Source organism: Nocardioides sp. Soil777 (assembly GCF_001428425.1).
Lineage (GTDB): Bacteria > Actinomycetota > Actinomycetes > Propionibacteriales > Nocardioidaceae > Nocardioides > Nocardioides terrigena.
On sequence record NZ_LMSN01000018.1, the window covers coordinates 225,279 to 281,115 of the forward strand.

General features: G+C 69.0%; 53 protein-coding genes (1 of these 53 running past the window's edge). 40 read left to right on the forward strand and 13 right to left on the reverse strand.

All coding sequences use genetic code 11. The features are described from left to right. The 4 genes in view from ASG88_RS18085 to gcvT are tightly spaced (at most 45 nt apart) and all read right to left on the reverse strand, a layout consistent with a single transcriptional unit that may run on beyond the window. Nucleotides 1-463, reverse strand: partial view of a hypothetical protein gene (locus ASG88_RS18085; RefSeq protein WP_056888829.1) — the 5' portion only. Its footprint begins 257 nt before the window's first position; 463 of the gene's 720 nt are visible here — the first part of the coding sequence; its start codon is at nt 461-463; the stop codon falls past the left edge of the window. A gap of 45 nt (nt 464-508) precedes the next feature. Further along, a complete protein-coding gene (locus tag ASG88_RS18090) occupies nt 509-1,279 on the reverse strand; it encodes a class I SAM-dependent methyltransferase (protein WP_056888830.1) in 771 nt (256 codons plus the stop codon). 11 nt (nt 1,280-1,290) lie between these two features. Next, nucleotides 1,291-1,542 (reverse strand): hypothetical protein, encoded by a 252-nt coding sequence (locus tag ASG88_RS18095; RefSeq protein ID WP_056888831.1) that lies wholly within the window; start codon nt 1,540-1,542, stop codon nt 1,291-1,293. After that, complete coding sequence (gene gcvT, locus ASG88_RS18100; protein WP_082600670.1) at nt 1,542-2,651, reverse strand: glycine cleavage system aminomethyltransferase GcvT; 1,110 nt, start codon at nt 2,649-2,651, stop codon at nt 1,542-1,544. The genes ASG88_RS18095 and gcvT overlap by 1 nt, the downstream gene beginning before the upstream one ends. A 54-nt stretch (nt 2,652-2,705) precedes the next feature. Between gcvT and ASG88_RS18105 the strand changes: the two genes are divergently transcribed. Further along, nucleotides 2,706-4,229 (forward strand): leucyl aminopeptidase, encoded by a 1,524-nt coding sequence (locus ASG88_RS18105; protein WP_056888833.1) that lies wholly within the window; start codon nt 2,706-2,708, stop codon nt 4,227-4,229. Nucleotide 4,230: 1 nt separating this feature from the next. On the opposite strand, the gene ASG88_RS18110 is transcribed toward ASG88_RS18105, so the two are convergent. Then, nucleotides 4,231-4,590, reverse strand: coding sequence for a hypothetical protein (locus ASG88_RS18110; protein ID WP_056888834.1), 360 nt, complete (start codon nt 4,588-4,590; stop codon nt 4,231-4,233). A gap of 63 nt (nt 4,591-4,653) precedes the next feature. Between ASG88_RS18110 and lpdA the strand changes: the two genes are divergently transcribed. The 4 genes from lpdA to ASG88_RS18130 all read left to right on the forward strand — a co-directional run bounded on the left by lpdA (nt 4,654) and on the right by ASG88_RS18130 (nt 12,576). Then, complete coding sequence (gene lpdA / locus ASG88_RS18115) at nt 4,654-6,066, forward strand: dihydrolipoyl dehydrogenase (protein WP_056888835.1); 1,413 nt, start codon at nt 4,654-4,656, stop codon at nt 6,064-6,066. Nucleotides 6,067-6,109: 43 nt separating this feature from the next. Beyond that, on the forward strand, nt 6,110-7,996 hold the full coding sequence (sucB, locus tag ASG88_RS18120) for a 2-oxoglutarate dehydrogenase, E2 component, dihydrolipoamide succinyltransferase (protein WP_056888836.1): 1,887 nt from the start codon (nt 6,110-6,112) through the stop codon (nt 7,994-7,996). Nucleotides 7,997-8,120: 124 nt separating this feature from the next. Then, on the forward strand, nt 8,121-11,636 hold the full coding sequence (locus ASG88_RS18125; RefSeq protein ID WP_082600671.1) for an ATP-binding cassette domain-containing protein: 3,516 nt from the start codon (nt 8,121-8,123) through the stop codon (nt 11,634-11,636). A gap of 49 nt (nt 11,637-11,685) precedes the next feature. Next, nucleotides 11,686-12,576 (forward strand): TIGR01777 family oxidoreductase, encoded by an 891-nt coding sequence (locus ASG88_RS18130; protein ID WP_056888837.1) that lies wholly within the window; start codon nt 11,686-11,688, stop codon nt 12,574-12,576. Between the two features lie 15 nt (nt 12,577-12,591). On the opposite strand, the gene ASG88_RS18135 is transcribed toward ASG88_RS18130, so the two are convergent. Next, nucleotides 12,592-13,092 (reverse strand): hypothetical protein, encoded by a 501-nt coding sequence (locus tag ASG88_RS18135; protein ID WP_056888838.1) that lies wholly within the window; start codon nt 13,090-13,092, stop codon nt 12,592-12,594. Nucleotides 13,093-13,177: 85 nt separating this feature from the next. On the opposite strand from ASG88_RS18135, the gene lipB reads away from it, so the two are divergent. From lipB to ASG88_RS18180, 9 genes are all read left to right on the forward strand, one after another. Then, nucleotides 13,178-13,909: a lipoyl(octanoyl) transferase LipB gene (gene lipB, locus ASG88_RS18140; protein WP_056888839.1), complete on the forward strand. Its 732-nt coding sequence runs from the start codon at nt 13,178-13,180 to the stop codon at nt 13,907-13,909. A gap of 89 nt (nt 13,910-13,998) precedes the next feature. After that, on the forward strand, nt 13,999-14,925 hold the full coding sequence (locus ASG88_RS18145; RefSeq protein ID WP_235534910.1) for a hypothetical protein: 927 nt from the start codon (nt 13,999-14,001) through the stop codon (nt 14,923-14,925). 87 nt (nt 14,926-15,012) lie between these two features. Continuing rightward, complete coding sequence (locus tag ASG88_RS18150) at nt 15,013-15,966, forward strand: ABC transporter ATP-binding protein (protein WP_056888841.1); 954 nt, start codon at nt 15,013-15,015, stop codon at nt 15,964-15,966. Continuing rightward, complete coding sequence (locus ASG88_RS18155) at nt 15,963-16,958, forward strand: ABC transporter permease (protein WP_056888842.1); 996 nt, start codon at nt 15,963-15,965, stop codon at nt 16,956-16,958. Before ASG88_RS18150 ends, ASG88_RS18155 begins: the two co-directional genes overlap by 4 nt. Before the next feature lie 67 nt (nt 16,959-17,025). Further along, entirely contained in the window at nt 17,026-17,499 is a 474-nt protein-coding gene (locus ASG88_RS18160; protein WP_056888843.1) for a (2Fe-2S)-binding protein, read from the forward strand. Nucleotide 17,500: 1 nt separating this feature from the next. Beyond that, nucleotides 17,501-18,520, forward strand: a complete 1,020-nt coding sequence (locus tag ASG88_RS18165) for an FAD binding domain-containing protein (RefSeq protein ID WP_056888844.1) — start codon at nt 17,501-17,503, stop codon at nt 18,518-18,520. Continuing rightward, the gene (locus ASG88_RS18170) at nt 18,517-20,670 is read left to right on the forward strand and encodes a xanthine dehydrogenase family protein molybdopterin-binding subunit (protein WP_056888845.1); all 2,154 of its coding nucleotides are present in this window, start codon (nt 18,517-18,519) and stop codon (nt 20,668-20,670) included. The genes ASG88_RS18165 and ASG88_RS18170 overlap by 4 nt, the downstream gene beginning before the upstream one ends. Nucleotides 20,671-20,733: 63 nt before the next feature. Continuing rightward, nucleotides 20,734-21,678 carry a lipoyl synthase gene (lipA, locus tag ASG88_RS18175; protein WP_056888846.1) on the forward strand — a complete coding sequence of 315 codons (945 nt, stop codon included), beginning with the start codon at nt 20,734-20,736 and terminating at the stop codon, nt 21,676-21,678. Between the two features lie 52 nt (nt 21,679-21,730). Further along, nucleotides 21,731-22,435 (forward strand): DUF4191 domain-containing protein, encoded by a 705-nt coding sequence (locus ASG88_RS18180; protein ID WP_056888847.1) that lies wholly within the window; start codon nt 21,731-21,733, stop codon nt 22,433-22,435. A 19-nt stretch (nt 22,436-22,454) separates the two neighbouring features. On the opposite strand, the gene ASG88_RS18185 is transcribed toward ASG88_RS18180, so the two are convergent. Further along, nucleotides 22,455-22,850, reverse strand: coding sequence for an RDD family protein (locus ASG88_RS18185; RefSeq protein WP_235534911.1), 396 nt, complete (start codon nt 22,848-22,850; stop codon nt 22,455-22,457). Between the two features lie 36 nt (nt 22,851-22,886). Further along, entirely contained in the window at nt 22,887-23,675 is a 789-nt protein-coding gene (locus ASG88_RS18190) for a hypothetical protein (protein WP_056888849.1), read from the reverse strand. 193 nt (nt 23,676-23,868) lie between these two features. On the opposite strand from ASG88_RS18190, the gene glnA reads away from it, so the two are divergent. From glnA to ASG88_RS18225, 7 genes are all read left to right on the forward strand, one after another. Next, the gene (gene glnA / locus ASG88_RS18195) at nt 23,869-25,299 is read left to right on the forward strand and encodes a type I glutamate--ammonia ligase (protein ID WP_056888850.1); all 1,431 of its coding nucleotides are present in this window, start codon (nt 23,869-23,871) and stop codon (nt 25,297-25,299) included. A 368-nt stretch (nt 25,300-25,667) separates the two neighbouring features. Next, nucleotides 25,668-25,943: a helix-turn-helix transcriptional regulator gene (locus ASG88_RS18200; protein WP_082600685.1), complete on the forward strand. Its 276-nt coding sequence runs from the start codon at nt 25,668-25,670 to the stop codon at nt 25,941-25,943. A 159-nt stretch (nt 25,944-26,102) separates the two neighbouring features. After that, entirely contained in the window at nt 26,103-27,236 is a 1,134-nt protein-coding gene (xerC, locus tag ASG88_RS18205) for a tyrosine recombinase XerC (protein WP_235534912.1), read from the forward strand. Between the two features lie 267 nt (nt 27,237-27,503). Further along, nucleotides 27,504-28,139 (forward strand): hypothetical protein, encoded by a 636-nt coding sequence (locus tag ASG88_RS18210; protein ID WP_056888853.1) that lies wholly within the window; start codon nt 27,504-27,506, stop codon nt 28,137-28,139. Then, nucleotides 28,136-28,333: a hypothetical protein gene (locus tag ASG88_RS18215; RefSeq protein WP_056888854.1), complete on the forward strand. Its 198-nt coding sequence runs from the start codon at nt 28,136-28,138 to the stop codon at nt 28,331-28,333. The genes ASG88_RS18210 and ASG88_RS18215 overlap by 4 nt, the downstream gene beginning before the upstream one ends. Before the next feature lie 171 nt (nt 28,334-28,504). Then, nucleotides 28,505-28,858: a hypothetical protein gene (locus ASG88_RS23165; RefSeq protein WP_056888855.1), complete on the forward strand. Its 354-nt coding sequence runs from the start codon at nt 28,505-28,507 to the stop codon at nt 28,856-28,858. Nucleotides 28,859-28,925: 67 nt separating this feature from the next. Then, entirely contained in the window at nt 28,926-30,269 is a 1,344-nt protein-coding gene (locus ASG88_RS18225) for an ATP-binding protein (RefSeq protein WP_056888856.1), read from the forward strand. A 370-nt stretch (nt 30,270-30,639) separates the two neighbouring features. On the opposite strand, the gene ASG88_RS18230 is transcribed toward ASG88_RS18225, so the two are convergent. Both ASG88_RS18230 and ASG88_RS18235 read right to left on the reverse strand, forming a co-directional pair. Then, on the reverse strand, nt 30,640-31,095 hold the full coding sequence (locus ASG88_RS18230) for a DUF3846 domain-containing protein (RefSeq protein ID WP_157559810.1): 456 nt from the start codon (nt 31,093-31,095) through the stop codon (nt 30,640-30,642). Between the two features lie 5 nt (nt 31,096-31,100). Next, nucleotides 31,101-31,463, reverse strand: coding sequence for a hypothetical protein (locus ASG88_RS18235; protein WP_056888858.1), 363 nt, complete (start codon nt 31,461-31,463; stop codon nt 31,101-31,103). Between the two features lie 460 nt (nt 31,464-31,923). Here ASG88_RS18235 and ASG88_RS18240 point away from each other — a divergent pair, with 460 nt between their 5' ends. The 7 genes from ASG88_RS18240 to ASG88_RS18270 all read left to right on the forward strand — a co-directional run bounded on the left by ASG88_RS18240 (nt 31,924) and on the right by ASG88_RS18270 (nt 43,499). After that, nucleotides 31,924-34,380, forward strand: a complete 2,457-nt coding sequence (locus ASG88_RS18240) for a type I restriction-modification system subunit M (RefSeq protein WP_235534913.1) — start codon at nt 31,924-31,926, stop codon at nt 34,378-34,380. Next, nucleotides 34,377-35,609 carry a restriction endonuclease subunit S gene (locus ASG88_RS18245; protein ID WP_056888859.1) on the forward strand — a complete coding sequence of 411 codons (1,233 nt, stop codon included), beginning with the start codon at nt 34,377-34,379 and terminating at the stop codon, nt 35,607-35,609. Before ASG88_RS18240 ends, ASG88_RS18245 begins: the two co-directional genes overlap by 4 nt. Next, nucleotides 35,606-36,337: a TIGR02391 family protein gene (locus ASG88_RS18250; RefSeq protein ID WP_056888860.1), complete on the forward strand. Its 732-nt coding sequence runs from the start codon at nt 35,606-35,608 to the stop codon at nt 36,335-36,337. The genes ASG88_RS18245 and ASG88_RS18250 overlap by 4 nt, the downstream gene beginning before the upstream one ends. Beyond that, nucleotides 36,334-39,450, forward strand: a complete 3,117-nt coding sequence (locus ASG88_RS18255; protein ID WP_056888861.1) for a type I restriction endonuclease subunit R — start codon at nt 36,334-36,336, stop codon at nt 39,448-39,450. The genes ASG88_RS18250 and ASG88_RS18255 overlap by 4 nt, the downstream gene beginning before the upstream one ends. Continuing rightward, the gene (locus tag ASG88_RS18260; protein WP_056888862.1) at nt 39,437-40,159 is read left to right on the forward strand and encodes a M48 family metallopeptidase; all 723 of its coding nucleotides are present in this window, start codon (nt 39,437-39,439) and stop codon (nt 40,157-40,159) included. Before ASG88_RS18255 ends, ASG88_RS18260 begins: the two co-directional genes overlap by 14 nt. Nucleotides 40,160-40,270: 111 nt before the next feature. Then, nucleotides 40,271-42,061, forward strand: a complete 1,791-nt coding sequence (locus ASG88_RS18265; RefSeq protein ID WP_162259865.1) for an ATP-dependent nuclease — start codon at nt 40,271-40,273, stop codon at nt 42,059-42,061. A 43-nt stretch (nt 42,062-42,104) separates the two neighbouring features. Next, the gene (locus tag ASG88_RS18270; protein ID WP_268791563.1) at nt 42,105-43,499 is read left to right on the forward strand and encodes a UvrD-helicase domain-containing protein; all 1,395 of its coding nucleotides are present in this window, start codon (nt 42,105-42,107) and stop codon (nt 43,497-43,499) included. A 34-nt stretch (nt 43,500-43,533) separates the two neighbouring features. Here ASG88_RS18270 and ASG88_RS18275 read toward each other — a convergent pair whose 3' ends face one another. Further along, nucleotides 43,534-44,757: a hypothetical protein gene (locus tag ASG88_RS18275; protein ID WP_056888865.1), complete on the reverse strand. Its 1,224-nt coding sequence runs from the start codon at nt 44,755-44,757 to the stop codon at nt 43,534-43,536. After that, nucleotides 44,726-46,042, reverse strand: coding sequence for a hypothetical protein (locus ASG88_RS18280; RefSeq protein ID WP_056888866.1), 1,317 nt, complete (start codon nt 46,040-46,042; stop codon nt 44,726-44,728). The genes ASG88_RS18275 and ASG88_RS18280 overlap by 32 nt, the downstream gene beginning before the upstream one ends. Before the next feature lie 121 nt (nt 46,043-46,163). Here ASG88_RS18280 and ASG88_RS18285 point away from each other — a divergent pair, with 121 nt between their 5' ends. The 10 genes from ASG88_RS18285 to ASG88_RS23180 all read left to right on the forward strand — a co-directional run bounded on the left by ASG88_RS18285 (nt 46,164) and on the right by ASG88_RS23180 (nt 52,669). Further along, entirely contained in the window at nt 46,164-46,952 is a 789-nt protein-coding gene (locus tag ASG88_RS18285; protein WP_056888867.1) for a hypothetical protein, read from the forward strand. Next, nucleotides 46,949-48,124, forward strand: coding sequence for an XRE family transcriptional regulator (locus ASG88_RS18290; protein ID WP_200956491.1), 1,176 nt, complete (start codon nt 46,949-46,951; stop codon nt 48,122-48,124). Before ASG88_RS18285 ends, ASG88_RS18290 begins: the two co-directional genes overlap by 4 nt. 26 nt (nt 48,125-48,150) lie before the next feature. Beyond that, on the forward strand, nt 48,151-48,927 hold the full coding sequence (locus ASG88_RS18295; RefSeq protein WP_056888868.1) for a hypothetical protein: 777 nt from the start codon (nt 48,151-48,153) through the stop codon (nt 48,925-48,927). 97 nt (nt 48,928-49,024) lie between these two features. After that, nucleotides 49,025-49,174 (forward strand): hypothetical protein, encoded by a 150-nt coding sequence (locus ASG88_RS23170; RefSeq protein ID WP_157559811.1) that lies wholly within the window; start codon nt 49,025-49,027, stop codon nt 49,172-49,174. 145 nt (nt 49,175-49,319) lie between these two features. Then, the gene (locus ASG88_RS23175) at nt 49,320-49,484 is read left to right on the forward strand and encodes a hypothetical protein (protein WP_157559812.1); all 165 of its coding nucleotides are present in this window, start codon (nt 49,320-49,322) and stop codon (nt 49,482-49,484) included. After that, nucleotides 49,481-50,194 carry a hypothetical protein gene (locus ASG88_RS18300; protein ID WP_056888869.1) on the forward strand — a complete coding sequence of 238 codons (714 nt, stop codon included), beginning with the start codon at nt 49,481-49,483 and terminating at the stop codon, nt 50,192-50,194. Before ASG88_RS23175 ends, ASG88_RS18300 begins: the two co-directional genes overlap by 4 nt. 8 nt (nt 50,195-50,202) lie before the next feature. Next, nucleotides 50,203-51,135 (forward strand): helix-turn-helix domain-containing protein, encoded by a 933-nt coding sequence (locus ASG88_RS18305; RefSeq protein ID WP_056888870.1) that lies wholly within the window; start codon nt 50,203-50,205, stop codon nt 51,133-51,135. Continuing rightward, nucleotides 51,132-51,662 (forward strand): thermonuclease family protein, encoded by a 531-nt coding sequence (locus ASG88_RS18310; protein WP_056888871.1) that lies wholly within the window; start codon nt 51,132-51,134, stop codon nt 51,660-51,662. The genes ASG88_RS18305 and ASG88_RS18310 overlap by 4 nt, the downstream gene beginning before the upstream one ends. Before the next feature lie 590 nt (nt 51,663-52,252). Continuing rightward, complete coding sequence (locus ASG88_RS18320) at nt 52,253-52,483, forward strand: hypothetical protein (protein ID WP_056888873.1); 231 nt, start codon at nt 52,253-52,255, stop codon at nt 52,481-52,483. A gap of 9 nt (nt 52,484-52,492) precedes the next feature. Then, nucleotides 52,493-52,669 (forward strand): hypothetical protein, encoded by a 177-nt coding sequence (locus ASG88_RS23180; protein ID WP_157559813.1) that lies wholly within the window; start codon nt 52,493-52,495, stop codon nt 52,667-52,669. 33 nt (nt 52,670-52,702) lie between these two features. Here the strand turns inward: ASG88_RS23180 and ASG88_RS18325 are convergent, their stop codons facing one another. After that, a complete protein-coding gene (locus tag ASG88_RS18325) occupies nt 52,703-53,692 on the reverse strand; it encodes a hypothetical protein (RefSeq protein WP_157559814.1) in 990 nt (329 codons plus the stop codon). Between the two features lie 97 nt (nt 53,693-53,789). Here ASG88_RS18325 and ASG88_RS18330 point away from each other — a divergent pair, with 97 nt between their 5' ends. Together ASG88_RS18330 and ASG88_RS18335 are read left to right on the forward strand one after the other, a co-directional pair. Next, on the forward strand, nt 53,790-54,053 hold the full coding sequence (locus ASG88_RS18330; protein ID WP_056888875.1) for a hypothetical protein: 264 nt from the start codon (nt 53,790-53,792) through the stop codon (nt 54,051-54,053). Nucleotides 54,054-54,143: 90 nt separating this feature from the next. Then, on the forward strand, nt 54,144-55,667 hold the full coding sequence (locus ASG88_RS18335) for a hypothetical protein (RefSeq protein WP_056888876.1): 1,524 nt from the start codon (nt 54,144-54,146) through the stop codon (nt 55,665-55,667). The last annotated feature ends 170 nt before the right edge of the window (nt 55,668-55,837 follow it).

Genomic DNA, 55,837 nt, shown 5'->3' on the forward strand with positions numbered 1-55,837 from the left:
CGTCGCCGTCCGCGTCGACGCGCTGCACCTCCCCGTCGCGTCGCACGATCACGCCGTCCCCGTCGGCCACGAAGGCACCGAGGTCCGGCAGCGTCACCCGCACGTCGGCGAGGTGGAGGTCGGTGCCGTCGTACCACGGGACCGGCAGCGGGTTGGGCTCCTCCGCGACGGCCGGCGGCTGCGGCCGCAGCGACCAGAGCACTCCCGCCAGGACGACCAGGAGCAGCACCCCCACGGCGCGCAGAGCGATCCGTCGACGGCGGGGCCGGTCCAGCTCGAGCTCGACCTGGTCGCGCACCCGGGCCTCGACGTCGTCCTCGCGCTCGAGGCGGCGCCAGCCGCGCCGGCACCGGGCCAGGGCGCGGTCCACCGCGGCCTCCACGACCGGGCCGCCGCCGCGCTCCTCGACCAGCAGGTCGCGACGCGCCGCGACGAACGCCTCGTATCCCTCGTCCGTCGGCATCCGCACCTCCAGCGAGCGTTCGGCGCGGGTCGCGCGGCGGATGGGTCAGGCGGTGGCGTGGGCCACCGCGGCGCGGACCGGGAAGACCAGGTGATGGCCGTCGCGCCAGGGCATCGCAGCCTCGGTGAAGGCGGCTCGCATGCGCTCCTGCACGTCGGCCGACTGGGCGGCCCACGCGACGCCGAAGTTGCCCACCGTCGTCACCCCGGCCCAGAAGTCGTCCGGTCGCACCCGCCAGTCCCACTCGGTGGTGCCGACCTCGACCAGGTTGAGCCCGGCCTCCGCGAGGAGGGCGCCCAGGCCCTCGGGCGAGCGCTCGAAGTCCAGCTCCGGGGCCAGCCGCGGCATGGCGGGACGCGCTGCCCCGGCCTCGTCCAGCAGGGCGCCCCACAGCGTCGCCTGCGGCGGCGGGGACGCCGGCCAGATGCTGGCCACGACGTGCCCTCCGGGACGTGTCACAGGTGCGATCCCCCTGGCCGCGGCACGCGGGTCGTCGACGTGGTTGAGGACGAAGTTGGCGACGACGGCGTCGAAGGAGGCGTCGTCGTACGGCAGGTCGGGCAGGCCGCCGGGACGTACGTCGGCGGCGGACCGCGACGTCGCGAGGGCGACCATCTGGGGGTCCGGGTCGACGGCGTGCACGACGTGGCCCGCTGCCACCAGAGAGGCGGCGACGTGCCCCGATCCACAGCCGACGTCGAGCACCCGCGAGCCGGGTGGGACGCGGTCCAGCAGCGTCCCGGTCGTGCCCGCGCACAGCGTCGCGAAGGACCGGTCGTACGTCGCGGCGACGTCGGTCCAGAGGGCCTCGGCCATCGAGCGGGTCCTCAGGCGTGCAGCGACATCGGCCCGTAGACCTGCCGCTCGTGCTCGAAGAGCGTCACCGCGTCCACGCCGGCCTCGGCGAGGTCGGCGTACACCTCCCCCACCCACGACTCGGCGTCGGCCTGCGACGCGAAGCGCTGGTCGGCGTGCTCGGGGGCCTCCACAGTGGCGCCGTTGGCGTCCTCGAGGCGCCACCACCAGGGGCGCTCGGAGGCGTTGGGCTGGCGGAAGGTCGGGGGCTGTCCGGGCAGCATCAGGACTCCCTCACCGACGTGTCGACGAACGGTGGCTTGGTCAGCCTGAAGATCTCGCGGCGCCCGCGCACGTCGACGCCGACCTCCGCGTCCTCGGCCACCATGGTCGGGATCAGCGCGAGGCCGATGCCCTTCTTGAGCGTCGGGGAGAAGGTGCCGGAGGTGATGTCGGCGAGCGGCACGTCCTGGGTCAGGGTGACGCCCATGCCGGGACGCGGGATGCCGCGGCCGACGGCCACGAGGCCGCGGAGCCGGCGCTTGGGGCCGGCCTCCTTCTCGGCCACGAGGGCGTCCTTGCCCCAGAAGCTGTCCTTCTTCCAGCCGACCGCCCAGCCGAGGCCGGCCTGCACGGGGGTCACGTCGAGGCTGATGTCCTGGCCGTGCAGCGGGTAGCCCATCTCGGTGCGCAGGGTGTCGCGGGAGCCGAGCCCGCACGGGAGGATGCCGTGCTCGGCGCCAGCCGCGAGGATCGCGTCCCACAGGCCGCGGGCGCCGTCGTTGGCGACGATCAGCTCGTAGCCGCGCTCGCCGGTGTATCCGGTGCGGCAGACCACGACGTCGGCGCCGTCGAGAGGCGCCTCGACGAACGACATGTAGTCGTGCCCGGTGGGCAGGCCGACCGCCTCGAGGACCTCGTCGGACCGGGGTCCCTGGACGGCCAGCACGGCGTAGTCGCGGTGGTGGTCCGTGATGGTGACGCCCTCGGGCGCGGCGGCCAGCAGGCGGCGTACGACCTCGGCGGTGTTGGCGGCGTTGGGGACGAGGAGCACGTGCTCCTCGTCCTGGTAGTAGGCGATGAGGTCGTCGACGATCCCGCCGGTCTGCTCGTCGCAGCACAGCGTGTACTGCGCCTTGCCGGGCGGGAGCTTCCGCAGGTCGTTGGACAGGGTCGCGTTGACGAAGTCGGCGGCTCCCGTCCCGGTGATCATCACCTTGCCGAGGTGGCTCACGTCGAAGACGCCGACCGCCTCGCGGACGGCGGTGTGCTCCTTGACCACGCCGGAGGGGTACTCGAGGGGCATCGACCAGCCGCCGAACTCGGCGAGCTTGGCGCCCAGGGCGACGTGTGCCTCGTGGAGGGGCGACTGCGTCAGGGTCTGCTCGGACATGCTCGGAAACCTACCGCAGCGCGAGGTGTCGGACGCCTCGCCTAGCATGCCCGGGTGACGACGACGTACACGCTTCGCAGCGCCAGCCCCGCCAAGACCCGCGCCGACGCCGTGGTGGTGGGCGTCCTGTCCACCGACAAGGGTCCGGTCCTCTGCGAGGAGGCCGCCGAGGTCGGCGAGGCGTGGGGCCGCAAGCTGCGCCCGCTGCTGTCGTCGCTCGGCGTCACGGGTCGCGCCGGCGAGAGCGTCAAGATGCCGACCGCGGGCGTCGTCCGGACCCCGCTGGTCGTGCTGGTCGGTCTCGGCCCGGCCGCCGCCGACGGCTCGGTCACCCCCACCGCCGTACGCCGCGCCGCCGGCGTCGCCGCCCGCAGCGTGCCCAATGCCGCGTCCGTCGCCCTGGCCCTCCCGGCCGGTTCCCCGGAGCTCGTCGCCGCCGCCACCGAGGGGCACCTGCTCGGCGGCTACACCTTCACCCGCCACAAGTCCGGCGACACCGAGGACACCACGGCCGGCGAGGTCGTCGTGCTGAGCCCGGTCGCCCGCAAGGCCGAGGCGATCACCGCCTTCGAGGAGGCGCAGGTCGTCGCCGGGGCCGTGATCACCTGCCGCGACTGGGTCAACGAGCCCCCCGGCCACCTCACCCCGCCCGCATTCGCCGACGCCGTCACCGAGGCCCACCGCGAGCTGACCAAGGGTCGCGGAGCTCCCAAGGTGACCCTCGAGGTCCTCGACGACAAGCAGCTCGCCGAGCTCGGCTTCGGCGGCACGCTCGCCGTCGGCAACAGCTCCGACGCCAAGCCCCGACTCGTCCGGCTGACCTGGTCGCCCAAGGGCGCGTCCCGGCACCTCGCGCTCGTCGGCAAGGGCATCACCTTCGACTCGGGCGGCCTCACCATCAAGCCGTCCAGCAGCATGGTCGGGATGAAGGGCGACATGGCCGGCGCGGCCGCCGTGATCGCGGCGACCTTCGCCATCGCCCGCCTCGGCCTCCCGGTCAAGGTCACCACCTACGCCCCGATGGCCGAGAACATGGTCTCCGGCACCTCGATGCGTCCCGGCGACGTCGTCACGATGTACGGCGGCACCACCGTCGAGATCGCCAACACCGACGCCGAGGGACGGATGCTGCTCGGCGACGCGCTCCAGCTGGCCAGCGAGCAGGAGCCCGACGTGGTCGTCGACGTGGCCACCCTGACCGGCCACCTCCAGATCGCCCTCGGCGACCGGGTCGGTGCCGTCCTCGGCACCGACGAGTCCGTCCGAGCGGTGCTGGACGCCGGCGCGGTCGCGGGCGAGCAGCTGTGGCCGATGCCGATCCCCGAGGAGATGAAGGAGCGGATCACCTCGTCCAAGGTCGCCGACCTGCTCCAGCACGACTGGGTGCGCTGGGGCGGTGGCCTCTACGCCTCGGCGTTCCTGCGCGAGTTCACCGGCGGGCTGCCGTGGGCGCACATGGACATCGCGGGCAACGAGATCAACGGCGGCGGACCCTACGGCCACGTGCCGTCCGGCGCGACCGGCTTCGGCGTCACGACGCTCGTCGCCTACGCCCGCAGCCTGGCGACCACGGACTGAGCTACAGGCCCCCGGCCTTCTTGCGCCGGTTGTAGTCGCGCATCCGCTGCGGGATGCCGACCACGGCGGCGTCGTACGACGGCACCTGGTGCTTGTTGGCGAAGTCGTGCGCCCACTTGACGCTCGGCACCCGCCGGCGCGTCCACTCCCCGTCGTGGGCGACCAGGAGCAGCGTCACGTCGCTCACGGCGGTGCGCGGCTCGACGAATCCCTCGACCCCCCGGTGGGTGGTGACGAAGTCGCTCAGGTGGGTGACGTCGTGCCCGTCGGCGGCGCGGACCCTGGTCGATCCGGTCCGCGACGCATCACTGGCAGGACGTCGCGTGCGGCCGGAGCGACGGAATCGGTCGAAGAGTCCCATGCCGACATTCTGCCCGCCCGCCCGAAGTGACCCGGTGTGGACAGGCTCACGAAGAGTGCAAAGATGGGGCCCGATCATCGGGAGAGCGGAAGGCATCAGGTGGCGGAGGGCGACTTCGACGTACTCATCCTCGGGGCGGGCTCGGGCGGATACGCCTGTGCACTCCGGGCGGCGCAGCTCGGGCTGACGGTGGGACTGGTCGAGAAGGGCAATCTCGGGGGCACCTGCCTCCACGTGGGCTGCATCCCGACCAAGGCGCTGCTGCACGCCGCCGAGGTCGCCGACTCGGCCCGCGAGGCCTCGCAGTTCGGCGTCCACGCGACGCTCGACGGCATCGACATGACCGGCGTCAACGCCTACAAGGACAAGGTCGTCGGTCGGCTCTTCAAGGGCCTCACCGGACTCATCAAGTCGCGCGGCATCACCGTGATCGAGGGCGAGGGCCGGCTCACCGGACCGCGCACCGTCACCGTCGGCGACACCGCCTACACGGGCCGCCACGTCGTGCTCGCCTCCGGCTCCTACTCCAGGTCCCTGCCCGGGCTCGAGGTCGACGGGGAGCGGGTGCTCACCTCCGAGCACGCCCTGCGCCTCGACCGCGTGCCCGCGTCGGTGATCGTGCTCGGCGGCGGCGTCATCGGCTGCGAGTTCGCCAGCGTGTGGGCCAGCTTCGGCTCCCAGGTCACCATCGTCGAGGCACTCCCCCGGCTCGTCGCGGTCGAGGACGAGGCGTCCTCCAAGGCCCTCGAGCGGGCCTTCCGCAAGCGCAAGATCGACTTCCGCACCGGCACGCCGTTCCAGAGCGTCAAGCACACCGACACCGGTGTCGCCGTGACGGTCGAGGGCGGCGACGTCATCGAGGCCGAGCTGCTCCTGGTCGCTGTCGGTCGCGGTCCCTCCACCCAGGGGCTCGGCTACGAGGAGCAGGGCGTGGCCATGGAGCGCGGCTTCGTGCTCGCCGACGAGCGCTGCCGCACCAACGTCGACGGCGTCTACGCCGTGGGCGACATCGTCCCCGGACTCCAGCTCGCGCACCGCGGCTTCCAGCAGGGCATCTTCGTCGCCGAGGACATCGCGGGCCTCGACCCGCGTCCGATCGACGAGGCCGGCATCCCGCGGGTCACCTACTCGCACCCCGAGATCGCATCCGTGGGCCTCGACGAGGCGACCGCGCGCGAGAAGTACGGCGACGAGGTCACCACGATCACCTACGACCTCGGTGGCAACGGCAAGAGCCAGATCCTGGGCACCTCCGGCTTCGTCAAGCTCATCAGCCGCACCGACGGTCCCGTGCTCGGCGTCCACATGGTCGGTGACCGCGTCGGCGAGCTCATCGGCGAGGCGCAGCTGATCTACAACTGGGAGGCCCACGCCGACGACGTCGCCCCGTTGGTGCACGCCCACCCCACGCAGAACGAAGCGCTCGGCGAGGCCCACCTGGCCCTCGCCGGCAAGGCGCTGCACGCACACTCCTGACCCAGACCCACCTACCCCACGTCAACGCGAGCGAAGGAATCCCATGGCCTCCGAAGTCACCCTCCCCGCCCTCGGTGAGTCCGTCACCGAAGGCACCGTCACCCGCTGGCTCAAGCAGGTCGGCGACGCCGTAGCGGTCGACGAGCCGCTGCTCGAGGTCTCCACCGACAAGGTCGACACCGAGATCCCGTCGCCGGTCGCGGGCACGCTGCTCGAGATCAAGGCCAACGAGGACGACACCGTCGAGGTCGGCGCCGTGCTGGCCGTCGTCGGCGAGGAGGGCGAGTCCGGCGGCGACGCCGACGACACCGCCGAGCCCGAGGCCGAGCCGAAGGACGAGCAGGAGGCCGAGAAGAAGGCCGAGCAGGAGGAGGAGATCGTCGAGGAGAAGGGCGAGCTGCCCGCCGGCGACGAGACCCCCGAGGCCGACAAGTCCGACTCCGACTCCGAGGAGAAGCCGGCCGCCGAGCAGTCCAGCGGCGGCTCCTCCGGTGGCGGCTCCAGCACCTCCGTGACCCTGCCCGCGCTCGGTGAGTCCGTCACCGAGGGCACCGTGACTCGCTGGCTCAAGAAGGTCGGCGACGAGGTCGCGGTCGACGAGCCGCTGCTCGAGGTCTCCACCGACAAGGTCGACACCGAGATCCCCTCCCCGGTCGCGGGCACGCTGCTCGAGATCAAGGTCGAGGAGGACGAGACCGTCGAGGTCGGCGCCGAGCTCGCCACCATCGGCTCCGGTGACGCCGCTGCCTCCGGCTCGTCGTCCGAGGAGAAGTCGGAGGACAAGGCCGAGGAGAAGGCCGAGGAGCCCGCCGCCGAGGAGAAGGCCGAGGAGCCTGCGCCCGCCGAGGAGAAGGCCGCTCCCGCGGAGGAGAAGCAGCCCGAGCCCGAGCCCGAGCCCAAGCAGCCGGCCCAGGAGCAGCCGGCCGCGCAGGAGCAGCCGAAGCAGGAGGCGGCACCCGCCGCCGCTCCGTCCCGCAGTGACGACCAGAGCGCGTACGTCACCCCGCTCGTGCGCAAGATGGCCTCGCAGCACGGGGTCGACCTGGCTGCCGTGACCGGTACCGGCGTCGGTGGCCGGATCCGCAAGCAGGACGTCCTCGACGCCGCTGCTGCCGCCCAGCAGCAGGCCCAGCAGCCCGCCGCCCCGGCAGCGGCTCCGGCCGCCGCCGCGGCTCCGGCAGCGGGTGGGTCCTCCGCCCCGACGGGCACCCCGTCGCCGCTGCGCGGCACCACGGAGAAGATGTCGCGACTGCGCAAGATCATCGCCGAGCGCATGGTCGACTCGCTGCAGACGTCGGCCCAGCTCACCCAGGTGGTGGAGGTCGACGTGACCACCATCGCCCGCCTGCGCGATCGGGTGAAGGCCGACTTCCTGGCCCGTGAGGGCGTCAAGCTGAGCTACCTGCCGTTCTTCGCCAAGGCGGCGATCGACACGCTCAAGCAGCACCCCAAGCTCAACGCGACGATCGACACCGACAAGGGCGAGGTGACCTACTTCGACCGCGAGAACATCGCGTTCGCCGTGGACACCGAGAAGGGCCTGCTGACCCCGGTCGTCAAGGACGCCGGTGACCTCTCGATCGCCGGGATCGCCAAGAAGATCGCCGACGTGGCCGAGCGCACCCGCACCAACAAGATCGGTCCCGACGAGCTCTCCGGTGGCACGTTCACGATCACCAACCTCGGCAGCTTCGGGGCGCTCTTCGACACCCCGATCGTCAACAAGCCGCAGGTCGCGATCCTCGGCCCCGGTGCCGTGGTCAAGCGCCCCATCGTGATCGACGACGCCAACCTGGGCGAGACGATCGCGGTGCGGCACATGGTCTACCTGTCGCTGTCCTACGACCACCGCCTGGTCGACGGCGCCGACGCCGGCCGCTTCCTGCGCGACGTCAAGGCGCGTCTCGAGTCGGGACAGTTCGAGGTCTGACCCGACCCGCTCCACCCCGCGTCACCACGGACGCCCCGCCCACCACGGGCGGGGCGTCCGTCGTGCTCCACCGGCGTAATTCGCGCGCGCGGTGTCGGTGCCGACACCTACGGTGGTGCCTACCGTGAGCACCCTGGACACCTCTTCCGCACCCGCCCGCACCGAGCCGACGCCGTCGCCCGACCCGGGGCAGGGTCGCGTCCCCGTCGACTGGCGGCGGCTGCGCCAACCGTTGTCGGTCTTCTGCTTCTCGCTCTCCTTCATCGGTGCGATCGGCACCTCGCTGGGCTCGGTGGCGGCCGGCCGCCTGGCCGAGGAGCCCACGGAGCGGCTCGCGGTGCTGCTGGCGATCTGCGTCGTGGGCGCGGCACTGGTGGACACGGTCGCCAAGACGATCTGGGCCGGCATCGTCGACCGGGCGGAGGGCAGGCTGCGCTCCGACCTGCTCGACGCCGCGATGTCCCAGCCGCTGGCCGACCTGACCGAGCAGGCCGTCGGCGAGGTGCTCGACCGCATCGACGACGACACCTGGGAGGTCGGCCAGCTGCTGCGGTGGGGCGTCTGGATGGCGGCCCGCACGCTCCTCGCGTCGGGACCCCTGTGGGTCGTCGCGACCCTCACCTGGTGGCCGGCGTTCTTCCTGTTCCCGCTCACCGCGGTCGCGGCCGTCCTCGTCGTACGCCGCCTGCTGCCGCTCGTCTCCCAGCGCAAGGTGGTCGAGGAGGCCGCGTGGACCGACCACGCCGCCGCCACCGAGGAGGGCGTGGCCGCGCGCGACGACCTGCGCACCAGCCTCGGCCAGGCCTACGTCCTGCGCCGCAACGCACGGGTGGCCGCCGCGGTCCACACCGCGCTCGACGCGGTGCTCGCGGTGGAGGCCCGGATCACCCGGCGCAGCGGCACCCTGCTCGCCGGCGTGCTGGCCGGCACCGGCGTCCTCGGCGTCGCCCTGGTCTTCCGCGGTGACCTGTCCACGGCCGCCCTGGTGACGCTCTTCCTGGTGACCACCCAGTTCGTGGGCCAGGTCGACATGCTGGCCCGGCACCTGCCCGACCTCCAGGAGGGCTTCGGGGCGGTGCTGCGGCTGCGCGGGATGCTCGCGTCCCGGGCCGAGCCGACCGGCGGGCTGCCCCTGCCTGCCGGGCCGCTCGACGTCGAGTTCCGCGACCTGAACTTCTCCTACGACGCCGGCTCCTTCGCCCTGCGCGACGTCGACCTTCTCGTGCCCGCCGGCCACACGTGCGCGCTCGTCGGCCGCACCGGCTCGGGCAAGTCGACCCTGGCGTCCCTGCTGTCGCGGGCCGCGGAGCCGGAGCCCGGCACCGTCCTGCTCGGCGGCACCGACGTCCTGGACCTCGACCTCCAGGCGCTGCGCGCCGCGGTCGGCGTGGTCACGCAACGCACCGAGATCCTGGCGGGCAGCCTGGCGGACAACATCACGCTCTTCGGCGACCACCCCCGCGAGGTCGTCGAGGCCGCGGTGTCCGAGCTCGGCCTCACCGACTGGGTCGCCGGCCTGCCCGAGGGCCTCGACACCACGCTCGGCCCCGGCGGCACCAGCCTGTCCGCGGGCGAGGAGCAGCTGGTGGCCTTCGCGCGACTGCTCGTGCGCGACGTGCGCGTCGTCGTGCTCGACGAGGCGACCGCCCGGATGGACCCGGTCACCGAGGCCCGGGTCGTCCGCGCCGCGGACCGCCTCATCTCGGGGCGCACCGGCATCCTGGTCGCGCACCGCCTCTCCACCACCCGGCGTGCCGAGCAGGTCGCCGTGCTCGAGTCGGGCCGCGTCGTGCAGCGGGGGCCGCGCGAGCGGCTGGCGGTGGAGGACGGTCCGTTCCGGGCGTTGCTGCGCGCGTCGGCCCACGAGCCGGTCGTGGAGGAGCACCACCACGACGCCACCTCCATCGGCTCCGTGCGCCGCTCGACGACTCCCCCGCCGGCCCCGGCGGTCGCGCCGCCTCCCAGCCTCACCCGGGCGACGTGGAGCGCGCTGACGATCGAGCCGCGCTGGGGGCTGCTCGGCATGGGGCTCTTCCTCCTCTCGGCGCTCACCGGTGCCTTCGGCGCGCTGACCGGCTGGGTGTGGGGACTCGCCGTCACCGAGCTCCAGGACGACCAGCTCCCGATCGGTCCCACCGTCGCGCTGGTGGCGTCGCTGCTCGTCAGCCCGCTGCTGCTGTCGCAGGCCTTCCGCACCTACCCGCGCTGGTGGATCTCGGTGCGGCTGCGCGTCCGACTGGCCGTGCTGCACGGCCAGACCGAGCAGCACCGGCTGGAGCGCACACCTCCCGGTGAGGTCGTCGCCCGCACGATGGACGCCGACCGCCTCGCCCGCTACGCCGACCGCTGGGTCGACTTCGTCAACGGCCTGGTCATCGTCGCGGTCACCGCCCTCATCGCCCGCACCTGGCTGGCCGGGCTGGTGCTGCTCGCCGTCATGGTCGCCTCGGCCGGGGCCTCGACCCTGGGCCGCCGGGTCGCCGGTCGCTCCGCGGCCGCCTCGTCGACGGCGCGGGCCGGCTTCGGCCGCTCGCTGGTGTCGGCGCTCGAGTCAGTGCGCACCGTCAAGCTCGCTGCGGCGACCCCGTCGGTGCACGAGCACCTGCGCCAGGTCGACGCCGGGCGCGTCGATGCAGCCGTCCGCGAGCACCGTGTCCAGGCCCTCCTCGAGGGTGTGCCCGTCGTCATGGTGCAGTGCGGCGTCGTCGCCGCCTGGGTGGGCCTGCTCACGGGCCGGTGGGAGCTCGCGACCGCCCTCCTCGTGGCCAACGCCGTGAGCGGCTTCGACTGGTTCGGCCGGGTGGCGGGCTCGGTCGTGACCGAGGCGCCCGGCGTCCGTGCCTGGTTGAACGCCACCAGCGCGCTCGCCGGCGGTGGCGACCTCATGCACCTGCCTCCCGGCGTCGACATGGTGTCGGGCACCGCGCCGGCACCGGTCCGGCCCGAGCGCGACCCGTTGCACGAGCTCACCCTGCGTGGTTTCTCCGCGATCCACGACGACGGCACGCTCGGGGTCCGCGACGTCGACCTGACCGTGCGGGCCGGCGAGCTGGTGCTGCTGCTGGGACAGGTCGGCTCCGGCAAGTCGAGCCTGCTGTCGGCGCTCGCCGGGCTGGTGAGCAGCACCGGCGAGGTCCGGTGGAACGGCGACCCCGTCCGCGACCCGCAGGTCCAGCTGCGTCCCTCCCGGGTCTCGCACGTCGCCCAGGTCCCGCGCGTGCTCTCGGGGTCGTTCACCGGCAACGTCGCCCTCGACCACGAGGGCCGCGACGTCGGGCCCGCGATCACCATGGCGCGCCTCGGGCGGGACGTGAACGAGGCCGGCGGTCCCGACTCCCTCGTCGGGCACCGCGGCGTACGCCTCTCCGGTGGGCAGGTGCAGCGCCTCGCGCTGGCCCGGGCGCTGGCGTGCGACGCCGACCTGCTGCTCGCCGACGACGTCTCGTCGGCGCTCGACGCGACGACCGAGGTCGAGCTCTGGGCGTCCCTGCGCGAGGGCGGGGCGACCGTCGTCGGCGCGACGAGCAAGGCGGCGGCACTGGCGCAGGCGGATCGGGTCGTGGTGCTGGTCGACGGACGCGTCCACGACGAGGGCCCGTGGTCGGAGCTCGCGTCGCGGTGGTCGCACCTCGCCGGGTGACACTGTCCGCCCGCCCGGGCGTCCTTGGACGCCATGGTTGGGTGGAGGCATGCGAGCGGTGATCGCCGGTGCGTCCGGTTTCCTGGGTACCCATCTGACCCATCACCTGCGGGCGCAGGGCCACGAGGTGGTCCACCTCGTCCGGCGTGCCGGCCACTCGTCACTCGAGTCGCAGTGGGACCCGTACGGCGGTGAGCTCGACCAGGCCGTCATCGATCGCGCCGACGTGGTCGTCAACCTCGCGGGCGTCAACATCGCGGGCAACCCGCACTCCAAGGCACGCGCGGAGGCGGTGCTCTCCAGCCGGGTCACGACGACCCGCGCCCTCGCCGACGCGATCGCGGCCGCCCCCCGCCCCCCGGCGTTCCTCGCCGGCAACGGCATCTCCTACTACGGCGACCACGGCGCCGACATCCTCACCGAGGCGTCCGACTCGCGCGGCGACGCGATGCTCACCCAGGTGACCCGCGAGTGGCAGTCGGCGACCTCGCCCGCCGAGCAGGCCGGCGCCCGGGTCTGCGTCCTGCGCACGGCGCCGGTGATGGACCGCCGGTCCTCCCCCCTGCGCGAGCTGCGCCGCCTCTTCCAGCTCGGCATGGGTGCCCGGCTGGGCTCCGGCGAGCAGTACTTCCCGATGATCTCGCTGCGCGACTGGGTCGCCTCGGTCGCGTTCCTCGCCGGCTCCGGTGACGTGTCCGGCGTCTTCAACCTGTGCTGCCCGCGGACCCCGACCAACGCCGAGTTCACCCGGGCCCTCGCCGACGCCGTGCACCGCCCCGCGTTCCTCGTGGCACCCGCCCCGGTGCTCAAGGTCGCCGCGGGCAGGATGGCCCCCGAGCTCCTGGGGTCGGTCAACGCCCGCCCGGCCGCTCTCGAGCGCGCCGGCTACGACTTCGAGGACGAGGACGTCACTGCGGTGCTCGCCGCCGGGCTCGCCTGAGCATCGCGCACCCGGTCACTCCCGCACCTCGTCGACGAGCCACTCCCCCTCCACGAGCCGCAGCACGACGGACCGCGTCGACGGCCGGTCGTCGGGCAGCGGGATGACCGTCTCCCCGTCGACCGCCTGCGCCCCGCCGATCCGGTCGGTGACACGCACCTCGACGGACACCGGCGACTCGTCCAGCACCTCGAGCGCCAGCACCTGCGTGCGCATCCCCTCCACGGTCAGGCCGCGGTCGACGTACGACGCGAGCATCCGCACGTCGGCGCGCCCGCTGCGCGACCCGTCGACGTACAGGTCGCGCAGTGCCGAGACGTCACCGGCGGCCCAGGCCCGGGCACGCCGAGCGTCCCAGTCGGCCAGCACGGACCGGGGCCCGTCGTCGGGCGCGGCGGCCACCGGACGGGACAGCGGACCGGGCGGACCCGGTCGCAGCGTGACCAGCGCGGCCGTGCCGAGCACCGCGCTCAGCGTGACGCAGAGCAGGATCGGGAGGAGTCGTCGCGGGTCCACTCCCCCACGGTGCCCCAGATCGCCCGAAGGCGTCGGACGTCATCCACAGGCTCGGCCCCGGGGCGGTGCGGCGTACGCTGGCGCCATGCGCTTCGACATCGCAGGGCTCGGACCCGAGGCCGTCGACTACCTCGCCGCGTGGGAGCTCCAGCGCGACGTGCACGCCCGGGTGGTCTCCGGTGAGCAGGAGCCCACCGTGCTGCTCCTCGAGCACCCGCCGGTCTTCACCGCAGGCAAGCGCACCGACCCGCACGAGAGGCCCCTCGACCCGGGTGGCGCCGACGTCATCGACGTGGACCGCGGCGGCAAGATCACGTTCCACGGTCCCGGCCAGCTCGTCGGCTACCCCATAGTGGCGCTGCCCGACCACGTCAAGGTCGTCGACTACGTCCGTCGCGTCGAGGAGGCGCTGATCAGGGTGTGCGCCGACTTCGGTATCACGAGTGCCCGCGTGCCCGGTCGCAGCGGCGTGTGGCTGCGGGCCGACGAGCGCGGCCCCGAGCGGAAGATCGCCGCCCTCGGCATCCGGGTCAGCCGGGGCGTGACGATGCACGGCTTCGCCCTCAACTGCGACGTCGACCTCGGCTGGTACGACCGCTTCGTCCCCTGCGGCATCGCCGACGCCGGCGTCACCTCGCTGAGCACCGAGCTCGGCCGCGACGTCACCGTCGACGACGTGCTGCCCAGCGTGCGCCGCCACCTCACCGACTACCTCGCGTGGGAGCCGTACGACGCGACGCCGGACTACGAGCCGCGCCCCGAGCCCGCCCGCGGTCCGCGCATCGAGCTCGTCACACCCAGTCCCGCAACCGCCTGACGGCGGAGCCCCTGCGCCACTAGCGTGCCGTTCGTCGGTCCCGACGGGACCGCTGACGTGCGGGGGGACGCATGCCGGGACGGTTCGACGTGCCACCACGCGCGGTGGTGCGGCTCGCGCTGGCGCTCGTCCTCGTCCCCGTCGTGGCGTGGCTGGTCGTTGCCCAGACCACGCGACCCGTGGACCCGGCCAGTGTGATGGTCGACCGGGCCCGGGTGGAGGCGACGCCGGAGTACGCCGAGCACCGTGACGCGTGTGCCTCGCTCTGGGGCCTCGGGCTCGACTGTGACGAGGTCGCCTACGACCTCTCCACCGACTTCGAGGAGGAGCCGACCGAGCTGGGTGCGTCACCGTGGAACGCATCCGCGATCGCCCTGGTGTGGATGGTCGGGGCCAGCCTCCTCGTCGGGGCCGCGTGGCCCGCCGGACCGGGCGTGCGTGGCCTGCTGCGCCGGACGGCCCTGGTGGCCGCGGCCGCGTGGCTGGTGACGGCCTTGATGGGGGTGGCCTGGTGGTGGGGGCTGCAACGCGTCGCGACGGCGCGCGGTCTGGACCTCGTGGTGGGCGACCAGACCTGGTCCTTCGTGCGGTACGCCGCGCTGCTGGCGGCGCTGGCTGCGGTGGCAGGCGCGTCGGTCGCCGTGCTCTTCCGGGGATGGCTTCGCGGGGTGCTGAGCGTCGCGCTCGGAGCCTTCGCGGTCGGAGCGGTCGTCCTGCTCGCCGGACCGCCGGTCGACCCGTGGCTCCCGCACGTCAACGCGGAGGCCTTCCTGTTCGGTGAGGCCGTCTACGCGGGACCGCCGGAGGCCGAGGTGTGCACCGAGCCCAGCCAGGTCGACCAGCTGTGGATCGTCCCCGGCTTCGGCGCGCATGCCCCGGCGGCGTACTGCACCCGCGACGTGACCCTCACGACAGCACGGGCGGCGACCCACCTGGGCGGTGCCGTCGGGCTGCTGGTGCTCACCGCCGCGGTCGTCACGGGGGCCTCAGGTCGCCAACGCCCCGCGCGAGCCTGACCGGCGTGCCGCGAGACGGCCGTCCCCGCCGGCTGCCACAGTGCGCTCCACGGGGAGGACGCCGAGCGGCGTCCGGGAGGGAGCGCCGTGTCGAGCACGGCCACCGCAGACCTGGTCATCGAGACCCGGGGACTGCGCAAGGAGTTCAGCGGGAGGCGGGGGACGCGCGTCGCGGTCCAGGACCTCGACCTCGCGGTCCCGCGCGGCGGGGTGCACGGCTTCCTCGGGCCCAACGGGTCCGGCAAGACCACCACCATCCGGATGCTGCTCGGTCTGGCCCGCGCCACGCGCGGCGAGATGGCGCTCTTCGGCACCACCGTGCCGTCCGGCTTGCCGCAGGTCATCGACCGGGTCGGCGCCGTCGTGGAGATGCCCAAGTTCCTGCCGCACTTCACCGGTCGGCAGAACCTCACCATCCTGGCCCGGTCCAAGGGCATCGCCGCCGAGCGGGTGGACGCCGCCGTCGACACCGTCGGCCTGACCGGCCGCGACGGGGACCGCTACCGGGCCTACTCGCTCGGCATGAAGCAGCGCCTGGCCATCGCGGCCACGCTGCTCAAGGACCCGCAGCTGCTCATCCTCGACGAGCCGACCAACGGCCTCGACCCCGCCGGCATCCGGGAGATCCGCGAGACCATCCGCACCCTGGGCGAGTCCGGCGTGACGGTGCTGCTCAGCTCGCACATCCTCGCCGAGGTCCAGCAGGTCTGCACCTCGGCCACCATCATCGGCAACGGCCGGCTGCTCGCCTCCGGGCGGGTCGAGGACCTGCTCGGCGCCAGCACGTCGTTCCGCATCGTCGTCGACGACCCGGACGCCGCCCGGCGGGCCCTCGCGGAGGGTCCGTACGACGTCCGCACCGACGGCACGTCGCTGCGCGTCGAGACGCAGGCACCCGCCGCCGAGATCACCCGCACCCTCGGTGAGGCCGGCATCTGGCTGTCCGAGATCGTCTCCGTCCGCCCCGACCTGGAGACCGTGTTCCTCGAGCTCACCTCCCAGGACACGCTCGGCAGCACGCCGGGGGGTGGACAGGCATGAGGCTCCTCGGTGTCGAGCTGACCCGACTGCGGTGGCGTCGCGCCTGCCTGGTGCTCATGATCGCGTCGGTCCTGGTCCCCGCCCTGATCTGGGCGGGCACGGTCTGGGGCACCCGCCCCTACTCCGAGGCCGAGGTCCAGCGGGCCACCGAGCAGGCCCAGGCCCAGCCCGGCTTCGACCAGGAGGTCCGCAGCTGCGAGCGCAAGCCCGAGCAGTACCTCGCTCCCGACCAGCTCCCCGTCGAGGACGAGGCCGACGCCTCCGAGCAGTGCCGGGCGCTCATCACCCAGTGGTGGACCGGCCTCTACCGCGAGCCCCTCGACCTCGAGCGGGAGCTCGAGGGCAGCGGCATCGGCATCGCCATCGTGATGGCGGGGCTGATGATGCTCCTCGGGGCGACCTTCGTCGGCGCCGACTGGGCCAGCGGGTCGATGAGCAACCAGCTGCTCTTCGAGCCCCGACGCCTCCGCGTGTACGCCGCCAAGGCCGGCGCCGTCGTCGTCACCGGGCTGCTGCTGGGTCTCGCCGTCGGGGCACTCTGGTGGGCCGCCCTGGCCGGGGTCGCCAACGCCCGGGACCTCCCGATCGCCGACGGGGTCAGCGGCGAGGTGGGCTGGCAGGTCGTGCGGGGTGCGGTCCTCGTGGCCGGGGCGGGGCTCGCCGGACTGGCCACCACGATGCTCTTCCGCAGCACCGTCGCCACCCTCGGCATCCTCTTCGCCGTGGTCGTCGCCGGCACCTTTCTCATCGCGGTGCTGCCCTTCGAGTCGCCGGAGCGCTGGATGCCGCACCTCAACGTGGTGGCGTGGATCGCCGAGGGGACCGTCTACTACTCCGACGACGCGCAGACCTGCGTCGACGACGGGACCGGGATGGTCTGCTCGGGCGAGCGCGTCCTCAGCGCCGGCGCCGCGGCGGCGTACCTCCTCTCCATCCTGGGCGTCGTGGTCGCCGCGTCGCTGGCGACCTTCACGCGCCGCGACATCCCGTGAGCCTTACCACCCCTCCGACGCTCGGAGGGGTGGTGCAGGAGTCGGACGGCTCTGGTTGGCTCGAGCAATGAGCCACCTCCCCCTGTCCGTCACCGTCAACGGAGAGCAGCAGTCGGTGGACGTGGACCCCCGCCGCTCCCTGCTCGACATGCTGCGCGAGACCCTCGGCCTCACCGGCACCCAGAAGGGCTGCGACCAGGGCGCCTGCGGCGCGTGCACCGTGCACGTCGACGGCCGCCGGGTGCTGTCCTGCCTGACCCTCGCCGCCCAGGTCGACGGCCGCGAGGTCACCACCATCGAGGGCATCGGCACCGCCGAGTCCCTGCACCCGGTGCAGCAGGCCTTCATCGACTGCGACGCGTTCCAGTGCGGTGCGTGCACGGCGGGCCAGGTGATGTCCGCGGCCGCGCTCCTCGAGGAGGACGGCTGGGAGACGGCCGACGACGTGCGCGAGCTGATGAGCGGCAACCTGTGCCGCTGCGGTGCCTACCCACGCATCGTCGACGCCGTCCTGTCCGTCCGCGACGCCCGGGAGGCCTGAGATGCATCCCTTCACCTACACCCGCGTCGACGACGTGGACGCGGCCGTCGCCGCGGTGACGACCGACGCCGTCGCCCGTGCCGTCCAGGTGCCCGAGGACGCGGCCTTCATCGCCGGCGGCACCACCCAGCTCGACCTGATGCGCGACGGCGTCTGGTCGCCGGGCACCCTCGTCGACATCAGCCGGCTGCCCCTCGCCGACATCGAGGTCGAGGACGGGGTCGACGGCACGGTCCTCGTCGTCGGAGCCGCGGTGACGATGGCCGACCTCGCCCGGCACGAGGCCGTCGCGGGGCTCGACGTGCTCCGCGACTCGCTGCTGCTGGCCGCCTCTCCGCAGCTGCGCACGATGGCCACGATCGGTGGCAACGTGCTCCAGCGCACCCGTTGCCGCTACTTCCGTGACCCCACGGTCAGCCAGTGCAACAAGCGCGAGCCCGGCAGCGGCTGCGCGGCAGTCGAGGGCACGGCGCGCATGCACGCCGTCCTCGGCGTCGACGCCGGCTGCATCGCCCTGCACGCCTCCGACCTCGCGGTCGCCCTGGTCGCCCTCGACGCGCGCGTCCGACTGCACGGCCCGGACGGGGTCCGCACGCTGCCCGTCGCCGAGCTGCACGTGCGGGCCGACGACGACCCGGCCCGCGACAACGTCCTGGCGCCCGGCGAGCTGGTCACCCACCTCGAGATCCCGGTCCCCGACGCGCGCACCGGCTACCTCAAGGTGCGCGACCGCGCGTCGTACGAGTTCGCGCTGACGTCGGCCGCAGTCGTCGCCCGCGTCGAGGACGGCGTGCTCGCGCACGTCGCGATCGGGCTCGGCGGGGTGGGCTCGGTCCCCTGGCGCGCCACCCGCGCGGAGGAGGTGCTGCGCGGCCGGCCGGCCTCGCTCGCCCTCTTCGAGGAGGCCGCCGCCGCCGAGCTGGCGGACGCCTTCACCCTGCCCGGCACCGACTTCAAGCCCGAGCTCGCGCGCCGCACCCTGGTGCGCCAGCTCCGCGACGTCACGGAGGTCACCGCATGACGACGACCCAGGCCCCCACCAGCACCGGCGCCCCGGTCATCGGCGCCGGCGTCACCCGCGTCGACGGCCCGCTCAAGGTCACCGGCGCCGTGCCGTACGCCGACGACCTCGCGCCCCGCGACGCCCTCGTCGGCGTCCTGGTCGGCAGCACGATCGCCGCCGGGGAGATCTCGCTGGTCGACACCAGCGACGCGCTCGCCGCCCCCGGTGTCGTCGCGGTGCTGACCCACCACAACGCCCCGGCGGTCACCCGGCCCAACGAGGCGTCGTCCGACGAGCGGGCCCCGATGCCGCCCTTCCAGGACTCCACCGTGCGCTTCCGCGGCGACTACGTCGCGCTCGTCGTCGCCCAGACGCACGAGGAGGCGGCACACGGCGCGTCCCTGCTGCACGTCACCTACGACGCGACCGAGCCCGTCGTCGACCTCAACGACCCCCGGGCCACCCGCGAGACCGACGACCCGGCGGGCGCCGACAGCACCCGCGGCGACCTCGACCGCGGGCTGGCGGCCGCCGACGTGGTGGTCGAGGCCGACTACGTCTCCGGGGACAACACCAACAACCCGCTCGGCCTCTTCGCCGCGTGCGCGCAGTGGGACGGCGACGCCCTGATGATGTGGGCGACGACCCAGTGGCCGTTCAACACCGCCGACTGCCTGGCCGAGGCGTGGGGCATCGCCCGCGAGGACGTCCGGGTCGTGTGCCCCTACCTCGGTGGCGGCTTCGGCTCCGGCCTGCGCCCGTGGCCCTACATCCACGCCGCGGCCATGGCCGCCAAGGTCGTCGACCGGCCGGTGCGGATCGTGCTGAACCGCCCCCAGATGTTCACCGGGGTCGGCCACCGGCCCGAGACGGTCCAGCACGTGCGCCTCGGGGCGCTGCGTGACGGCACCCTGACCGCCGTCGAGCACACCGCGACCATCCCGGTGGCCATGGACGACGACAACCCGGAGAACGTCGTGTCCGGCACCCGTCAGGGCTACGCCGTCGAGCACCTGCGCGCCGACGTCGACCAGGTGCGCCTGCACATCTCGCCACCCGGCTCGATGCGCGCCCCCGGTGAGGCGCAGGGCAACTTCGGCCTGGAGACCGCGCTCGACGAGCTCGCGCTCGAGCTGGGGATAGACCCGGTCGAGCTGCGGATGCGCAACTACGCCCACACCAACCCCGACCAGGACGACCTGCCGTGGTCGAGCAAGGCCCTCGACGAGTGCCTGCGCCGGGGTGCCGAGCTCATCGGCTGGGACGACCGCGACCCGACTCCGCGCTCGATGCGCGAGGGCGACCAGCTGATCGGCTACGGCATGGCCGCGGTCTCGTTCTTCTACTTCCAGCAGCCGTGCACGGTCCGTGTCGTCGTACGCCGCGACGGCAGCGCCGCCGTCCACTGCGCCGCCATGGACATCGGGACCGGCACCTACACCGTGGTCACCCAGGTGGCCGCCGAGCGGCTGGGCCTCGAGCTGGCCGACGTCGAGGTCGTGCTCGGCGACAGCTCCCTACCGGCCTCTCCCCCGGCCGGCGGGTCGGGCCTGGCGATGGCCATCTCCAACGCGACGGCGCGCGCCGTCACCGGCGTGCTCGGCGACCTCGACCTGCCGTCCGCCCCCGGTCGCGATGCACTGTCCCGCGCGGTGGGTGACCGCGACGAGGTCGCCGCCGAAGCCACCGCGGACAAGCCCGACCCGACCGAGGTGGGCATGTCCCCCTCGGGGGCCTTCGGTGCCAAGTTCGCCAAGGTGCGCGTGGACGCCGACCTCGGGCTGGTCCGGGTCGAGCGCCTCGTCTCGGTGATCGACTGCGGGCAGGTGCTCAACGAGCGCACCGCCCGCAGCCAGGTCGTGGGCGGCACGGTCGGTGGCATCGGGCACGCGCTGCTAGAGCACACCACGACCGACCTACACGCCGGGCCGCAGACGGGGCGCATCACCAACGCCCACCTCGCGGACTACCTGATCGCCGTCAACGCCGACGTACCCGACCTGGAGGTCGAGTTCGTCGGCGGTCCGGACCGGCTCAACCCGGTCGGGGTCAAGGGCGTCGGGGAGGTCGGCCTGTGCGGCGTCGCGGCGGCCATCGGCAACGCCGTCCATCACGCCACCGGGCGGCGCATCCGGCGCCTGCCCATCACCCCCGACCTGCTCCTGTGAGTCGTCGGCCCGGTGCCCGGAGGGCGAATTGGGTGCCCTCCGGGCGCGGCGTAGAGTGACGACGTGACTGCACCGGTACCCGAAGGACGCAAGCTCCTCCGCCTGGAGATCCGCAATTCCGAGACGCCGATCGAGCGCAAGCCGGAGTGGATCAAGACCCGGGCCAAGATGGGTCCCGAATACACCGAGCTCCTCAACCTGGTGAAGGGCGAGGGCCTGCACACGGTGTGCCAGTCGGCCGGCTGCCCCAACATCTTCGAGTGCTGGGAGGACCGCGAGGCGACCTTCCTCATCGGCGGCGACCAGTGCACCCGGCGCTGCGACTTCTGCCAGATCGACACCGGCAAGCCGCAGCCCCTGGACCGTGACGAGCCCCGACGGGTCGCCGAGTCCGTGCAGAAGATGGAGCTCAAGTACGCCACGATCACCGGCGTCGCGCGCGACGATCTCCCCGACGGCGGTGCCTGGCTGTACGCCGAGACGGTGCGCGTGATCCACGAGCTCAACCCCGGCACCGGCGTCGAGAACCTCATCCCCGACTTCAACGGCAAGCCCGACCTGCTGCGCGAGGTCTTCGAGTCGCGTCCCGAGGTGCTCGCCCACAACGTCGAGACGGTGCCGCGCATCTTCAAGCGCATCCGCCCGGCGTTCACCTACGAGCGCTCGCTCGACGTCATCACCCAGGCCCGCGACTTCGGGCTGGTGACCAAGTCCAACCTGATCCTGGGCATGGGCGAGACGCGCGAGGAGGTCAGCCAGGCCCTCCGCGACCTCCACGACGCCGGCTGCGAGCTCATCACCATCACCCAGTACCTCCGCCCCTCTCCCCGGCACCACCCCGTCGAGCGCTGGGTCAAGCCCGAGGAGTTCGTCGAGCTCAAGGACGAGGCGGACGAGATCGGTTTCTCCGGCGTGATGTCGGGACCGCTGGTGCGTTCGTCCTACCGGGCCGGTCGGTTGTACCGTCAGGCGATGGACGCGCGCGACACCGCCGGCGCGACCGTCTGACCGTTCCGCACGACCCGTGCATCCAGAATCCGCCCGATAGGTAAAGGCCAGCATGTCGACGCCCGCCACCCCGCCCACCTCACGGCGGCAGCAGTTCATCCAGACCTACCGGATGGCGAAGAAGACCGACCGCACCATCGGGTTGTGGATCTTCGGCGCCTTCATCCTCGGCGCCCTCATGGGCTTCGCGTTCATCTGGTTCCTCCCCGGTGACGGCCTCATCGCCTGGATCATGTCCGGCGTCGGCGCGTTCCTCGTCGGCCTGCTGCTCGCCGTCACGGTCTTCGGGCGCCGTGCGCAGAAGGCGGCGTACGGGCAGATGGAGGGCCAGGTCGGTGCCGCGGCATCCGCGCTCACCATGCTGCGCCGCGGCTGGAAGACCGACCCGGTGGTCGGCTTCAACCGCCAGCAGGACGTCGTGCACCGCGTCGTCGGCCCGCCCGGCATCGTGCTCGTGGGCGAGGGCAACCCGACCCGGTTGCGCCAGCTGATGGCCAACGAGCGCCGCAAGCACGAGCGGGTGCTGCCCGAGACCCCGATCCACGAGGTCGTCTGCGGCAACGGCGAGGGCGAGGTCCCGCTCCCCAAGCTCGTCAAGCACGTGACCAAGCTCGGCAAGAACCTCAAGCCCGCCGACATCACCGACGTGCGCAACCGCCTCAAGGCGATCGACGCCCAGCGCGGCACCGTCCCCCTGCCCAAGGGCCCGGTCCCCACGTCGATGAAGGGCATGCGCGGCCAGCAGCGCGGTCGCTGACCCAGGTCTCAGCCAGCGCTCAGCCCGACGAGGCGGCCTTCAGGTCATCCAGCCGGGCCGTGCGCGAGCCCGCCGCGATGTCGTGCAGTCCGCGCCCGTCCGGCCGGAAGACCAGCGGCGGGATGACCACCGCCACGAGCAGCTGTCGCAGCACGCAGCGCAGCAGGGACACCGGTCCGTAGGACCCGTCGTTGCGTACGACGCGCAGCCGCGTGGCCAGCTTGCCGAACGACCCGCCGGCGACCGCGGTGAAGACGGCCGACTCCGCGACGAAGAGGCCCAGGACGTACCAGCTCGACATCGGGTCCTCGCTCCAGGACCGCGGTCCGATGAGCGCGACCACGACCAGCGTGCAGGCGAGCCAGTCGACGACGAGGGCGAGGATGCGGCGTCCCCAGGAGGCGGTCTCGATCACGGGTCCCAGCGTAGGTGGACCACCGCAGCCGACCGGTCAGCGGACCGGCTTCGCCCCCTCCGGCGCGGTGACCTCGACCGGCTCGTCCCAGGCACTCCAGCCGACCTGCGCTGAGCGGGCCGCGTCGTCGCCGACCTGGTAGGCCAGCTGGACGGGGCGGGAGTCCTCGTCGATCCACAGCTCGGCGTCGAGCTCGGCAGGCACGTCCATCACCCGGTAGATCGACTGCTCCGGCAGCGCGGCCAGCCACGCCTCGGTGTCGAGGGTGACGTCGTAGCGGGTGGCGTCCTCCCCCGCCACCTCGTCCGTCGTCCCCTCGCCGACGTCGGTCACCCCGGCCTCGAGCGCGGCCAGCTCGGCCGGCACGTCGATGGCCAGCAGGATCGGCACCACCCCGGCGTCGAAGCCCTCGGCACCCTGCAGGCGCGGGTCGTCCTCCTCGAGGTAGCGCCACTGGTCGTTCGCGGCGGCCCCGCCGACGTAGACCCGGCCGCCGACGCGGCGTACCTCCAGACCGGCACCGGTCTGGTCGCCGGTCACGGCGGACAGGACCGGCTCCTCGCCCCAGCTGACGTCCACCTCGACGTCGTCCGGTGACTCCTTGGTCCCCAGCGTGACGTGGACCGACTCGGCGTCGGCGACGGCGTCCTGCACCGCCGGCAGCAGCGTCTCGGTGTCGTACGCCGCGGGGTCGCCGGCCGCGTCCCCCGCGTCCCCCTCGCCGCCGTCGTCGCTGCCGCTGCAGGCGCTCAACCCCAGCACGCAGGTGGCGAGGGCGGCGGTGACGAGGGACGTCGTACGGGCGGGGCGGAGGCGGGACAGCATGGTGACGACCCTAGGAGGCACCCGGGAACCGACCGCTGGCCGGGACATCTGTTACATCGGCGAAACAAACGGGATACGGTCGAGAAACCGCCCGTGCGTAGTTTCGCGGGCATCCGGTGCAACGGTGCGCCGTACTCCACGTCGGTTCCACACACTTCGGTGCGCGACCCGCGGGTCCCACCCAGGAGGACGCATGTTCAGCAACAGCGACGAGCTGCTCAAGTACATCAAGGACGAGGGCGTCGAGATGGTCGACGTCCGCTTCTGTGACCTGCCCGGTGTGATGCAGCACTTCACTGTGCCCGTGTCCTCGTTCGACCAGTCGGTCTTCGACGACGGTCTCGCCTTCGACGGCTCCTCGATCCGCGGCTTCCAGGCCATCCACGAGTCCGACATGTCGCTGTTCCCGGACGTGACCACGGCCTACATCGATCCCTTCCGCGTCTCCAAGACGCTGGTGGTCAACTTCTTCATCCACGACCCGATCACGGGCGAGGCCTACTCGCGCGACCCGCGCAACATCGCCAAGAAGGCGATGGCCTACCTCGCCTCCACCGGCATCGGCGACACCGCCTACTTCGCCCCCGAGGCCGAGTTCTACGTCTTCGACAGCGTCCGGTTCGCCACGTCGCAGAACGAGGGCTACTACCACATCGACTCCGAGGCGGGCGCCTGGAACTCCGGCACCGCCGGCACCGAGGACAACCCCAACCGCGGCTACAAGGTGAAGTACAAGGGCGGCTACTTCCCCGTCGCGCCCTACGACCACTTCGGCGAGCTGCGCGACGAGATGGTCATCGAGCTCGAGAAGTCCGGCCTGCTCGTCGAGCGCGCCCACCACGAGGTCGGCACCGCCGGCCAGGCGGAGATCAACTACAAGTTCGACGAGCTGCTCAAGGCCGCCGACGACGTGATGAAGTTCAAGTACATCATCAAGAACACGGCCTGGCGCAACGGCAAGTCGGCGACCTTCATGCCCAAGCCGATCTTCGGCGACAACGGCTCCGGCATGCACTGCCACCAGTCGATCTGGAAGGACGGCGAGCCGCTCTTCTACGACGAGACCGGGTACGCCGGGCTGTCCGACACCGCGCGCCACTACATCGGCGGCATCCTCAAGCACGCCCCGTCGCTGCTGGCCTTCACCAACCCGACGGTCAACTCCTACCACCGCCTGGTCCCCGGCTTCGAGGCCCCGATCTCGCTGGTCTACAGCCAGCGCAACCGCTCGGCCTGCGTGCGCATCCCGATCACGGGCGCCAACCCCAAGGCCAAGCGCGTCGAGTTCCGCTGCCCCGACCCGTCTGCCAACCCCTACCTCGCCTTCTCGGCGCTGCTGCTGGCCGGCATCGACGGCATCCAGAACAAGATCGAGCCGCCGGCGCCGATCGACAAGGACATCTACGAGCTGCCGCCGGACGAGATGGCCGACATCGACCAGGTCCCCACGTCGCTCAACGCGGTCATGGACAACCTGGAGAGGGACCACGAGTTCCTCACGGCGGGCAACGTCTTCACGCCCGACCTGATCGAGACCTGGATCGACTACAAGCGCACCAACGAGATCCTGCCCGTTCAGCTGCGGCCGCACCCGCACGAGTTCGAGCTGTACTACGACATCTAACCGGGCCTCCGGCCGCGGTCATTCGGCAACGCCGAACGACCGCAAAGAACAGCCGCTGACCTGCACAAACGCCGCCGAGCGACCTTTTGGTCGTTCGGCGGCGTTTGCTGTTGGTAGCCGCTCGTCTGTTACAAATCCGGTACAAATATGGGTAGCGCCATCCGCTGCCACACGGTCCCCAGGAGCCGCTCCGGGTAGGTCGGTTGCCCGAGCCACCAGCCTCGCATCGCACGGGTTCGGCGACCATCGGCGCGATGCCCGAGCCATCTTGCTGCCACATCATTTCCCCGACGTGATCGCTCCCATGCCGCCGTCGGACATAGGTGCCCGTAGACCAACTGTCCGTCAACGCTGCGAGGAGGGGCTTGATGATGGCAACGAACTCGAACGTGCCGGCTATGGAACCGGGAATCTTTGGGCCGCGGCGGCGCGGAGGCCGCGGCAACCGGGCACCCAGGCTTGTCGACGCCCAGGAGCTGTGGGACATCGAAGATGTCGCGTCCTACCTTGGCGTGACCAAGCAGACCATCTACTCCTGGCGGACGACGGGCTACGGCCCGGCCGGCTTCCGCGTCGGAAAGCACCTGCGCTGGCGGGCAGCAACCGTGATCAATTGGACGGTGCAACTCGAGGAGAATCAGTGATGCCGAGGGGCCTTCAGCCTCACGCGGAATCGGTTCCAGCGCCACCAGGCCGCAGATGCTCGTCAGCATTGCTGACCACCCGGTCGGAGTCTGCCAAGGACAGCCATGGCCAGCGTTAGTCCCGGTAGGCCAGCGGACGACGGGAGCCCGCGTTACGTTGTGAACTATCGAGATCCCGAGGGGCGGCAGCGCCGCAAGACCTTCAGACGCAAAGCCGAGGCGATCGCGTTCCGCAATACGGTTGAGGCCGACAAGCTCCGTGGAACCTACCTCGATGTCGACGCCGGCAGGATCTCGTTTCGGGCCTATGCCGAGGAGTGGCTCGACAGCCGGACCTTCAGTCCACTGACCTATGAGGCGACGGAGTTGCGACTCAGGCTCCACGTGTTCCCGACGCTGGGACACCTCGAACTGCGCCAGATCAAGCCGTCGACGATTCAGAAGCTCCTGCGATCGATGGAGATGGCCGAGACCTACCGGCGCGTCATCTTCTCCAACGTGTCTGCCATCTTCTCGGCTGCGGTCGACGACGACATGATTGCCAAGAATCCGTGCAAGGCCAGTTCAGTGACAAGGCCCGCAACGTCGCGCCGCAAGGTGGCCCCTTGGCCGTCCGAATGGGTCTCCTCCATGCACGACGCGCTTCCGCCCCAATACAGAATCGCAGTCACGTTAGGTTCGGGGCTGGGACTACGCCAAGGCGAGGTATTCGGGCTCGCGGTCGAGGACATCGACTTCCTCCGCGGGGTCGTCGAGGTCAGGCGACAAGTCAAGGTGTTCGGAGGAAACCGCCTCGTCTTTGGCCTGCCGAAAGGCGATAAGACCCGCACCGTCCCCCTGCCCGAAAGCGTCGCAACGGAACTCAGCAGCCACCTCGCGACCTACCCGCGACGTAGCGTCACGCTCCCGTGGGGAACGCCCCAGGCGAACACGAAATCGAGCGCAGGACTGATACTCACCACACGCGAGCGTTCCGCCCTCAACCGCAACTACTTCAACACACGGCTGTGGAAGCCCGGCCAAGCCCATGCGGGCATCGAGCAATCGCGTGACAACGGCATGCACGCCCTACGCCATTGGTACGCCTCCGTGCTCCTAGACGCCGGCGAATCGATTCGCGCTGTGTCCGAGTACCTCGGCCACAGCGACCCCGGCTTCACCTTGCGCACCTACACCCATCTCATGCCCAGCAGCACGGAGCGAACCCGGGCAGCAGTGGATGCGGCCTTTGCAGCCGGGCGCCACCTGGGAGAAAGGGCCGACAGAGAACTCGAGCAACCCTCTCGCGGCTAGCGGGCGCCAGCCCGGCAACCCAAGGTTGACCGGACTAGCGCAGCGATATCCTGACCGCCACCTTGACATCACCCACTCTCGGCCGCGGATCGCCTCCGGCTTCCAGGACTCCAGCCCGCCCGACCCAACCTGTCACCTGTTCGTGCAGCTCTGACCAGCCCCTACGACACCCGGCGCGATCGGCGCTGACGTCCCTTCGCACCTGGATGGCAGAATCCCGGTGATGACTACGCCAGACTCCTACTCCACTGCGGCCGGCTGATCGGGGTGGCCGCACGATCCTGGCGCGACAAGCGCATCTACGACCTCCTGGCGGCCATCTCCGACCTCGGCATGGCGATGTCCCGCTCCGCTGCCGGCGAGTTGCTCGACGAACGGGTGCAATTCGTCGCCGAGCAGATGCGCGTCACAGACACCACAGCCCGCCGGTACCTCACCGACGACGCCCTCGCCGGCATGGCCAGGGAGATCGTCTTCGGCTTCGTGGAAGAGACACCAGGTGCGGACCTGATGAGCGCACCGCGGACCGCCGCGGTTCCCGTTAGGTTCGCCGGCCGGGTCTTCGCGGGGTTGGGCGAGGTCGTCCGCATCCTCCTCGTCGAGCGCGACGACCTCGAGCACACCCGCGATCGGGTGGCTCAGATCGCACACGCGCAGAGCTATCTCGGACTGCTGGTCCACGACCAGGTGGCCACCACAGGCTTCTACAACGAGCCTTCGGTCCAGATGCCCCCGGCGCTTCTCCTGCGCGTGGCGCGCATCCTGGAGACCGCCGCAGACCTGGTAGAGGACGGCCTGATCGGCTACCAGGTCGATCCGGAGGAGAGCGCCGGGCTCCCATCAGCACTCCGCCGCGACGTTCGCCTGATGCGCACTATGGCCGGGCAGAAGTCGAGCACGTGACCGAGACCGCAGCACGAGTCCTCACCCTGTACACCACGGTGCAGGAGATCCCGCTCGACCACCGCGGCGGCTACACCCTCGGCCGGGACGAGTTGACCGTCGAGGACTCCGACTACGACCAGGCACTCGCGGCCGCCCGACGCCGCGTTCCTGACGGGTGGCGAATCATCGCCCTGCGAGTCGAGCGCACCTAGCAGCGGATCCGATGCCGCCCGTGCCGCTCCCGCCGGTGCGTTGCGCGTTCTGCGGCACGACGGCGCCGAACCTGTCGGCCACCGCCCGCCGCCTAGCTGGCGAAAGCCCTCGCACAGCTGATCGCTCCCAAGGTCCGGGATCACATAGGTGACCAAGCAGAGGAGGACCCAATGAGAACGTCACCCGCGGAGCAGCCGGGCTCCGACATCGTCACCTTCACCCAGCAGGGCGACCGCGCCCTCGATCGCCTCGCCGCCGACCTGGTCGACCGCTGCGACGGCTCCACCGCCAGCATCGCCGACATCCTCGAGCAGGTGCTGTCGGCCGACATCGCCGAGCTTGCCGACAACCTCGGCGAATCCCTCGTCGCCGGCGAGGCCGGCCCTGCCCCCGAGAGTCCCGATAATGCAGCCCGTCGACGCATCGGGGCCAACCGGTCCATTGCCGGCGGCGGTCCTCCTCCGCCAACCAGGATCGGCCGTGACACGCCGGTCACACGCGCGAGAACTCCTCCGGCCCGGTGAGCCAGCTGCGACCTATACTGACCTAGAAAACCCTCTAAATCTAGGTGAGTCTAGGAAGGTGGCGCGGGTGGATCAGAGCCCGTACACGCCCGGTGCTGGCCACAACCCGCCCGTCCTGGCAGGACGCGACGGCCTTCTCCGTGACTGGCACTTGGTGCTCAACGACATCGTCACGGGTGGCCGCGTCCGTGCCCAGGACATGATCCTTGCCGGCCCGCGCGGTGTGGGGAAGACCGTCACGGTGAGCGCGTTCGCGGACCTGGCGAAGGAGCAAGGCTTCGAGGTGGTCAACCTCCAGGCTGTGTCGGGCCACGCTGGTCTGGTAGAGGCGCTGCTCCAGCGCGCTCGCACCCGCATGGCCGAGGAAGCCGGCCCATGGCAGCGCGCCCGCAAAGCCTTCGAGCGGATCGGTGGGGTCAACCTCAGCATCGCGGGCATCGGTGCCGGGATCTCGACTCGCCAGTCCGACGCCGCAGCACCAGGCTTGGACGCGGGAACGCTCGCTGACGCCCTGGCCACGCTCGCGGCCGAGGTCCGCAAGGACGCCCACAGCGGCGGCCTGCTGATCACCGTCGATGAGCTCCAGGTCGCCTCTGGGCCCGACCTCGCCCTGCTCGCGGCGACGCTACACCGACTCAACGTCGACCACCCCTCCGCGCCGGTCCTGTTCGCCGGCACCGGACTGCCCTTCACCCCCGATGCGCTCCGCAAGGCTGGCGTGACCCACCCTGACCGCCTCTTCGTGCTGGAGCCCATCCCCCTCACCCTCGAACCCGATGACGCCCGTTACGCCGTGGTGGAGCCAGCACGCCAGGCCGGTGTCGCGTGGACCCCCGAGGCGGCGGCAGCCGTGGTCGAGGCCAGCAACGGCTACCCGGCCCACCTGCAGCTGTTCGCCCACGCCATCTGGATATCCGCGCCCGGGCCCGACCAGATCACCCTCCGCGACGTCGAAACCGCACTCCCCCAGATCGCCGACATGCTCGAGCGCCGCACCCTTGGCCCCCGCTGGGACCGAATCAGCGATCGACAGATGGAGTTCCTTGCCGCCCTCGCTCTGCATGGCGGGCGCGCCTCGACAGCGGCGATCGCCAAGACTCTCGGTCGCTCCCAGCAAGAGCTGTCCTGGCTCCGTGAGGAGCTCATCGAGGAGGGCGACGTCTACGCACCCAAGCGCGGTCAACTGGCTATGGCGGTCCCGCTCTTCAACCGCTACGTTCTGAGCCACTACGAACGCACGCGGCCCGAGGCAGCAACCGAACTGCTGAGCCTGCAGAAGATGATCGCGAACGCCGGGCTGGATCCCTCAGCAGCGCACGCGGGCCCGGACATGCTGCGCCGAAGCGAGCAGAACGAAACCCGCCAGTTGCCACCGCCCAGCGGCGGATCTGGGCGGCGGCCGCATTCCTGACGGGCAGCGCGCACCGCTACCGAACGGTGGTGGCATAACAGACTTGGAGCGGGCCGACACGGACCGCGACAGCCCACGCGCCGCTGGAGCTTGGCGGTGAGCCTGCCGCAGCATGGGAACTGTCACGTCGGGCAGCAGCGCGGAAAGGGGCTGCGGCGGCGCGACGTCGGTCGATAGGCCTCGACATCCTGGGGGCGTTGAACCACGCGGCGGCGGACATCGCGACGCGCCGCGCGATCAGGGCCGCTTTGTCGTCCATGGCTGCTCAGCCTCCCGCCCCGCAGGCGTGGAGGGAAGCCCTTCCCCCCGTTGTCCACAGGCTCGACGCCGGCGGCGGGCGCCGTCTGGTGAGATCCGCGAGACTCAAGTCCTACCGCCGGTGCATGCAGAGCTCGATCGCCCAGAGGGCGGCTTCGAAGAAGTCATCGAAGTCGGCCTCGTTGCGATGCCATTTGGGCGAGTCGACAACCTGCAACTCGACGCCGAATGTCTTGCCGGTGCTGAATAGGAGCATCCACGTTGATTTCGGCACGTCACGCGTCTCTCCGTCCTCGGTGTCGGGGCCGATCAGTACGGCTGGGCCGTTGATGCAGTCGACCTGGCGGGCCGGCGGCTGGTGCAGCCACCAGAACAACGTGGCCCTGCGGTTCATGGGGGTCCCCATGAGCTTGGCTTCGTCGTGACCAAGGAAGGCCATCCCGTCGAGTCCGACGCTGATTGCCTCGACGTAGCCGCCGACGGCTCGCTGGTAGTCCTGGAGGCTGTCAAACCTCATCAGGACCCGTGGCTCTCGCTCATCGAGCGGGAAAGAGATGCCGAGAGGCATCGCGATCACCTCTTTCGTAGGCGCTGCTCCCCAGTCCGGATGACTGGGGAGTTCCACCTGCGGGGGTGAGAGGCGGAGCCCTCCTTGGCGCCATCCCCGCTGAAGATCGCGGCGATAGCGTTGCGGCGGGTCTGAGCTTCGCGCTCGATGTCCGCCCTGACCGCCTCGGCCTTCTTGAGCACCTCGGGATCGGACTTGGTCCGATCGATCCAGTGCTCCAGGGCCAGGCGGATCTCCTCGGTGGCGCTGCGGCCGGTGAGCTGGGCGATGATGTCCAGCTGGGCCCGCAGGTCCTCCGTGATCCGGACAGCCAGCGTCCTGAGCTGTCCTCCGGTGCCTGCCGCAGCAGGCGGCGAGTGCTCACTCATGTGAGCCACCTCCTCGGGTGATGCGACCGACCAACGCGCGATTCGCGTTGATTCAGCCGCAGAGGACCGACGAGGGCGAAGTCCAGAGAGCACGCGTAGTGCTGACTTCACGCATCCTTTATGCACGAGTGCTGCGTAAAGTCAACAAAATCAATAGACATGCTATTATTCGTGTCGATCTTCTAAACTTGGGTCAGATGCTCGTCCCCAAGTCCCCGTACGACCTGGCCGTTATCGCTCCCGACTCGATGCAGTGCTGGTCTTCCCTACCCCGGGTAACGCACAGTCGGGCTCGCCATTCCTCTCCAGTCCGCGCGATCGGTGTGGACTCGCGCGAAGTGCCGGCCGCTGAGGCTAAGGTCAAACGTGCGGCTCCTCCTCGTATCGAGGGGGTCGCTGATGCGTGGTCGATCGACAATCAGGAGCTGCGCCACCATGGCGCACACGAGGGCTTGGGGTAGTGGCGTTGGCGCTCAAAAAGTCGGATCTGTACAGCTCGCTTTGGAGCAGTGCTGACGAGCTGCGCGGCAGCATGGACGCCGGCCAGTACAAGGACTACGTACTGACCCTCCTCTTCGTGAAGTACGTCTCGGACAAGGCCAAGGCGGACCAATACGCCCTCATCCACGTCCCGGATGACGGTTCCTTCGACTACCTGGTCACGCTCAAGGGCAAGTCGGACGTGGGCGAGAAGGTCAACGTCGCCATCCGCAAACTGGCTGAGGCGAACGACCTACAGGGCGTCATCAACAACGCCGACTTCGACGACCCGACCAAGCTCGGCTCCGGCAAGGACCTCCAGGACAAGGTCTCCAACCTCATCGGCATCTTCCAGGACATGGACTTCACCGGCTCGAGAGCCGAGGGGGACGACCTGCTGGGTGATGCCTACGAGTACCTGATGCGGCACTTTGCCACTCAGTCGGGCAAGAGCAAGGGGCAGTTCTACACGCCAGCCGAGGTCTCTCGGGTGATGGCCCAGCTACTACAGATCCCGGCCGGTACGCCAAAGGCCACGACCGTCTACGACCCGACGTGTGGCTCAGGATCGCTGCTGATCAAGGTGGCGGACGCGGCGCCGAACGGTCTGACCATCTACGGCCAGGAGAACGACAACGCCACCTGGGCACTCGCCCGGATGAACATGATCCTGCACGGCAACGAGACGCACGAGATCGTCCAGGGCAACACACTCTCGGACCCGAAGTTCCGGCGGAACGACACCCTGGCAACCTTTGACTACCTGGTCGCCAACCCGCCGTTCTCGGTCAAGACCTGGAAGAACGGCGTCGAGAAGGACTATGGCCGCTTTGACGGTTACGCCTCGCCGCCCGACAAGAACGGTGATTACGCCTTCCTGCTGCACATGGTGAAGTCACTCAAGTCGACCGGTCGTGGCGTCGTCGTGCTGCCCCATGGCGTGCTTTTCCGCGGCAACACCGAGGCCACGATCCGCCGGGAACTCATCAACCGCGGTCTCGTCAAGGCGATCGTTGGTCTGCCGGCGAACCTCTTCTACGGCACTGGCATCCCGGCCTGCCTCATCGTGCTCGACAAGAGGGACGCCCAAGCGCGCACTGGCATCTTCATGATCGATGCGTCCAAGGGCTTCGAGAAGGATGGCCCCAAGAACCGCCTCCGGCCGCGTGACATGCACAAGATCGTTGATGCGTTCGTGAACCAGAAGGACATCGAGCGCTACTCGCGGATGGTGCCGCTGAGCGAGATCCGCGACCCCAAGAACGACTGCAACCTCAACATCCCCCGCTACATCGACAGCTCGGAGCCCGAAGACATCCAGGACCTCCACGCCCACCTGCAGGGCGGCATCCCGAACCGTGACCTCGACGCCCTCCAGTCCTACTGGGACGCATTTCCCAGCCTGCGTGCCGAGCTCTTCCGGCCGCTGCGCGAGGGCTACTCCGAACTCACGCTCGACAAGGCGGACATCCAGACCAAGGTCACCGAGTCGGCCGAGTACCAGGCCTTTGCGCAGGACACTGCCGACACCGTCGACGCCTGGTGGGCGGACAAGCGCAAGTTGCTCGCGGACATCACCTCGACGACGCGGCCGAACGAGCTGATCCACGATGTCTCCGAGGCGCTGCTGGAGGCCTTCCGTTCGCGGCCATTGATCGATGAGTACGGCGTGTACGAGCAGCTCATGAGCTATTGGAACGCCTCCATGCACGACGACGTCGCGCTTATCGTGGGCGAAGACTGGGCGGACGCTGTGAAGCCGCGATCTGCTCGCTGGTGGAAGGCCAAGAACAACAAGGTCAAGTACGAGGACGCGCACATCGTGTTCGGCACCGGGGCTAAGGCCGCCCGATGGGTCATGGACTTGCTCCCGCCTGTCTACGTAGTAGCCCGCTACTTCGATGACGACCGAGTCGAGCTCGAGCAGCTGATTGGGCAGGTGGACTCCGCGTCCTTAGCACTCGCTGACTACCTTGAAGAGCACGCCGTCGAGGGTGGTCTTCTCTGGGACGCAGCTGGCGACGATGGCAAGGTCACAAGCGCGCTAGCGGCTGCGCACCTGAAGACGCTCGAAGGGACCGCGGGTGACCCGGAGGAGTTGGCCGCGCTGGGAGAGGTCGTCGCGCTGTTCAAGGCGGAATCTGCCGCAAAGGCAAAGGTCAAAGTGGCGGCCTCCAAGCTAAATCAGAAGGCCTTGGCGCAGTACGGAAAACTCACCCTGGACGAGGTCCAGGCCTTGGTGATCGATGACAAATGGGCAGGCACGATCCGCGGTCGAATCGGCTCCGAGGTGAGCATGCTCGGCCGTGACTTGGTGGCGCGTCTCCATGTTCTGGCATCTCGGTACGAGTCAACGCTCCTGGAGCTCGACCACGACGTAGAGAAGCTGGGTGCCAGGGTGGCGGCTCACCTTGCGGCGATGGGGGTCAAGGGATGACTGCGCCCGACGACTGGAGCACCTTCAAGCTAGGCGACTTGTTCGAGTTCTCGAACGGAATCAACGCAGGAAAATCCGCGTACGGCAGCGGGACGAGGTTTATCAACATCCTCGAGGTGATCACAAAGGAGTCGCTCACCGAGGGAGACATCCCCGGTCGAGTTTCGTTGCCGAAGTCGGTGCTGGCCCGATACCGGGTGAAGACCGGGGACGTGCTGTTCAACCGGACTTCAGAGACGCAGGACGAGGTTGGGCTCGCGTCTGTGTACGTCGGCGATGAACCCGTTGTGTTTGGCGGCTTCGTGCTTCGGGGGCAGGCAAAGACCAAGAGGCTGGAGTCGTCGTATGCGAAGTACGGACTCCGAGCCCCTGATGTCCGTCGCCAGATAATTGCTCGAGGACAGGGCGGCATCCGTGCGAACGTCGGGCAGCGGGACCTGAAAACGGTCTCGGTCGAGCTCCCTGAACGGGATGAGCAGAAAGCGATCGCAACGGCGCTCGACGACGCCTCGGCACTCGTGCAAAGCCTCACCCTACTGATCGCCAAAAAGCGGGATCTCAAGGTGGGCATGGTTCAAGAACTCCTCACGGGGCGGACACGCCTTCCTGGTTTCACCGGTGAGTGGCGACCAACCCAGGTGAGTCGTCTCGGGTCATTCCTCAAGGGGCGAGGGATTAAGCGTGACGAAGTGCGAGCAACAGGTGTGCCCTGCATCCGGTACGGGGAGCTCTACACGGTGTTCTCCGACTACACGGACCACGCAGTGTCGTTTGTGGACTCGGCCGTCGCAGCAGGAGCCCAGCCGTTGAACCCGGGGGACGTGCTATTCGCTGGTTCGGGCGAGACGAAAGCAGAGATCGGCATGAGTGTTGCCTACGTGGGGAGCCAGCAGGCAGTGGCTGGAGGCGACACCATAATCTTGCGCGGGTCTGGCTACGATCCGGTGTTCCTCGCCTCGTTGCTGAACACACCCGCTATCGCGGCCAAGAAGGCGAGTGCTGGCCAGGGCGACGCGGTTGTGCACATCAGTTCCCATGCGCTCGGGGCTCTCGACGTTGTCCTGCCTCTAATCGATGAACAAGTTGCCGTTGCGAGGATCATCAAGGACGCCGATGCCGAAGTCGAGGCTCTCGAACGCCGCCTCGAGTCCGCCCGTGCCACCAAGACCGGCATGATGCAAGAACTGCTCACCGGTCGAACTCGGCTGCCCGTGGAGAATGCCTCATGAACGTCGAATGGGCTATCGCCGAGCTGAACAAGTTCATCGAACTGACCGTCATGCGGAATGCGAGCAGCTCGTCGGATGGTGGTGTCTTCATAACTTCCCGCAACAAGACCGCGGCGTCCGACGCCGAAGTGACCAAACAAGCCCAGGTAGTCGAGAAGATATTCGAGCGCGTGATCCCCGGCTGGCGTGAGGGAATCGACAACTCGAAGAACAACCGCTGGACGCGCCATCGTGAGGCGGCGATACGAGCTCGTGAGGAGCTCCTTCGTGCGGAGGAGATCGAGGCCAATCTCGGTGAGAGCGCCCCGGAGCTGTCCGCGGCCGAGCTACACCCCTGGGTCTGGAGCGGCGCCAAGTCACTCTGGTACTCGGGCCATTTCCGCGAGGCGGTCGAGGCTGCGATCCGCAAGCTCAACGCCGAGACCCAGAACAAGGTTGGCCGTCGTGACGTCAGCGAGACGGACCTGTTCAAGCAAGTCTTCTCCCTCGACGAGCCGAAGCCAGACAAGGCGCGACTGCGCCGCATGAAAGATGACGGCAGCGACACCTACAAGTCGGTACAGCGCGGCGCCATGACCTTTGCCGAGGGTGTGTTCGCGGGCATTCGGAACCCACTTAGTCATGAGGCCGGCCACGAGCTGTCGGAGCAAGAAGCCCTGGAGTACCTAGCCTCCCTCAGCGTGTTGGCGCGCTGGGTAGATGCCGCGAGTGTGGAGGCTGTCATATGAGCAACGTCGGCCAGAGGGAACGCAAGACTCAGAACCGCGTGGTTGAGCTCTTTCGGAACCGTCTCGGGTACGAGTACGGCGGCAACCTGGAGGACCAGGACAACAGCAACGTCGACGAGGCCTTGCTTCGTCAGAACCTGCTGGCCCGCGGCATCGATGCGGAACTCGTCAGTCGCGCGGTCCAGCAGCTCCAGACCGCCGCCTCGCTTGGTGCTGGGCAATCGCTCTACGACGCCAACCGCAAGGTCTACGACCTGCTGCGCTACGGCGTGAAGGTCAAGCGCGACGTCGGCGAGAAGTTCGAGACCATCTGGCTCGTCGACTGGAAGAACCCGCAGGCAAACCACTTCGTCGTCGCCGAGGAAGTGACGGTCAAGGGCGAGCACAACAAGCGCCCTGACATCGTGCTATACGTCAACGGCATCGCCTTCGGGGTCATCGAGCTCAAGCGTTCGTACACCCACCTCAGCGAGGGCATCCGGCAGAACATCGGCAACCAGAAGCAGCACTTTGTCCGCCCCTTCTTCACGACCGTGCAGCTGCTGTTTGCCGGCAACGACGTTGAAGGCATGCGCTATAGCGTTATCGAGACGCAGGAGAAGTACTGGCTGGAGTGGACGGAGATCCAGGGCAGCCCGATCGGAACCGACGAGCCGAACCCGCTCGATCGGGCGCTCACGCAGATGTGCTCCAAGGAGCGCTTCTTGGAGATCATCCACGACTTCATCGTCTTCGACTCCGGCGTGAAGAAGACCGCCCGCCATAACCAGTTCTTCGGTGTGAAGCAGGCCCAGAAACGTATCGCGTCGCGCGAAGGCGGCATCATCTGGCACACCCAGGGTTCCGGCAAAAGCCTGACCATGGTCTGGCTGGCCAAGTGGATTCAGGAGAACCAGACGGACGGCCGAGTGCTCATCATCACCGATCGCACGGAGCTCGACGAGCAGATCGAAAAGGTCTTCGGCGGCGTCAACGAGAAGATCGTCCGGACAGGCTCCGGGACCGAGATGCTCACCATGCTCAACCAGAGCCATCCCTGGCTGATGTGTTCGCTAGTTCACAAGTTCCGCGGTTCCGACGACGACTCGTCGCGCGACGAGGATGCCGACGCCTTCATCGAGCAGCTCAGGGCGACCGTCCCGGCTGATTTCAGGGCCAAGGGCAATCTGTTCGTCTTCGTCGACGAGGCCCACCGCACGCAGAGCGGCAAGATGCACCGGGCCATGAAGCAACTCTTGCCCGACGCGATGTTCATCGGCTTCACGGGTACACCGCTCATCAAGGCCGACAAGACCACCAGCATCGAGACGTTCGGCTCCTTCATCCACACGTACAAGTTCGACGAAGCCGTACGTGACCGCGTCGTACTGGACCTGCGTTACGAAGCGCGCAACGTCGATCAGGAACTGAAGGGCGCCGCTCAAGTCGACAAGTGGTTCGACCTCAAGACCAAGGGTCTGACGGATCTCTCCAAGGCGCGCCTCAAGAAGAGGTGGGGCACGATGCAGAAGGTCGTCTCGGCCAAGTCTCGCGCTGAGATGATCGTCCAAGACGTCCTCATGGACTTCGAGCGCGAGCCCCGCCTGATCTCTGGTCGCGGCAACGCCATGCTCGTCGGCGACAGCGTCTATCAAGCCTGCAAGTTCTACGAGCTGTTCGTGCAGGCTGGCTTCAAGGGCAAGGTCGCCATCGTCTCCAGCTACGTCCCCAGCGCCAGCGCGATCTCTAAGGAGGACGCCGGCGCGGGCGACAACGAAGAACTCCGCAAGTACGACATCTATCGGCAGATGCTCTCCGACTACTTCAACAAACCTGCCGACAAGGCCGTGCTGCGGATCGAGGAGTTCGAGAAGGACGTCAAGCGTCGATTCATCGAAGAGCCTGGTCAGATGCGGCTGCTCATCGTGGTCGACAAGCTGCTGACCGGCTTCGACGCGCCGAGCGCCTCTTTCCTCTACATCGACAAGACGATGCGCGACCACGGGCTGTTTCAGGCGATCTGTCGCGTGAATCGGCTCGACGGCGACGACAAGACTTACGGCTACGTCATCGACTACCGCGATCTCTTCAAGTCCCTCGACAAGGCCATTACGGACTACACGTCCGAAGCTCTCGAGGGCTACGCCAAGGAAGACATCGAGGGTCTGCTCGAAGACCGCATCAAGCAGGAACGGGAGGATCTCGACGAAGCGCTGGAGAGGATCCGCGCCCTGTGCGAGCCGGTCGCCATGCCGAAGGACACGCTCCAGTATCAGCACTACTTCGTCGCGACCACTCCCGGCGACGCCGAGCAGATCAAGGCCAATGAGCCGAAGCGCGTCGAGCTCTACAAGTCCGTGTCGGCCCTCGTCCGGGCCTATGGCGCGATCGCCAATGACATGGCGCGGGCTGGCTACACCGAGGTCGAGGCGGCGGCGATCAAGAACGATGTCACGCACTTCGTGGCCGTCAAGAATGAGGTCGAGGTCGGCGCCGGCGAGAACATCGATATGAAGCAGTTCGAAGCCGGCATGCGAGCCCTCCTGGATACCTACATCCAGGCCGACCCGGTCGAGCAGGTCGCGACCTTCGATAAGGGCCTCGTCCAGCTCATCGTGGAGCGCGGCGCCGATGCCATCGACTCGCTGCCCGCGGGTATCAAGAAGAATCAGGAAGCGGTCGCCGAGACCATCATCAACAACGTCCGCAAGACCATCGTCGACGAGCGGGCTATGAACCCGAAGTACTACGAGCGGATGTCTCGACTGCTCGACGCCATCATCGAGCGGCGTCGCCAGGAGGCCACCGAGTACGCCGATTTCCTCGCTCAGCTCCTGGCGCATGCTGAGATGGTTGGCAAGGGTGAGTCAGATGCTGGGGTGAGCTACCCGAGTTGGGCGAGTACCGCAGCTCGGCGCGCCCTGTATGACTTCGATTGGCCCGAGGGCGCCAACGTTGACGTCGAGCGCGTCCACGAGCAGGTTCAGAGCGCCAAGGAACACGGCTGGGCAGATAGCCCTATGAAGGAGCGGGCGCTGGCCCGCGAGTTGCGCAAGGTGCTGCCGAGCGACTTCCCCGGAGAGAGCCTGAAGGCGCTCATCGACCGGCTCAAGGAGCACGATGAGTACCGCTAACGCCTACCTCACCGTCGCCGGTCTTGGCGTGGACGTTGTCTACAAGGACATCAAGAACCTGCACATCTCGGTCTACCCGCCGGTCGGACGCGTCCGGGTGGCGGCGCCAGAGCGCACCGACGAGGACACGATTCGACTGGCCGTCGTCCAGCGGTTGCCCTGGATCAAGCGCCAGCGCGAGCAGCTCCAGCAGGCCGACCGTCAATCCACACGCGAGATGCTCTCGGGCGAAACGCACTACGTGTGGGGACAGCGGTATCAGTTGGACGTCTCCCGCACCAGCGGCCACTACGGTGTTGAGGCCAAGGGAAAGACCCTCTGGGTAATCACGCCGGAAGGCACAGACTCTGACAGCCGCCGCGCGACATTGGATCGCTGGTACCGGCGCGAGCTCAAGGCGGCCGTGCCTGATCTACTTGCGAAATGGCAGCCGATCGTCGGCGTCAAGGCGGACAACATCGTTGTCCGGCGAATGAAAACCAAGTGGGGCACCTGCATCGCGCACTCCCGCACCATCTGGCTCAATCCTGAGCTGGCGAAGAAGAACCCGCGCTGCTTGGAGTACATCGTTGTTCACGAGCTGACCCATCTTCTTGAGCGTGGCCATGGAGAGCGCTTCGTCGCTCTCATGGACAAATTCCTCCCTGACTGGCGCCTTCGCCGCGACGAGCTCAACGAGGCGCCGCTGGCGCAGGAGTCCTGGACGTGACCGGCTTGTCCACTCGGAGCGGCAATGCCAGCGTCCTCAAGCAGTCCGAGCTGCTTGCCGCGGCAGCTGGGGACGCTGGCGCATGATCTACAACGGGGGAACAGGCCGATGATGTTGAGACGGCTCAGTATCAGCAACTTCCGCGGGATCAAGTCATGCGACTGGTCCATAGATCAGCGTCTGGTTGCGATGGTCGGGCCTGGCGACAGTGCCAAGACCACGCTGCTTGACGCCATCGGCTTGGTCCTGAGTCCGAACTACAGCCCGCAGTTCACGGATGCGGACTTTTTCAATTTGGACATGTCGGAGCCCCTCACGATTGAAGCCGTCGTGACGGAGCTGCCGGACTCGCTCGTCAAGGAGAGTCAACTGGGCAAGGAGCGCTCGGGCCTCAAATCAGACGGCACCCTGGTTCATGACCCACTCGACGACGCTGAGGAGTGCCTGGTCATCCGCTTGACGGTGACTCGTGAACTCGAGCCGACGTGGGAGGTCGTGCGACCGGGCTCGGATGAGACCCGCGGGATCACCGCTTCTCAGCGGCGCCAACTCGGCTTCTTTCGCTTGGGGGAGCGGCCGGACTTCCATCTGCGGTGGGCGCGCGGGTCGGCGCTCTCGGGCCTGACTGAAGGGAGTGATGGTGCATCGTCGGTCATCCTCGACGCGCAGCGCGAGGCACGCCGGGCCGTCTTCGACGCTGAGCCAAACCCGCTTCACGCGGCGGCAGGGGCAGCCCAGTCATCGGCCACAAAGCTCGGCATATCCCCGTTCACGAAACTGCGACCCGGACTGGAGCCAGGCTCCGCTGCATCTGCCCACGCCCTGATGCTCCACGACGGCGAGGTTCCGTTGTCGAGTTTCGGCCTCGGCACACGTCGCCTCACGAGCCTTTCTGTCCAAGACCAGGCCATGGCTGGCGGGTCGATCATCGGAATCGATGAACTTGAACACGGCCTCGAACCGCATCGCCTGGCCCACGTCCTGCGCTACCTCAAGAAGCGCGCCGGCGACCAGCACCTGCAAGTCATTCTGACGACGCACTCCCCGATCACGGTTGAGACCCTCGAAGTGCAGCACCTCGCGGTGATTCGTACGGACGGCGGTACGACGTCCTGCCGCGCCGTCCCGGACCACTTGGAGAACGCTCAAGGGGCCTTCCGCTCCGCCCCATCGGCGCTATTGGGACGCCGCGTCATCGTCGGAGAGGGGGCAACCGAAGTTGGCTTCTTGCGCGGTCTGATTCTTCATTGGGATGAGCAGCGCCTTGCGGCCGAACTAAGTCTGGTGTCAGCGATCGGCACCGTGATCGTCAACGGCAGCGGAGGAACTCAACCGACACAGCGCGCCCGCAACTTTCAGAGCCTCGGATATCCAAGCCTGCTCCTCATGGACAACGACGACCGAGCGGTTGACGACGAGGTGTCTTCGGCTGTGGCTGACGGGGTCGTGGCCGAACGATGGAGCTATGGCCGAGCGCTTGAGGATGAGGTTGTCCAATCCCTCACGATCGAGGGACTGCAGGCCCTCGTCGATCTCGCCACCGAACTTCGCGGGGAGGAGTCGATCCGAGCATCGGTCGGCGCCAAGCTCGGTGACGCACAGCTGACGGGGACCGATTTCGCGCAGTGGCAGACTGAAGCAGGGGTCGACGAGAGCGGGCTGCGCGACGCGGTTGCCGCCGCAGCCAAGGGAACGAAGAGCAAGGGCAACGCCTGGTTCAAACGGGAAGATGCTGGCGAGTCGTTGGCGGCAGTCGTGATGAAGGACTCGGCCAACCTCGACGGCACCGCGCTGATGGACATCATCGGTCGCATCCAGGAGTTCGCCTACTACGAAGCCCCCGTCCCAGACGCGGCAGCCGAGCAGCGGACGGCCGAGACAGCCGAGACAGCCGATGCCTGACGACCCTTCCCTTGAGGATGGTGTCAGAGCGATACGCGAGGGGATGCCATGCTCGGTGTCGCTCCCTGCGGGATGTGGCAAGACCGAGCTCATCGCCGCTGTTGTCGCGGCAACGGCAGCTGCCGGCGGTACAGCTCTCGTCCTCACCCACACCCATGCCGGTGTCGACGCGCTTCGGCGCCGCATGGCCAAATTCGAGGTCCCACGGGATCAGGTGGTTGTTCGCACCATCGACTCATGGGCCTTCGACCTAATCAGCCACTTCCCGCTCCTCGCTGAGCTCGACGTCCCGCCAGCACCCGACTGGGACCGATCGGCTGAGTATCACCGAGGCGCAGCCACGGCCGCGCAGTCCAAGGCAGTGCGCAAGATGTTGCGTCTGAGCTACGACATCGTGCTTGTTGATGAGTATCAGGACTGCCTGATCGACCAGCATGGTCTCGTCGTCGCCGTCGCAAAGGCGGTGCCAACAACAGTGCTCGGTGATCCTCTGCAGAGCCTGTTCAACTTCGGCGGGAACCAGCCGGTGGATTGGGCGACCCACGTGCTGCCCAACTTTCCCCTCGTCGAAGTTGACTATCGGCCGCGGCGTTGGCCCGAGAACGAAGCGCTCGGCACGTGGCTGGTCGAGATCCGGGAGAACTTGCTGCACGGCCGGCCGATCGACTTCTCGACTGGCCCCATCGCCTTGGTGCGCCGCGACGATGCACGGACGTTCGTGAGGGTCTGCTTCCGTGCCTTGAAACTCGATGGCGCCGTCGCAGTCCTCGGCCAATTCCGCAACGACTGCGTCAGCGCCGCCTCCAACCTGCAGGGCACCTACTCGGTCATGGAGGCGATCGACGAGAAGGTCCCCGCCAAGCTGGCGAGCACCATCGACACCAAGCCTGCCGCCCAAGTGGCGAAGGCGCTCGTGGACTTCGCGATCAACGCCTCGGCCGGACTGGCGGGGCACATCCCCAGCGCTAAACGAGTTCGGCTTGGAAATGGCCAGACGTTCACGACGACCAAGGATGAGCTCAAGAGCGCCTATGCCGCGATCAACAACGTGCGATCGAAGGTATCGCCGACTGCAATTCGTACGGCCTTGAGCGAGATCGCCGCGCTACCTGGCGTCACGATCCATTGCCGGGAAGCCTGGTACGAGGTCACTCGGTCGATCGCCGTCGCAGAGACTGACGACTGCACCGTCGCTGAGGCACTTCTGCTGACTCGGAATCACGCCAGAGTTGCTGGCCGGCGACCGAGCGACCGCATCGTGACCAGGCCCCTCCTTGCAAAAGGCCTGGAGTACGACCACGTCGTGATCCTGGATCCCAGCCGCTACTCGGCTCAGGAGCTCTACGTGGCGCTGTCGCGGGGAGCACGATCGGTAACTGTTATTGCCGACAGTCCAGTTCTGGCAGCCCGTCGTGTGGCCGGAGGCTCCTCTGAATAGAGCGTCCCGGGCCGATCCGAGCCAGCTGACCGGTCTACCCAGTTGGTCCAGTGAGGCCGTCGAACAACGCCGCCTGCTCGGCTCCGTCACCCTTGGTCTCCTGCGACAGCGGTGTCGTGAGCACCTTGTCGACCGGCCCTTGCACGCCAAACTGGCCGCGCAGGAACGCCGCGATCAGGTGGACCTGACGCTCGGTGGCCTGGGTCATGTTCAGGCGACCCTGCAGGGCGACCGTGAGATCGCGTCGTCGTACCAGGCGCTCGAACAGTAGGGCGTCCATCTGCCGCGGCAGGTTGGCCGTGGTCGCGGCGTCAGCGGCGAGACGCGAGATGAGCTCAAGCAGCGGCTCGGTGTAGTCCGGTGCCAGTGGGAGGAAGGCCCCCATGGCGCCCGTGCGTACGTCTGCCGGGGCATCGAGGGAGTTGAGGATCTTCGCCACGTACTCGTCGACCCGCTCCGCCTGCTTACGCATGGCGTAGTACGGGACATCGCCGGTCGCAAGGCGCGCGGTGGCGACTTCCTGGAACGTTGCCGCGTCCATCGTGTTCGCCTCGCCCGCGATGATCGCCAAGTTCAGGGTCACGATGGAGATGGCCTCTGCGAAGAACCACCTTGCTGCCTTGGTGGCTTCCGCGTGGGTCTCAGGTGGCCAGGCCTTGCTCAGCTCGCGGATCAAGCCCAGGGTGCGCTTGACGGCGTCGAAGGGCTCGAGAAACCAGACCTCGGACACCAGGAACCAGAAGCCGCGCTCCAACATGGCGTCGGACTTCACGAACGCCAGCACTTCCTTGCGCAGCAAGGCGATTGCTACACCCTGAGAGCCCACGTCGTCGACGCTCCCGATGGCAAGCCGCTTCTCTCGCGAGGCCAGGTCATCCATGTGCTGGATGGTCACGCCGAGCCGGCGGCAGGCGTCGCGGGTGGCCGTGGTCGTCTTGAACGCCGTCGTGATCTCACCTCGGTCGGCGCGGACGAGCTCGCGGAGTCCACGACTCCAGAGGGCACGGTCGAGCGGACGCGGGGTGCTCTTGGAGGTGCCGGTCTTCACCTCGCCGATCTGCTTGTGGAGCGTCAGCGCGGGGCTGAAGGCGTAGCCCAAGGCATCGAGGTCGGTGACGGTCGAGACCTCGGATCCAAAGCGGTGCTGCAGGTCGACTCCACGACGTACGTAGAAGCCGTCCCAGAACCAGGCCTGGGCAACCCGAATCTCGGCCAGGTCTCCGGCATCAAGCCCAGGGGTCGTCGCGGCGCGCGGCACGCTGCATCTCCTTCCGCAGCTCGTGGATGGAGGCGACCATGATCTCGTGAGAGGCCCCAAGGCTCTCCTTGGTGCGGCCGTCCTCCGGCGTGATGAACGTAGCGGGTCGCTGCCCGCGGGTCAGGTCGGCAGTCCCAGACGTGTCGGTGATGCGACGGATCCAGGTGAGCGCGGACTCCGCGATCTCCGGCTTGACGAGACGCAGGAAGGCCCGGCCACCCTCGTTCGGCTCGACGGCGACGACGCCGGCGGCCTCCAGCAGGTGGTAGTCCGTGCCGATGTTGGTGGCGGGGCCCACAGTGCCCCTGCGCAGCAGCGCATTCACCAGAACAGCCGGGTCCTGGACCCGGCCACCACCTAGGGCCGCCGAGTCGCGACCGAAGAGAATGTGCGCGACGAACAGCTTCCGCAGGTGGAAGGCCTCGGTCGTCGTGCAGGCGTTGTCCTCAACCTCGAGAAGGGGCGAGAAGACGTACGTCGAGGAGGCGCCCGTGGCGGAACGAACGGTGGCTGCCTGGATGAGGCCGACGTTCGTGGCACTGCGGATGATTGCCGGGTTGGCGTTCAGCTTCGACAGGTGGAGGCCGGGCGTCGACAGCACCTGCTCGCTCATGCCCAGGAGCGCTTCGCGCTCGTTGGGCGGGAGCCCGCCAAGGAAGGTGGCAAGCGACAGCTGCTTCGTGCCCCAGACGTACGGACTGAACACCACCAGCTCGTTGAGCTCGTCGGACGGCGCGTCGAGGTTGAGGCCGACAGCGCGGGCCAGGCGCAATGCCTCGAGCGCTTCTGGCTCGGTGAAGCCCCGCTTGGTGATCTCCTGCAGGTGCTGGCTCGCCGCCAAGGGCGCGATCGCGCCGATCTCCACCGAGTGCAAGAAGGCCAAGTCCGACCGCTGTGGCCCCAGCGAGTCGAGCAGGGCGACCGTCTGCTCGGTCACCGTCGCTGAGACCCCGATGTACTCCTCGAGGTGAGAGATCCGGCCAGCCTGGTCAATGCGGTAGTCGATCAGGCCAGCTGCCTTGAGCGCCGGGAGAACGGTGTTGATCAGCTCCAGGCCACCGAGGCCGGCGTGCTTGGCGTAGCCAACGACGAGCTCGTGGGTGAGCACGACGAGGCTCTGGTGGCCCTTGAGGCGGGCCGCGAGGTCCATGGCCTTGCCTGTGAGCAACAGGATCTCGACCTCGGCACGCACCAGAGGGTCGGTGATCTTGTGGTCGTGCTGGTGGACGAAGACAACGGCACGCCCGAGCCGCTTGACCTCGTCGCGACGCTTCTCGTCGTCCACCGGGTCGACCCCCTGCTTCCTGCTCGGCGCTGGCGCCGCGTAGTCGTGTTCGCGACGAAGGAATCGCCGGTAAGTTCATTCTGTCACAGAAAATACTGGCAGAGGGTGTAGATTCGGTTCCGTGACCGAGAAGACCGACATCATCAGCCAGCTCGAGGACGGTGGCCTCCTGGGCGCCTTGGCGTGGGCGTACACCTCCGCGGTGACCCGCACCCTCGACGACTACTCCGAGGATGCCGGGTACGACGCAGCTTGGCTGGGAAACACGCGCTTCACTCTGTTCCGAGATCGCATCGATCGGGTGACTTCCTGTGGCAAGTACGCGCTCCAGGTCGGAGCTGACTCCAGCGAGGGTCTGGATCTCGTCCACGCCGAGCTGACAGAGCGTGAGATTGAGACCATGCCCCAGTTGCCGCCGGATCTCGTTCGGCGTGCGGATCTCAACCACAGCCCCGGCTGGCGTATTGACGACCTGCGTTTCCTGCTCGCCTCCTGCGCCTTCGGCAAGATCGACTCGCTTCCCTGGCCACAGAAGAGTCCGACCAAGCAGTTGGTCGCCAAGCAGCCGAACCCCGAGCCCGAGATGACGCTGTTCGACGACTTGGTCGCCGAGGAGGTTGCGGGTCTGCTCGCCCTCGATGATGATGCGCTCGATCTGACCACCCTTGTCTCCGCCCACTCCCTTGATGCTGTTAGTCAGCGCCGTGAGTTGGTCCTTGGCCGGCCACGCCTTAACGACGGCGGGGGAGATGCGTGGCACTGGTATGTCGACCTCCTTGGTGGTCCGACGTCTTCGGGCTCGCGACAGCCGGAGAGTCCGGCACCTTCGGCGCCGGACGAGGTCCCGGATGCGCCGGTTCGTCTTCGTCAGCGACCCGCGCAACAGTCCCAGGCTGATGACCGGCGATGAACGCTTCGATGTCGGCAGCCGATGCTGCCGCTCTCTTCGACGGCGCCCGCTTAACTCTTGCTCGCCAGTTAGCCGGCAAACGGAAGAGTGACCTCGCGGGACTAATCCGCAAGAGTCCAACAGCTGTCGCTGCCTGGGAGTCGGGAAACAAGCGGCCGACGGCGTCGACCGTTGCCGAACTGTCTCTCGGCCTAGGAGTCGACCCCGCATTCTTCGCGGTCGCTCATAAGGACGTATCGAGCCTGACGAGCCCTCCCCACTTCCGATCCCTGCGCTCCACAAGCCAGCTCGCCCGAGATCAAGCACAGGCCTACGGCCAACTTGCGGTCGATATCGCGACCGGCCTTGAGCGCCACGTCGAGTTCCCGGACGTTGACATCCAGCGGCTTGCCGTCGACGTCGACGACATCGAAAACGACGGACCCGAAGAGGCGGCCCGTCAGGTTCGGGAATCTTGGGGCCTCGGTGTTGGACCGGCAGGTCACCTTGTCCGCGAGTTGGAGAACCACGGCGTGCTGGTGGTGTTCAGCCCGCCACAAGCCGCAGCGGTCGATGCCTACTCATTCGACAGTCGCCTCCGTCCCGTCGTGGTCCTCAACCCGCTGAAGCGGGACTACTACCGACAAAGATTCGATGTGGCGCATGAACTCGGCCACTTGGTGATGCACGCCGATGCCGAGCCGGGCGGACGCATCGTTGAAACTCAGGCGCACCGCTTCGCGGGCGAGCTGCTTATGCCGGCGGAGGAGATAGCCCCGATGCTGCCGCGCTCCATCAACAGCAGTAGCTGGACCTCCTTGGCCAGGCTCAAGGAGCAGTGGGGGGTCAGCATGCAGGCGCTCCTCTTCCGCGCAAGGGAGCTTGGTGTCATGGGTGATGTGTCCTATCGGAACGCGATGACCACAGTCGCGGCGCGCGGCTGGCGCCGTGCCGAGCCCGGTCAGATTCAAGTGCTCGAGCAGCCGTCCCTCCTGCCCAGGGCGCTCGAGCTGCTGGAGGGCGAGGGTGTCGATGCTGGTCTTCTGGCCGCGCAGTGTCGTGTCCCCATCGAGCTCTTTCGGTCAGCGACGAGTCGAAGCCCTCTGGCAACTTCGAATGCGTTACGAAGCGACGCTGACGAGGACCGAAGGCGTGTGGTGTCCTTGCTGAGACCCGAAGGGTCTAGCGACTAGCAACCTTTCAAAGGGGCCAGGTGGGAATGGAATTCACGCTAGCGGGGCAGTCGTTTGAGCTGACCACGGACATCGTTCGGCGTAAGTTGGCGGGCCGCGCGCCGGAGTCGATCCAGGAGTATTGGGTCGATGTCGACGGCGTGCGCTGGCCTGTGAAGCAGGTCATGGCGCTTGCCACAGGGCTTAATCGTCGGGCCTTCCAGTCCCAGAACAGCCGACGTCTTCTGGAGCGCATTGGCTTCTCGGTCGGGCAAGGCGGGTCGGTGATCTCCGCCAATCAGGGGAGCGCGAGGCCACGCGTAAGCCGCACCGCGTTCGATCCCGCTGCGCTCGATCTCCTTGAGACCATCGATATCCGGGTCGCCTTCGATTGGCTCCGGGCTGGCCCGATCATCTTGGACAACGAGGGACTGCCGAAGTTTCCGCCGCTGCCGCGCGTGCCCGGCCTCTACCGGTACGACTTCGGCCTGGACGACGCCGGAGTGCGCACGCTCTATATCGGGGAGTCAGTCGAACTGGCCCGCCGAGCAAGCAACTACCGCAATGCCAAGACGGATCGAAGCCGACAGCGCACCAGCCGGCGGATTCACAAGGAGATCATTCAGCACTTGGAGGCCGGCGGCTCGATCGACTTCGCGATCGCCACGCGCGTGACCATCCATGACGGCGAAGATACCGACCTGCGCCTGAAGTCAGCTCGTCGCCTGGCAGAGAACGCCGCGGTGCTCCGGGCACAGACCACCCCCGTCACGCGGGTCTTGAACATCGATGCCGATCTCGGTGATCCCGAGGCCGAGGAGTGACCAATACGAAGCCGAGCGACATCAGGGCGGCAGGCGGAGGTCTTGTCCTTGGTGTCGACGTCGGGTCCTGGCTCACCAGGTGCTCAGCATGGATGCGATGACCGCCGAGTCGGACCCGGCGATGGCGATCGGCGTCGCTCGCCTCCACCTGGAGGAGGCCCGCGGGCTCGCGGTCGACCTCCACAAGCATCTCAACGCCGCGCGGAACGCCACCGCGCACATCATCAGCCAGCGCGTCGACGACTGACGGCCAGGAGTCGATGCCCTGGGGCCAGCCCTGACCCGACTCCGCTGAGGTGTCCGCGAGATTTCTTCGTGTCGGGTGATCGCCCCGACAGGTCGACCTTCCTTTGGTGACTGAGAGATGACCCCGGTCCACCAAGGAGCTGCCCGTGAGCACGCCCACCGATTCCCCGTCCGCCGCGGCCGACCGTGACCCGGTTCAGGAGGCCCGCGCCCACCTCGAGCAGGCCCTGGCCGCGCTCGATCGACTCCGCGAAGTTCTGCCGCCTCCCACCGCTCCCCCGCCCGAAACCGGAGGCGGTGAGCCGGCATGACCACCGACAACACCCTGAGCGCCGCCGATGCCGTGTTCGAGGCCGAGCAGGCCGTGAGCAGGGCCCGCTGGGTCGTGGAGGAGCTCCAGGAGACGATCACCTCCGCGCTCCGCGTGCTCGACGATGCCGAGCTCGACTCGGCAAAGGCCAAGCTGTCCGAGCGCAGCTCCTTCTACCTCGAGGCCGCCGGCGAGCACCTGGGCCGGTTGCGCACGCGGTGCAACGACATGCCTGAGCTCACTCGCGACCTGTTCGCGCACCTCAACCGCGCCTCGCAGTCCGTCACCGACGCCCGCACCCTCCTCGACCTGGCCGACACCTCCGATCTCGTCATGGCCAGCGAGGTCGCGCAGCTCAAGCCGCGCATCGCGGTCGTCGGCGAGATGGTCGCCCTGGCCAAGCCCTTCGCCCAACTGGCTGCCCAGCACGTCGAGACCGCGCACCAGGCCAGCCGGGACGTGACTGCCATGGGCCTGCTGGAGCCGGTCAGCCTGGAGCGCAGCATCGCGACCGCCGGCAAGGAGCTCGGCCGCGCCGACGAGGACGTGCGCCTGCTCGGCAATGTCGTCGACCGCGCCGCGGCCAGCGCCCGGGAGTCGGCCGGCATCGCCAGCGAGATCACCGACAACGCCAGCCGGCGGATGTCCGAGCAGAGCCGGGACCCGATCACGAGCCCCTCGCTCCCGGCGCCCAGGTCCCCGGGTCGATAGGGGGAGCGATGGACCTCGACCAGGGCGGCCGCCAGTTGGCGGGCCTCATCCTCGACGCGGCCGGCCGCGGCCAGCACGAGCAAGCGGCCGACCTGATCGCACCGCTCGATGCCGAGCAGCTGCGATCGCTGGTGACGGTGCTGGCCGTCCAGGTCGACCAGAGCGCGCCGGCCTCCTCGGCAACCGACCCCTCCGCGGTGTGCGACCTGGCCATCAACGCCCCGGCGCCGATGTTCGGCACCACACCGGAGGCGATCATCAGCGCCGAGCGCAGCCGACCGGTCAGCGATACCCGCGCGGTGGCAATGACCGCCGCCCGCGAGACCGGCCTGTCCCTGCCGGCCATCGCCGAACACTTCAACAAGGACCATGGCTCGGTGATCTATGCGGTCCGCCGCACCGCCGAGCGGCCCCGGCTGGCCGACGCCGCGGCCCGGGTGAGCGAGCACGTCAACAGCCGCTACACCGCCCGTCTCCCCCGTGCCGAGGAGAACGGGGTCAACCTCCACCAGCAGCCGCCGGCCTCGACGTTCGAGCCCGATGGTCCGGTCGAGCACGCCGTGGTGGCGACCGCCGCGGCCTTCGACACCACACCCGAGGTCCTCCTGGGTGCCGACCGGAGCCGGGTGTCCGCGGACGCCCGGGCTGTGGCCATGACCGCTGCCCGCCTGCAGGGCCATAGCCTGCCCACGATCGCCACGCACTTCGACCGCGACCACACCACGGTGCTGCAGGCGACTCGGCGCATCGAGAAAACCCCGCCTCTGCATGACCTGGCCGCGAAGATCGCCGCAGATCTCCCCGATCAGCCGGCAGGCGCCGGTCGGCTCGACGTGGACGAGCAGGTCCCCGAGAGCGGCTTCCGCTCCCACGGGCTGCGCGAGCAGCAGCGTGCGATCTCTGTTGCCGGCGAGCGTCCGCAGCTGAGGGTCGCCCGGTGAAGGCCCTGATCGGCCTGGCCGCGGCCGCGCTCTTCGCTCTCACCGCCAGCGGTATCAAGGCCGCCCTGCCTGGAGCCCAGACAGACCCCGAACCAGCCGAGGGCAAGACCAGGCAGGTGCGCGTGACCGCGGTCGTCGACGGCGACACGATCCGCGTCGAGACCCTAGGTGGCCGCCAGCTCGGCCGAGTCCGGCTGCTCGGGATCGACGCCCCCGAAGTTGAACACCCGCCGGAGCCGGCCGAGTGCTACGCCGAGGACGCCACCGGTTTGCTTGAGCAACTCGCGCCCGTCGGCAGCACGGTCGAGCTGGTCACCGACATCGCCCAGCCCAACCGCGACCGGTACGACCGGCTGCTGCGCTACGTCGACCACGACCACGACGACGTCGACGTGGCTCGCGAGCTTCTGGCCGGCGGCGCCGCCCGCCGCTACGAAGCCGACAAGGCGCTCTCCCGCGAGGCGTCGTTTTCCGCGGCCACCGACGAGGCCCAGGGCGCTGAGCGCGGCCTGTGGGGCAACTGCTGAGAGCCAGGGAGGAGGCAGGTCGTGGACGAGCAGCTGACGACGGCCGCGAAGATGCTGGCCCGGTGCTGCTAAGCCCGTGGCGTCGACGAACGCGCCCACGGCTGCGGTGAGCACCTGCTTAAGGCGGCGGTCGAGCAGGCGCTCGGCCGACCGGCTCCGGCGCACCTCGAGCATGCGCTGTGGCAACGGACCGCCGCGCCGCTGGGCCAGCGCCGCGACTGGGACCGCGCCCACCAGGTGTCCGGTCCCGCGGCCGCCAAATGCCTGCTCTGCGCCGTGGCCCGCGACCGGTGCCCCGAGCACACCCGGCGCCGCTGCCGCGTGTGCGCCGGCCCGCTGCACCGGATCGTCGAGGAGGGATTCGAGACCCACCCGTGCTGCGACCGCCCCGGTGAGAACGGATGCTTGGTCGTCCTCGAGCGCACCGCGCAGCTGCTGGGAGCCACGTTGGTGGCACAGCCGGCCTGAGAGCACCCGGGGGCGACAACACGGCTCAGTCGAGGTGATCGCTCCCACCCCTGGTCTGCACTTAGGAGACCAAGGAGGACTGGTGCAGCCGGTGCCGGTCCACGGGATCCATGGGAGTTCACATGAGTGACGCCGCTCGCGAGGAAGCCGCGCTCGAGGAAGAGGCCCGTCAGCGCGCCGAGGAGATCAGGGCCACCGAGGAGGCCGCCGCCCAGGCCGCGGCCGCCGACACCGGCCCCTCCCCCGACGCCGAGATCGCGCAGGTCCACCGATCCGGCCGCCAGCGCGACCACACCGACACGGCCGCCTACCACCGGCCCCAGCTCGGCCGTCGCCGCGGCCCGCGTCGCTAGGAGGTCGCGATGGCTACCGCATTCGCATCAGCGGACACCAGCCGCATCGCCGGCCGAACGACGGTCCGCTGGGTCGACTGCTCCCACAAGCTGGGGTCGCTGCCGTGCATGAACCACAAGCCGCACGAGGGCAACGGCCGCGGCTGCGTGCACCACTCAACGTCCGGCTTCCAGGACGACGAGTAGCCCGCGGACCCTGTAGCGCCCAGAGAGAGCTCCTCAGCCGTGCACCAGGTGCAGCCGCGGTCGCGGCTGCTGCTCGACGGCTGTCTCCAGGCGCTGCAGCCGCTCGAGCGTCATCGGATGCCCATGACGCCGGAGCAGACCAGCCAGCACGGAGCCCAGGCCGAGGGAGACCACCAGCCGGTCGGCCGCGGCCTCCGACCGGGCCTCAATCCGCCGGTTGGCCGCCGGCACCAGGTAGGTCAGGGCGATCACCGCGCCGCCCAGGATCCCCGGAGCGGCCCGGCCCTCAGCGACCGACTGCACGATGCAGATCACACCGACGACACCCCGCAGCGTCCACGCCAGCCGCATGAACGGAAGCCAGGCGAAGGCTCGGCCCACGCCACGGAACGTCGCGACCACCAGCCGCCACGGCGTCGTCGCGGCGAGCACAGCGAGTTCCAGCCGTGGCCGGATCAGTCGCCGCCGGCCGACGGCATGAGTCATCGCGGCGGCCGCTTCCGCAGCGGTCACTCCCCCGCGGTACGTGGCGTCGACCAGTCCGGGGGTGATCACGACGGCGCGATCCGCGATCGCCACAGCCACCGGGGTGCTCGGACCCTGGCGCCGGCGCACGAACAGGGCGTCGACGCCGACGCTGCGGCCACCCAGCTCGGCGAGCACGGGCCTCATCACCTGGAGCTCAGCTGCGGTCGCGGGACGCGACCGGGTCAGCGTCGCGATCGCCGGCACCTCGAACTGCCCGAGCGCCAGCGTAACGAGCAGGCCGGCTGCAGCCAGGAACGCCACCAGGCCAAGGGTCGGCGGGACCAGGGCGCACATCACCACGGTGAGGAAAAAGCTCATCAGCAGCGCCGGCGCCAGCGTCACCACCCTCAGCGCGGTCATCGGGAACCACATCATCACGACCCTCCTCCATCCGTCAGCACTAGTGCGAATCTCTTGACTTTGCTCGCGGTGATCGTCCGGCGACCGCCGTACGACATAGGCGAACGAGACCAGTTTGTGCCCAGCCGCCGACACGACCCCGAGTTATCCACAGCCCGCCGCTCAGCGGAGCGAGGACGGACCCGGACGTGGGTTCATGGGCCAGACCGACCTCCGACCGAAAGGAACACCCGTGGACACCCTGAACGCTGACGGCATTTGGGACCGCCTCGGCTCGATCGCCCTCCTGCTGCACCAAGCCGCCACCCAGGTGTGGAGCGACGCCGACCGGTCCGCCGTCGACTCGCCGCTGCACGACCTCGGCCTCGGTGTCTATCTCGCGCACTCCCAGGCCAGCGCCCTGCTCCCCGACGACTACGAGCTGCCCGAAGTGACGAGGACGCGGAGCTCAAGGAGCGCACGCCGCTGCAGTTGCTCACCGAGGCCGAGGAGCTGACCCGTCCGCTGCCGCTTCACCGGCCCGACCTGGTGCACGGTTCCCAGTTGGTCGTCGACCTGTGCGACCTCATCCGGGAAGCCCGCGGCCTTGGCTACTGACCTGCGTCTGGCGTATGCCGACATCGACGAGGAGCTCTTCGACGTCGACCAGATCCCGATGACCTCGCGTGACGTGCGCAGTGTCGGCGAGATGCTCTTCGACGTCGACTACCTGGCGCGCCAGCTGCTGATGGACGTCGACGGAGACGCCGCCGGCACGCTGCTGCGCAGCTGGCCGACGATGGTCGCGGCCGCCGAGGACCTGTGGGCATCCCTGCCCGGTCGACGACCTGGCGTCGACGAGCGCGACCGGCCCATCACCAGCCTCTCCGCCCAGGCCGCCACCATCGAGACCAGCCTCTCCGGCCGCACGGCCTGGCCAGGGCAGGGCCCGACCAGCCCCCGCATCGACCTGATGACCCAGGCCTTCCTCAACGCCGCCTCGCTGGTTCGCCGCTACGGTGCCGAGATCCGCCACGCGCAGCCGGCCGCTCACCGCGATCTCGAGGCAGCACGCACCAGGATCATGCACGGGCTCTACCTCACCGCCCACGCCGTCAATGTCGCGCTCCACGAGCACGGCCGCGACCGCGTCAATGACGCCCGCAGCGCCGGGCGCCGGATCCACCTGGCGCAGCACCACTCGCCCTACGCGATCGCCCCAACCGGCGTCTGGATCGACCGGATGTCCGCCTGCGAGAACACCGCCGGCAGATACCTGACCACCCGATTCACCCAAGCCCTTGCCGGCGAGGCGATGCGGCCCGTCGACGATCCCGGCCGGCTGGGGCAAGCGCTCGCCAGCTGGGACATCCAGACCCACCGCGCGCTGGCCCGGAACGTCGAACCGTCCAACATCCTGCTGATCACCCGCACGCAGGGGCTGATCGCTGGCGCGAGCATGGTCGTCGTCGACGCGGCCGCGACCGCAGGCGTGCTCGAGCGCTCCGAGCGCCTGGTCCCCGCCATCGCCGAAGCAGGTCGGTCCTGGAGCAACCTGGCCAGCCGCTGGGGCGACCTCGCTCCCCCAGGAGCCCGCCTCGAGGAGCCGCTGGCTCGCGCGGCCGCGGAGGTCCGCGCCGCATACCGCCAGATCACCCACGACAAGACCGCTCTCGCTACCCCAGGCGTCATCGCCGGACGCCCAGGGCTCCCCCACGCCGTACCTGCAACGCTTCGCGCGATCGAGGCCGGGGCCGAGCTCGCGATCGTCGTCGCCGAGAAGGCCGACGCACCCGACCTCGTCGGGCCGGCCCGGGCCCTGTCCCGTCGGGCGCACAACGACGTTGAGGCCGGCCTGGCAACGGCGCCGGCATTCGGCCGTGATGTCGTGTGGGTCTCCCCCTCCGACATCCTCGCGAAACGACTGGTCCCTGTCCCGGCGCCAGTCTCGGAGGCGATGCGCGAAGCCAGCAGAGCCACGAGTGCCGCCGCGATCACCGCTTCCGCGGTCGCTGCGCTGCACGGTCTGGGGGGAGGAGCGTCACCTGTCGGTTCGGGTAGGTGCATGGGTCACGAGGTCCGAGAGCCACACGGGATGTCCGGCACGCGGCCTTCTGGTCCGTCTCGATAGGGTCAGATTGGCATGTTGAGGTGGATACGGCCGTGGACAGATTCCCTGGGCTAGGCCTCATAGGCGGCACTATGTCGACGACGCGTGAAAACTGACCCCTAATCGACGGTTGAAAACGGACCCCCTGCATGACCCTGTGGAGGGTGATGACAGTGGAGGACTGGGCTGAG

Bases quoted from the DNA above. Each gene is read 5' to 3' on its own strand.
- ASG88_RS18090 (WP_056888830.1), bottom strand. From the start codon at position 1,279: ATGGCCGAGGCCCTCTGGACCGACGTCGCCGCGACGTACGACCGGTCC.
- ASG88_RS18095 (WP_056888831.1), bottom strand. From the start codon at position 1,542: ATGCTGCCCGGACAGCCCCCGACCTTCCGCCAGCCCAACGCCTCCGAG.
- gcvT (WP_082600670.1), bottom strand. From the start codon at position 2,651: ATGTCCGAGCAGACCCTGACGCAGTCGCCCCTCCACGAGGCACACGTC.
- ASG88_RS18110 (WP_056888834.1), bottom strand. From the start codon at position 4,590: ATGGGACTCTTCGACCGATTCCGTCGCTCCGGCCGCACGCGACGTCCT.
- lpdA (WP_056888835.1), top strand. From the start codon at position 4,654: ATGGGGCCCGATCATCGGGAGAGCGGAAGGCATCAGGTGGCGGAGGGC.
- sucB (WP_056888836.1), top strand. From the start codon at position 6,110: ATGGCCTCCGAAGTCACCCTCCCCGCCCTCGGTGAGTCCGTCACCGAA.
- ASG88_RS18130 (WP_056888837.1), top strand. From the start codon at position 11,686: ATGCGAGCGGTGATCGCCGGTGCGTCCGGTTTCCTGGGTACCCATCTG.
- lipB (WP_056888839.1), top strand. From the start codon at position 13,178: ATGCGCTTCGACATCGCAGGGCTCGGACCCGAGGCCGTCGACTACCTC.
- ASG88_RS18155 (WP_056888842.1), top strand. From the start codon at position 15,963: ATGAGGCTCCTCGGTGTCGAGCTGACCCGACTGCGGTGGCGTCGCGCC.
- ASG88_RS18160 (WP_056888843.1), top strand. From the start codon at position 17,026: ATGAGCCACCTCCCCCTGTCCGTCACCGTCAACGGAGAGCAGCAGTCG.
- ASG88_RS18165 (WP_056888844.1), top strand. From the start codon at position 17,501: ATGCATCCCTTCACCTACACCCGCGTCGACGACGTGGACGCGGCCGTC.
- ASG88_RS18170 (WP_056888845.1), top strand. From the start codon at position 18,517: ATGACGACGACCCAGGCCCCCACCAGCACCGGCGCCCCGGTCATCGGC.
- ASG88_RS18180 (WP_056888847.1), top strand. From the start codon at position 21,731: ATGTCGACGCCCGCCACCCCGCCCACCTCACGGCGGCAGCAGTTCATC.
- ASG88_RS18190 (WP_056888849.1), bottom strand. From the start codon at position 23,675: ATGCTGTCCCGCCTCCGCCCCGCCCGTACGACGTCCCTCGTCACCGCC.
- glnA (WP_056888850.1), top strand. From the start codon at position 23,869: ATGTTCAGCAACAGCGACGAGCTGCTCAAGTACATCAAGGACGAGGGC.
- ASG88_RS18200 (WP_082600685.1), top strand. From the start codon at position 25,668: ATGATGGCAACGAACTCGAACGTGCCGGCTATGGAACCGGGAATCTTT.
- ASG88_RS23165 (WP_056888855.1), top strand. From the start codon at position 28,505: ATGAGAACGTCACCCGCGGAGCAGCCGGGCTCCGACATCGTCACCTTC.
- ASG88_RS18230 (WP_157559810.1), bottom strand. From the start codon at position 31,095: ATGCCTCTCGGCATCTCTTTCCCGCTCGATGAGCGAGAGCCACGGGTC.
- ASG88_RS18235 (WP_056888858.1), bottom strand. From the start codon at position 31,463: ATGAGTGAGCACTCGCCGCCTGCTGCGGCAGGCACCGGAGGACAGCTC.
- ASG88_RS18245 (WP_056888859.1), top strand. From the start codon at position 34,377: ATGACTGCGCCCGACGACTGGAGCACCTTCAAGCTAGGCGACTTGTTC.
- ASG88_RS18250 (WP_056888860.1), top strand. From the start codon at position 35,606: ATGAACGTCGAATGGGCTATCGCCGAGCTGAACAAGTTCATCGAACTG.
- ASG88_RS18255 (WP_056888861.1), top strand. From the start codon at position 36,334: ATGAGCAACGTCGGCCAGAGGGAACGCAAGACTCAGAACCGCGTGGTT.
- ASG88_RS18260 (WP_056888862.1), top strand. From the start codon at position 39,437: ATGAGTACCGCTAACGCCTACCTCACCGTCGCCGGTCTTGGCGTGGAC.
- ASG88_RS18265 (WP_162259865.1), top strand. From the start codon at position 40,271: ATGTTGAGACGGCTCAGTATCAGCAACTTCCGCGGGATCAAGTCATGC.
- ASG88_RS18270 (WP_268791563.1), top strand. From the start codon at position 42,105: ATGCCATGCTCGGTGTCGCTCCCTGCGGGATGTGGCAAGACCGAGCTC.
- ASG88_RS18290 (WP_200956491.1), top strand. From the start codon at position 46,949: ATGAACGCTTCGATGTCGGCAGCCGATGCTGCCGCTCTCTTCGACGGC.
- ASG88_RS18295 (WP_056888868.1), top strand. From the start codon at position 48,151: ATGGAATTCACGCTAGCGGGGCAGTCGTTTGAGCTGACCACGGACATC.
- ASG88_RS23170 (WP_157559811.1), top strand. From the start codon at position 49,025: ATGACCGCCGAGTCGGACCCGGCGATGGCGATCGGCGTCGCTCGCCTC.
- ASG88_RS18300 (WP_056888869.1), top strand. From the start codon at position 49,481: ATGACCACCGACAACACCCTGAGCGCCGCCGATGCCGTGTTCGAGGCC.
- ASG88_RS18305 (WP_056888870.1), top strand. From the start codon at position 50,203: ATGGACCTCGACCAGGGCGGCCGCCAGTTGGCGGGCCTCATCCTCGAC.
- ASG88_RS18320 (WP_056888873.1), top strand. From the start codon at position 52,253: ATGAGTGACGCCGCTCGCGAGGAAGCCGCGCTCGAGGAAGAGGCCCGT.
- ASG88_RS23180 (WP_157559813.1), top strand. From the start codon at position 52,493: ATGGCTACCGCATTCGCATCAGCGGACACCAGCCGCATCGCCGGCCGA.